Genomic DNA, 57,671 nt, shown 5'->3' with positions numbered 1-57,671 from the left:
GAGCGGCCATGAACTCGAACGTCGGGCGGAATCGAAGTAGCTATCGCCACAAAACTGCAGGAATCACAATCGAACGGTGCGCGCAACAGGGAAGGTGGAACATTTGAAAATCCAATAGAATAATTAAATACTTTCCTCCAGCTTTATTCCAGTTTCGCACGCTGTCGAAAATCAGGAAACTGGACACAGCCTGCAGTCGCATAGTAGCTACCGACGTACAATTAAAAAGCGCGATCCTCCGGGCTATCCCGATGCACACATCGCTATCTGCAGTGGTTTTTCGTTAGCCATCAGGAACACCGCAACGGGCAGCTGAACCAGAATCCGACTACGCGAAAAACCAGAACCATAAAACGACGTCCACCAACACGTTATAGGAAAAGTCGCCTTTCGGAACTATATCCACCCATTACCCGAGCGATAACTGCCCGTAAACTTGTATTGAAATATCATCGAAATCAAAAAGAAAAGCCCCGTAGTTAAACTACTAAAGAATAGGTCGATAAAAAGAAGAAAGATCCAGACTTCTACATATCGCCTTAATAAAGAGAAGCCTAGTTCCTGAACTCCATCTGGTGAGCGGCTATAAACCATGGATCGATTCCATCCGAGCCACCAGCAGTTTCCGAATTTGCCCATACGAGGAATACTAAAGAGACTACCTAATACACCGGTCCTACGGAAAGTGAATGAAACCCACCGATCGGCCGCGAATTTCGAGAGTAGCCGTCACGCAACGGCCAAAAGATACCACTTCGAACCACTCAGAAAACAGACCGAAAAACGATGGGAACGGAGACCAACCACAAAAAGGGGATACTGTGCGCTATAATTCGCAAGACGCAGGGAGAACCACGCGGGCGGGAAGGAGGATTCTGCCGTGATACCTGAGGCCTATCCCGACAACCTCAAAATCGCCGATATGCTCAGATCGTCCTACGACTTCGTGAGCCAGAGGATCAAACTCCTCAGATCCATCGATAACTGAGTAACCGCTCGCTTCTACGACTTCTTTAAGCTCATCAACGACCGAAGCAGCGAACGGATCGTCCCCCTGCGTCAGACATCGATCAGCGATCAGACATATTTGCTTCATGATCGGAAGCATACGTTCGCCGAGAACCTCAGACTCCAACTCCTGAATCTTCCTTTGCTGGGCCTCGAAGGCAGCACGCAAATTACGGTCCTCGATTAACCTTCTCCGGAAGAGATCGGCAAGTTGATCGAGCTTCAGATTGAGTTCTTCGTGATAGTCACCGAAACCGCGACCGGGCCCATCCATCAGAACACCGTAGTCTTTGTCACGGAACTGCGCATGAGTTTAACATCCGATACGTTCATGACTCCCTGACGATCAATCTCAAACTCCCCGAGACTCTTGTCATCGACCAGATCAATGACCTCGATATGCAGGATTCCGTCAATATCGCACGAGAAAATGACCTTAACCGGGGAGCTTCTGGGATGAGGAGGAATCTTCAGAGTACTATCACCGATAACCTTGACGTACCGCAGGTCAGCCTCATCACCCTCGGTGACACTAACCTCGATAGATGTCTGGTTATCGACTGAGGTATAGTATTCTCTACCTACTTGACTCGGTATCGTCGTATTGGCCGGTATTATGACGGAATTCTCCTGAATACCCCTGGAGTTCACAACGACAACACCGAGACCGTGCGACACGACGTCATTGATAACGATTTCGTTCGAGGTTTTCAGGGGGACCAGTTCCGTCGAAGACGACGAACGAACATTAGCAACGATAGCCGCACCGCGCGCGACGGCTTCATCCGGATGAACTGTACTGTCAGCGACCTGGCCGGTTAGACGCTCCATCATCTTGGCTACCATGGGCATCCGCGTCGAGCCACCTACCAACAGGACTCTATCAATTCCCGACAACGAGACGCCGGCTTCATCAATAACTTCTTCAACGAGCATCTCCGTTCGTGACAAGAGTCCGGCGGTTAGGCTCTCAAACTTCTCTCTCGTTAGGAGGAACTTCTCGTTGTGTCCACCCGCACTGATAAAAATGGGCGCCGACTCCGATGAGCTGAGCCTGTGCTTTGCCTGTTCGGCCCTCTCACGGAGCATCGCCTCATCCTGGTCGCTATCGAGACTAACCCCAGTCCATTCAGCGAAACTCTCCCGAATCCAGTTGATTATTGCATTGTCAAAATCAAATCCCCCCAGATTTCTATCGCCGGCCGTGTGAACGATATTAAAGTCACCGGATTTAGATTCAAGTAACGTTACATCAAACGTTCCTCCGCCAAGATCGTAGACCAGAAGAGTTCCGTTAAAGTTGCGTTCGACAGCGTAACTTATGGCAGCGGCGGTAGGTTCGTTTATAATTGAATCAACTTGAAGGCCAGCAATTTCACCTGCTTGCCGCGTAGCCATTCTCTGCGCGTCGTTGAAGTAAGCTGGGACCGTGATAACGACATTTGAAATCGGTTCCCCCAGCGCCAACTGCGCATCTTCAACAAGTTTCTTGAGGATCAGTGCGGATATGCTCTCGGGCGTGTACCGTTCACCACTTGGAGCATAGTAGGCCCAAGAAGGGTCACCAATATACCGTTTGACAAACTCTACCACGTCTTCGGGATTGATTATCCGCTGGCTTTTCGCCTGTTGACCTACCAACACACCATCACTGTCGAAGAAGACAGCAGACGGCGTAATAGCCTGCCCCTCAGCATTTCGTAGAACTTCCGGCAGTCCGGTTTCTCCAATTACTGAAACAGCACTATATGTTGTACCGAGATCTATACCTACAGTTCGACCCATTTGCCGATCCTATCTTTTAGCTACGTTGCGATTGATCTTCCACCCGGGCTTGAAGAATACGTAGAACTCTATAACGAGCAATGCGATTGCAATAAGAATGAAAAGTGGATCGCCGGCACCGAACGCCCCAATTAGAAGAGCCGGCGGAATAGCGGGTATGAAGCATACTGCGATCAATCCCAGGCAACCCATATCTGCCCCAAGGTCTCCAAGTGCGAACACCGCATTCTTGTCGAACCGGCGCTTCAGAAGTGTATCCAGGTGCGCTTCCATCCTCTCGGTAGACTTCAAGAGGTCAGGGTCGAGATTTGGAAGTGCCTTGATTCGGTCAACATACCCACGCATTGCCTCGATTTCTTCTTTCGAGGTGATCAAGTAGGATTCCCCATCCTGCACCTCGGGAATAGCCTCTGCGGCGGTATGCATTGCCACTGCGTAGTAGAACGTCGCCATCTCGTCGCCGGGGTTGTTCTCATAGGTCCTCTTCAGAAGATCGACCGCCCGCTCCATCTCCCCTAGCTCAAGGTAGACATTTCCGATCGCCACCTCGTACATAACCGAGGAGTCAATCGTCGACGCAGCTTGATACGCTTTAATTGCCCGTCCGTATTGGCCCATCTCCTCCGCAATCATACCGGAGTTAAAATGGTATTCAGCATTGTTGGGCTCAATATCAATTGCCTGCTGCGATTCGTACCAGGCATCCTCGTACCTATCGATTCCGGCATTCGCGCGCGACCTCAGGTACCAGCTCTCAGCCGAGTTTCCGTACTGTTGAGTCGCCTCGCGGGCAGCATAAGAAGCAGAGTAGTAATCACCAATTGATAGATAGTGCCGCGCCTTCTCGAGTAAGTCTCCGGCACCGCTGTCTTGGCGCGTAGTTTCTTTCTCCACGCCTTCTTTCTTCAGTCTTGCGTCATAAGCGGTCCGTTGGTTCGAATCGGTCAGCGTAGCCCGCGCCTCCTCGATTCTCTTCACACGGAGTTCGGCCTCTTGACGCACTCCCAGATCCGGCGCCTCGGTACGCTTGCGCCATTGCCGCATCTGCTTTTTAACCGCTTCTAGGATTTCTTCTTCGGTCGCTGTCTGTGGAATGTTCAGAACATCATAGTAGTCGACTTTAACAGCCATGGTTTGCAGCTCCTGGTAAGGGTTTTGAAAGAATCTCTCAGATTTGGATTTCGTTTTCGATCAACGGCCGGACGTCTCATCACGCCCGGGCCATGCCTGCTAGCATTCGATGAAGATCCTCACAGAATTCCGAGCAATCGCTTTTGTTACGCTAGCGAATCCATCCACTCTAAAGCAAGAGCATCGACAAAGATCGCATGATTAAGTGAGCCGACGTAGTTTCAGATCGCTAATGGGTGGTTTCTTGTACATTATCGACTCCGCTTTGTAAACCATTTGTTTTGATGGTCATCCGGAGATCGGCTCGGTGATTCTTCTCACTTACGGCTTCATATCACCTCATCCGCTGCATGTTCATAGAGTGCTAGTTTTTCTGTAGCGACATTGCGGCCAGAAGCTTCTTTTTAGGTCGTCTTATAGGAGCTGCGCTGGCCGCCGCTGTCCCCGTTTTCCGACACCGGTTATGAGTGGCCGCACCGGTACTGCTCAAGCTGGAGATGCCACGCCACACAACTATCGGGCACCCCTGCGCAGCAGGCCAGTTAACTGACATCGGATCGCGTCTCGTCGGCATTGGCGTCATCCGCTGATCAGGTGAAGGATCGACGTACATCCACCGATTTATGCGTGGAATAACGGTCGGGGTCTGTTCTTGGTGTCGGGGTGTTCGGCCGCTATGGCTATTCGCCGTAAGTGTTACTTTCCCACTGCGTCGAGTATCCGGACGAAGACTCTCATCGTCCGGGTTTGAGGGTGTACGGCCACATTCGGTAACGGCGAAGCTGTTCGACCGACAGGTGCGGCGCCTCTGGTCCACCGATGTGCCAGATTTGAGTGGGCAGGAAGAAGTCGCCCAAGGATCGCGCTACCAGGTTCGCCCTACGCGGTGAAAACGGGTTGGCATGGAGGGTGCGGGACGCCGATGGAGGGGCCGGTGATTTCCCTATTCAAGTGCCGGAAACAGATTTCCCCCCCATCCCCGGTTTTACAAAGTTACGCCCATCCCTGCCTACCAAAGTTCAATTCTCTCGAGCGGAACTAATTCCTGATGTCCGCGCTCAAGTTCAGGGAACGTCCGACTGCAACGACGGGTGGTGCGTCGTTTCCTCGATAGCCGAAAATACAGGTCTCCTGGAAAGCTTACCTACCATATGTTAGCTGTCGATGTCGCTGCGTCTAGTTCGAGTGCCCTCAACTTGGATATCGTATTTCGAGGTGTCGGCTTGAAGACGCGATGAGTTCGACTGGCCCCCGTTTCTCCGTCGATCGAAATATTTCTCGCTGCGCAGAGAGATGTTACTGCTAGCCTCCTGGAGACCACCTAGCCATCGTTCCTCATCGTTTCATCATTCCCCTCGGTCGATCGGGTCGTCTCGCAAACCTGGCTGCAAGGCCCTCGAACAGGGCTTATTTCCGAAGTCACCCAATTGATCAAGTCCTTGTCACTGTAGGTACCGACGGTAGCTGCATTCGCTATAGTGATCGCGCGGCCGCGCCTGGTCGACGGCGCGTGTACCGCGGTGACACCCCAGTCGACGAGACTGAACGAGTACGGACGCTCCGGGCCGATCTTGGGTAGGTCCAGACATTCCTTGGCTCCGGTACCGGGGAAACAGATCCCCTGATGGGATTCGCCATCGGGTCGCCGGAATTCATCTCGGCGGACTTTAGCGTGCACGAATCGGAAGACCGAGGCGGTTTCATTCTTCCATGATCCTGTATATCCTGATGAGTCGTTCCCGGGCGTTGCCGGTAGTGTTACGGCCCGCGGCTCGAATGCGAGGGAGAATCGCACCGGCAAAAGTGGCAGTAGGGCTACTTCGTGTCCGCGCTCTACCGAACGTGAAAGGACAATTCCGATGACTGCGGTGGAGACGGCCTCGAGGACAACGCGGGGCAGCCCAAGTAGTGAACCGATTCTTCCCGGCTGAAGCCACCGAGTCCGGCACTAAGTGAATCTGGTAGCCCCCCGTCGGCGCTGTAGACCACACCGATACCGACGGCAAAAACTAGGGACGCAACAGCCCAGATATTCAGCATGGATCCCAAAACAGCAGATACCCTTTCCTCTAACACGGTGGTACCGATGATCAGGAGGAATCATCGAAAAGGCGGGCCAGTCACCGCCCCGACTGCTGCACCCTGGCTCTTCCCGGTGTCAACAGCCAGCCACCATCACTCCGAGTGCTATCGGGTTTTCCTTTTCAGGCCGGTACGGTTGGCCCAGCCGCGAATACCCCGGACTGGTTGCGGTTGGGGTGCGGACTATCACGACCACCACTCGCGCCTCGTCGGGCCACTTGGCATGGTCCAGACCCTCGATAGCTTCTCTTGAGACCTGAACCGGAGTGAGAGCTTCGCTCGTCTCACGCCTCGTGCGCGGTGCTGCCAGGAGCGTGAACAATGCAAGAGTGTAACTCATGCCATTCAGCAGGAACACCGATCGGCTCCCATGGAGAAATCCCGGTAGCGCCGCGAATCGGGCCGACGCGAAATGACTTCTACTCGAAGAACCCCGGACTGCATTTTGCTCGCCCCGGTTCAGTATCCGGCACCCGCGTCGGAAGAACTGCTTGGCCCGCCGCGTGAAAAGCGCGGCAACAATTCCCATCACCAGCGCGAGAGCACACAGCTGCGACACTGAGGTGGAGCCCGCCAGCGAAGCAGAGTCAACAACGAACAGAGACGTGACCCGCACGAGGTGTGCGACGGTCACCACGTCTCGAAACGAGAAACGATCGATGACCGCTGAAGAAGCAGGAGAACGTGCGGATCCCTTGGAGCACAAGGGCCGTCGCCAATGCGACGATAGAACCGATGCTCTCAGTGACGAGCCAAGACAGAACAGTCCCCAAAAAAGCAATGTGCCCGATCATCGACAGTCCATCACCTGTGACGACAATCGCGGGACACGGATACTAGCTGAGCGCGCTGATTTCCCCGAGCACAAAACTGGAAATCGGTACCGGCCACTTCGTCACATTCGGTTCTACACAGTGCGGGGTTCAGACCCGCTCTGTGTCCGTTTACTTCGAGGTCACCGCAACTCTCGTCGTTGAGATCGGGGCTAACGAAGTCAACCAGGTTCTTCCCGGAAGCAGTACGGGGCCGAGCAACGCCATAGCTTCATACAACTCGAGGCCCGCCTTGACCGAAGTATTCCTCAATGAGATTGGGGGAACATACCCGATCTTCCCGCTGAGCCGGCGGGTCGAAGGTCCCTCCCCGATCACGAACGTCTACATCGTGCTCCCACACGCGAACACACTGTATGAAGCAGTATCATCACACACGACATGCGCCCCCACTCACGGGATCCCGACCGGGATGGCCGTCAGAGGAGGAAAGCCCTGCCCACGGTGTCGGGCAGGGCTTCGTTGCGGGCGCAGGGTGCCGGGTGATCCACCGGTCCCGGATCAGCTCCGGAGCGACATGGTGCGCAGCCGGCTCCGAGCAGCAACCTGACCGTTGTTCTTCATCGTGATGTCAATCAGCTGCGTCGTACCACCGACGTGGACGGGAACGGCTTCCACCTCGATCACACCCGAGGTCACGGATCTGATGAAGTCGGTGTTGTTGTTGACACCGACCGCCACTGCCTTCGCGGCGATGATCGCCATGATCGAGCCCGATGATTCGGCGAGAAGCGCGAGTACACCGCCGTTGACGAGCCCGAACGGCTGGAGATGCTCGGGACCGACCTTGAGCCGGGCCCGGACGCCCTTCGGGCCGATCCGTGTGTAGCGGATCCCCATGTGTGGATCGACCCCGGGATTGCAACGGTTGACCTCGGCGATCTCCTCGGTGGTGAGATCACGTTCGGTGGCGTGCATGAGCAGTTCGGTCAATGTCGGGTCTGCTTGATTCATGCCGCCCAGCATAGTTCCCGGCAGGTTCCGGGGGATCAGTGGGCGGTCGGGGTCGCGCGCACGGAGCGCTGCGTGCTCCGGAGAATGAGTTCCCCGCGGTTGGTCACGCAGACGTCGACGAGAGCCACCGAATCTCCGTCATTGACGAAGGTTCCGGTCACCTCGATCACCCCGGCCGCGATATTCCGGCAGAACTCGCCCGTAACGTGTGCCACGTTGATCGGCTTGCCGCGTGATGCGACGGTCGCCGTGACACTTCCGACGGATTCTGCGACGGCGAGGCAGACGGCGCGCGAGACGTTGCTACCTCCGCAGTCCAGGTGATCCGAGGTGATGTGCATTTCCGCACGGACACCATCGGGCGTGATCTCCAGGTAGCGGAGGCCGAGCAGACGGTCAATACCGTCGTTCAGGTCACCGAAGCGGGCGAGCTCCCGCATGTGCAGCGGTCGGTCGGCGGCGAGCTCGAGCAGTTGGTTCAGGGTGAGGTTACTGGCATCCATAGCCACCAACCATAAACCCGCACGGGCCATCCCCGTGAACCGAGGCGGACGACGTGGAGCGTGAGATGCCGCAATTCGCGATCAACCCCGGGTAATCGGCCTCGGGTGTCCGGTCGGACACGGTGAGCGGGTACGATGTGGAGACATGACTGACCAGAAGCACCTCGCCCAGATCGGCGTTGTCGGACTCGCTGTGATGGGATCGAACATCGCCCGGAACTTCGCCCGCCACGGACACACGGTCGCGGTGTACAACCGCAGCCCCGAACGCACCGATGCCCTGATCGCCGATCACGGTGATGAGGGCACGTTCCTCCCTGCCAAAACCATCGAGGAGTTCGTCTCCTCGCTTCAGCGTCCCCGCCGCGCCCTCATCATGGTCCAGGCCGGAAAAGCCACCGATGCGGTCATCGGCCAGCTCGCCGACGCCATGAAGGAAGGCGACATCATCATCGACGGCGGCAACAGCCTGTACACCGACACGATCCGCCGCGAAGCCGAGATGCGCGCCCGCGGCCTGCACTTCGTCGGCGCAGGCATCTCCGGCGGCGAGGAAGGCGCCCTGAACGGTCCCGCGATCATGCCGGGCGGGCCCGCGGAATCCTACGAATCCCTCGGGCCGCTGCTCGAGTCCATCGCCGCCGAGGTCGACGGCGTCCCCTGCTGCACCCACATCGGCCCCGACGGCGCCGGCCACTTCGTCAAGATGGTGCACAACGGCATCGAGTACGCCGACATGCAGGTCATCGGCGAGGCCTACCATCTGCTCCGCTACGCGGCGGGCATGGAGCCGAAGGAGATCGCCGGGGTGTTCCGCGAATGGAACACCGGTGACCTCAACTCGTACCTGGTGGAGATCACCGCCGAGGTCCTCGACCAGGTCGACGCCGAGACCGGCCGACCGCTCATCGATGTCATCGTCGACGCCGCGGGCCAGAAGGGCACCGGCCGGTGGACGGTGAAGGCCGCACTCGATCTCGGGATCCCCGTCACCGCGATCGGCGAGGCCGTCTTCGCCCGCGCCCTGTCGGGCGCCCGCGCGCAGCGCTCCGCGACGACCGGTGTGCTGCCGTCCGGCACGATCGCCGGCCCGGTCTCCGCCGACGAACGCGAGCGCTTCGTCGAAGACGTCCGTCGCGCGCTCTACGCCTCGAAACTCGTGGCCTACGCGCAGGGGTTCGACGAGATCCGGGCAGGTTCGGAGGAACACGGCTGGAACGTCGATCCCCGGGATCTCGCGACGATCTGGCGTGGGGGCTGCATCATCCGCGCCACCTTCCTCAACCGCATCCGGGACGCGTACGACGCGGACCCGGATATCCAGTCCCTGCTCCTCGATTCCTACTTCACCGGCGAAATGGTCGACCTCGTCGATTCCTGGCGCCGGGTCGTCATCAACGCAACGCGCCAGGGCCTGCCGGTCCCGGTGTTCGCGTCATCACTGTCCTACTATGACAGTCTCCGTGCAGAGCGGCTTCCCGCCGCTCTCATTCAGGGGCAACGAGACTACTTCGGTGCCCACACCTATGAAAGAACTGACCGTCCCGGCCACTTCCACACGGAATGGTCCGGCGACAGGTCTGAGGTCCAAGCCTAAATGACATCCTTCTCCGATCTCGGTCTGCCCACTCCCGTCGTTCACGAACTGAAGCGACAGGGCATCACCGAACCCTTCCCCATCCAGGCCGAAGCTATCCCGGACGCTCTCCGCGGCCGCGACGTACTCGGCCGCGGGCCGACCGGCTCCGGAAAGACCTTCACCTTCGGTCTGCCGATGCTGACCAGGCTCGCCAACTCCGGCGCCTCCAAGCCCGGACGCCCCCGTGGCCTGGTCCTGGTTCCCACCCGGGAACTCGCGGCCCAGGTCAAGGAGCGGCTCGACGCTCCCGCGCAGGCTCTCGGCCTCCGTGTGCTCGAGGTCGTCGGTGGCGTGAACATCAAGCGCAACATCAGCGCACTCGCCCGACCCGTCGATCTCCTGGTCGCGACCCCGGGTCGCGCCCAGGATTTGATCAACCAGAAGATCCTGTCTTTCGACGACGTCGAGATCACCGCCCTCGACGAGGCCGACCAGATGGCCGACATGGGTTTCCTCCCGCAGGTCCGCAAACTGATGGATCTCACCCCCACGAATGGCCAGAGACTACTCTTCTCCGCGACCTTGGACGGTGACGTGACCAGACTGGTCAACCGTTACCTCCACGACGCGGTGACCCACTCCACCGCCCCCGTCGGCGCCTCCGTGGACACAATGTCCCATCACCGTCTCCTCGTCGGCGACCGGGACAACCGCAGCGAGGTCGCCGCGGAGATCGCCGCACGCGCCGGTCGCACGATCATGTTCATGCGGACCAAGCACGGCGTGGACCGGCAGGTGAAGAAGTTCCGTCGGGTCGGGATCAACGCCGTGGGTCTCCACGGCGACAAGGGGCAGAACACCCGCGCCAACGCTCTCGCCGGTTTCTCCGACGGTTCGATCCCGGTTCTCGTGGCCACGGACATCGCCGCCCGCGGCATCGACATCAACGATGTCTCGCTCGTCGTCCACATCGATCCTCCGGCCGAGCACAAGGCGTACCTCCACCGTGCCGGGCGTACCGCGCGCGCGGGTGAGAAGGGTACCGTGGTCACCCTCGTCACCGATGAGCAGGTCGCCGAGGTCCGTACCCTGTTCAAGAAGGCGGGCGTCACCGCCGATGAGATCAGGGTGACACCCACCTCACCGGAGCTTGCGACGATCACCGGGGCCCGACCCCCGTCGGGACAGCCACTGACCAATCCCGGGGCGAAGCAGCAGCAGTCCGGTGGCGGGAACCGCGGCGGCGCCCGGGGAGTCCCCCCGAAGCGTCGTCGTTCCGCCAGACCCTCCGGAGACCCCGCGGCTAGAGGAAACGGCCAGGGGCGCGGTAAGGTCTCCCCCAGCGCTGAACGCTCCGCGCCCCGGAAACCCCGGCCGGAGTCCGGTTCAGACGGCACCCCGCGTCGCCGCCGACGCCGCTGACCGCGACGTCCCTCCACTCCCACGATTGGTCCATGGACATTCTCCTAAGCATCCTCGCCCTGGTCGGGTTCATAGCCCTGACCGTCGGGACCGGTTTCTTCGTCGCCATCGAATTCGCCCTCACCGGTCTGGAACGTTCCAGCATCGAGAACCATGTGGCGAACAAGGGCGACACCCGTGCCCGGAACATCCAGAAGGCGCACAACGACCTCTCCTTCGAGTTGTCGGGTGCGCAGCTCGGCATCACGATCACTACCCTCGCGACCGGCTACCTCGCAGAACCCGTCCTCGCGCAGTTCTTCGACCCGGTACTCGAGCTGTTCGGCCTGAGCGACGCGGCGGCGCGCCCCATCGCCCTGATTCTCGCGATGGTGGCCGCGACACTGCTCTCCATGGTCTACGGCGAGCTCGTGCCGAAGAACATGGCGATCACCGATCCCCTCACCGCCGCCCGGATCACCGTCGGCCCGGTCCGTATCTTCAACAAGATCTTCAAATGGTTCATCAACTCCCTGAACTCGACCGCGAACTGGCTGGTACGGAAGATGGGCATCGAGCCCGCGGACGAACTGGCCTCGGCACGCAGCGCCCAGGAACTCGGTGCACTGGTGCGCAACTCGGCGAAACACGGCGGACTGGACCAGTCGAAGGCCGTCATGCTCGACCGGAGTCTCAAGTTCGGTGAGGCCACAGCCGAGGAGTTCATGACACCGCGGTCCACCATCGAGGACCTCGACGTCGACGACACCGTCGAGGATCTGCTCAATCTCGCCCTGGCGACCGGCCACTCCCGGTTCCCGGTGACCGACGGTGACCTCGATGCGACAGTCGGGGTGGTCCACGTCAAGGAGGCGTTCGCCGTTCCCAGGGAGAATCGTGCGAAAACCAGCCTGCGGACACTCGCCCGGCCGATCCCGGTGGTTCCCGCCAGCCTCGACGGCGACGCGGTGCTCAACGCCGTGCGTTCCGCGGGGTCGCAGGTAGTACTCGTCGCCGACGAGTACGGTGGCACCGCGGGCATCGTCACGATCGAGGACGTCGTCGAGGAGATCCTCGGCGAGGTCTACGACGAGCACGACGATGCCGAGGCGGAGCGCGACTACGTGCAGAACGGCGCGAACTGGGACGTCTCCGGCCTCGTCCGCGTCGACGACCTCCCGGAGAAGACCGGATACTTCGCCCCGGACGGCCCCTACGAGACCCTCGGTGGCCTCATCATGGCCACCCTGGGCCGCATTCCCCGTGCAGGCGACATCGCTCTGCTCCCGCAGACCGAGCGCGATTCGATGGACGAGTTCGAGTCCGGTATCACCGGCCGTTGGCTGGCGCGGGTGACCGTCATGGATGAACGCCGCGTCGACCGCGTCTATCTCACCCCGATAACCAACGAGGAAGCGGGTCAGTACGCATGAGCGACTATTCAGCGGTCCTGTTCGCCGTACTCCTCCTGTTCATCAACGCCTTCTTCGTCGGTGCCGAGTTCTCCCTGATCTCGTCTCGCCGGGACCGGCTCGATTCCCTCATCGCGCAGGGTAAGACACGTGCCCGAAGCGTGCTCCGTGCCTCGGAGCATCTGTCGATGATGCTCGCCGGGGCACAGTTCGGCATCACGATCGCGTCTCTGCTCCTCGGCAAGGTCGCTGAACCCGCCATCGCCCACATCATCGAGGGCCCCGCCCACGCCCTCGGATTGCCGGACAATCTCCTCCATCCAGTCGCGTTCGCGGTCGCCCTGGGCATCGTCACCTACCTCCACATCGTGCTGGGTGAGATGGTGCCGAAGAACATCGCGCTGGCCGGACCGGAGACCGTGGCGATGATTCTCGTGCCCCCGCACATGCTCTTCGTCAAGCTCACCCGCCCCGTCATCGTCGCGATGAACTGGTTCGCCGGTGTCACCCTCCGGATGTTCGGTATCGAACAGCGGGAGGAGATGGACACCTCCGTCGGGCCGCAGCAGCTCGCGACGATGATCACGGAGTCCCGGTCCGAGGGCCTGCTCGACGCGGAGGAACACGCCCGTCTCAACAAGGCGCTCCGTTCCGACGACCGGACCATCAGGGAGGTCCTGATCGCCTGTCCGGACGTCCGGACACTCGACTTCAGTGCCAAGGGCCCGACGCTCGGTGCGGTGGAACATGCGGTGAGCGAGACCGGATACTCCCGTTTCCCGGTCACCGGCGTCGCCGGAAACTACGTCGGGTACATCCACGTCAAGGACATCCTGGACCGGATGGTCTCCCCGGACGCGACCCTCAACGACGTCGTCAAGCAGTCCGAACTCCGCCCCCTGATCACCGTGGAGGCCGCCGGGACACTCGACGACACGATGCGGTTGATGCGACGTCGCTCCGCGCACATGGCGCAGGTCCGCGACGAGCGCGGCGAACTCATCGGCATCGTCACTCTCGAGGACCTCATTGAGGAGTTCGTCGGTACGGTCCGGGACTGGACCCACGAGGAGGCCTGATTCCCAGTGCAGGTACTGTCTCCGGAACAGTGGGAGCCCAGCGCCGCCGCCCACGCGGAACGGGCACGCGGCTTCACGGCCGAACACCTCGAGCGGCGAAGCCGCGGGGAGAAACACCCCGTCTGGGACTTCCTCTTCGACTACTACCCCGTGACGCCCGCGCAGCTCGCGCGGTGGCACCCGGGCCCGGACGTCAGACTCCGCGGGGAGTGCCCGCACATCGGGTGGCGGTACTATGACACCGACCCGGAAGGCACGACCGGAGTCGATCTCGGGTCACTGTGGGACCAACGGGGCAGCTCTCTGCGCTACATCAGGGATCTCCTCGCTGCGACGGAGGAGAACACCGCCCACTTCGACTGCCTCGGACTCCACGAATGGGCGATGGTGTACCGCACCGACAACCCCCGCCACGATCTGCCGCTCCGGCTGGGGCGCAGCGGCACCGACGCCGTGGTGGAGAAACACCAGATCCGGTGTACCCACTACGACGCCTTCCGGTTTTTCACCAGGCCCGCCCGGCCACTGAATATCACGCCTCTGACCAGAGATGACCAACCGTCGAGAGAGCAGCGCGGCTGCGTGCACGCAACCATGGATCTGTACAAGTGGGCACACAAGTTGGGTCCTCTGGTCCCCGGTGACCTGTTCCTGGACTGTTTCGAGCTCGCCCGTGCCGCACGCGTGCTCGATATGGAGGCGTCCCCTTACGACGTCCGGCCGCTGGGGTTCGGCGTCGTGCCCATCGAGACCACCGAAGGCAAGCGGATGTACGTCGAGCGGCAGCGCGAGCTGGCCCGACGTGCGACACCGCTGCGCCGCAGGTTGATCACATTGATCGGTGAAACAAGTAGAGTTGCACTGTAGGTATTCCGGTCGACGTGCTCTCCGCGTCATCCGGTGAGACAACCGGGTGCACGGGCACGAGGAGGCAAGGGCAGGTGAATGACGTGGGACGACACGCAGACGGGCGCAGCAACTGGAGGTTGTCCAGGGAACTGACCATCGGGCTGATCGTCGTCCTCGCGGTCGTCGGAATCATCGCTTGGTGGATGACGGTCCGGGATGAGACGAACCGCACCCACGCCACGGCCTCACCGTGCATCAACGGCACCCTGTCGCTTCCCATCCAGGCGGCTGACTCACCGCAGCTCGACGAACTACTCGCGGGCTACCGCGATTCAGACCCGGTGGTCAGGGATTACTGCGTCGTACCGCAGCTCGTCTCCTCGGGGGCCGATGCGGCGTTGATGCTGGCTTCCGGCCCCAGGAAGGTCACCCGGGCCGCTCTCGAAGCCCTGGACAGAACGCCCGCCTCGGACACCTGGCCCGTCATCTTCAACTCCCCCGTCGGGATCGCGCACACCGCCGACGCCGAGGTCTCGGGGGTGGACTGGCCGGACCTCGCCGACCGCGGTGTGGTGATCCCCGCGGGGAAGAGTGTCTACGCCAGAGCGGTCGCCGCCTCCGCACTGACTTCCGCGGACGCGGACCGGGGCGTGGAGCTCCTCCGCGCCGACAGGACCGTCACCGTCGAGGATGCCGTCGCCAAGGGGTCGCCGCTCCTTGCCGTGACGGAGGACTCCACACCGGAGGGATACACGTTCTACGCCCCCGATGACCTCGCCGTGGCGACGGTCGCGATTCCTCTGGCGGCGACGGACCGCGTCAACGAGGAACAGACACGGGCAGCGGCGGATTTCGCCCGCTACGTCTCCGACCACGTCGAGCAGGCGGAACCGGACGAGGCCCGCCGGCAGGTCCTCAGCACCGCCGACATCATCAGCGAACGTTTTGCCGCCGTCCCTGAGGAGTCCAGGGGCTCGGTGGACGATGGAACCGACACTCTCGTTCTGCTCGACACCTCGACGAACATGGACGCCCTCATCGACGGTCACCGGGTGGGTGCCGAGATCTCACGGTTGCTGGATCCGCTGATGCTGTCGGTCGGCCGTGCCGGAGGCCGGGTCGCGCTCTGGAACTACTCCTCCCCCCTGTCTCCCGGAGTGACCAGGCCCTGGCGTGACAACGTCACTTTCCTCGATGACTCCGCCGGCTCAACCGCGGTCCGGGCGGTGAAGGGGCTCGGGACCGGCGGCGAACCTCTGACGCGCTCCGCGGTCCCTGCGGCGCTGGGTTCCGCGGTGGAACGCTCCACGGAAACCGGAGAGCCGGTACGGCTCGTCATCATCACCTCGGGCACCGCCGATGCCACCGATGACGCCGCGTTCAGGACTCAACTTGCCGGCCGCGATTCGGGGCAGGTCATTCCGCAGATCGTGCACGTTGGAACCGCGCCAATCGACCCGGTTCTCGCCGAATGGGCGACGAGCAGGGGTGGTACCGCTCTCACCCCTGACATGACCGTACCCTCGATCGCCGACGCTTTGCAGAGGGCGTTCGGGGTGACACGCCCCTAGGACCTCCACCGCCGCCGCGGCAGGGTGCGCGGGTCCTTTGTTGGCGTGCCGCACGCACCGGAGGGCGCGGTGGATCTTCCGGGGTCCACAGGTGCCGACGGGACCGGAACGCCCCACCTCCCGCGGACCATCGGTGCCGTTGTTCCGGGCACGGCCCGCACTCCCACCACACTCGGCCGGGTCGCATCCTCCTGCGCCTGCACGGTCGCGGGTGCCCTCGGACGGACCGTGTTTCTCCTGCTGCGTGGAGTCTGCCACTCGGGACACAACCGCCCGCCGCTGAACCACCCCCAGCGAAATAGGGGCCGGCCACTACGCACGCTGAGATCTGATGAACCGGCTTCCCCTACCGCAGCTGTGGTGGCTACCGACGGCACGGAGTGGAACCACGCATCGGTACGATTTTCCCGTCGGGACTGCGGCAACTGGCGCGGGCCGCGCGACAGGGCGGGCGTGCGGCGACGTATGGCTCCCCACCCGATCAGATGCGGGTTCTGATCTGCGGCGCACGCGCCCCGGGCACCGGGCCCGGATACGACGGAACCCGCACGGTCAGGAGAGCGTACCGTGCGGGTTCCGTCGTATTCTCGGTGGACGGTCGATCAGGAGATGTTGCGTCGGCGACGGCGGGCCGCGAGTTCGTCCGCGCCGACGATCGTCGCGCTGTCCTCCTCGATCCGCTCGTGCGGGAAAGCGGAGATGGTCCCGGTGAGTTCCTTCATGATGCCGGGAACGGCGATGCCGAACACACCCTGGCCCCCGCCGAGAAGATCGATGACCTCCTCGCTGGAGCGGCACTCGTAGACTGTCGTGCCATCGGAGACGAGCGTGATCGTCGCCAGATCGTCGACGCCGAGATCACGGAGTTTCTCCACCGCCTGACGGATGTTCTGGAGGGAGATACCGGTGTCGAGGAGTCCCTTGACGATCTTCAGGACGAGAATGTCCTTGAAGGAGTAGAGGCGCTGGGAACCGGATCCGCGCGCGGAGCGGATCGAGGGCACGACGAGTTTCGTTCTCGCCCAGTAATCGAGCTGACGGTAGGTGATGTTGGCGACCTGGCAGGCGGTGGGCACCCGGTACCCGACTTCCTCATCGGGCCCCAGGTCGAACAGTGCCTCCTGGACGGGGCGGGTTGCGTCGCTCATAAATCTCTCCTGTGTGATCTAGCTTCCTGCAGCTCATTCTTCGGTAAGACTAGTTCAACGTCAAGGACTCGACGGGCGACACGCCCAAAACCTAAACCTCAACTTGAGATAAAGGTTGCTCAATCATCATCGTTCCCATCATTAACATCGCCACCACCAGTCACATCGTTGTCATTCTCCATGGATAGTTCGTCGTTCCCCTTCGATCGGCCCGAATCCTCCCGAATGCGAGAATCACCCCCAGTCTCACCCCCGTCGGGGGTGCCGATCGCGGTATCGGCGGCCTCCGTGGACCCGAGCAGATCCGCCTCCGAGACTCCGAGTGACTGCATCAACTGCTCGAAATCCGCATCGGCCTCCGCATCGCCCGACGCCGAGACAACCTCACGGTCGGGGAACCGCTCCGGGGTGGACGTGGTATCGAGAGACCCGTCGAACAGCGACTCGACCGGCGCCTCCCCGAGGTACACAGACTGGGTCACCAGCACGGAACGGTTGACGTAGATCGGATACCTGGCGGTGAGGGCGAGGAGAACCCCGTCCGAGGCACGCGCGTCGATCATCGCGTACTCCGCGTCGGGATCGGCCAACCCGGTGTGAATCTCGGCGTTGAACACCCCCTGCCAGCAGCTGCTGATGTGAATCGACGGGTCACTCCCGCCGAAACCGGCCAGCAGCGACTCGATGATCTCGTGACTGCCCGGGCGTCGCGGCCCGGTCCCTTCCGTGAGCGAACTGAGAGCCACAGCCTGCGCGGTATCTATCCAGACAGGTAGGACGCGGCCGGTCCCCGGCCAGTCCAGAACCATGCAGGTGAAGCCCTCTGGGCCGGCGACGTAGACACCGCGGTACGTGACCTCGACCGGTTCATCCTCGTGCATCGGTCTACCCGTTATCCCTTCCTGCGATGTGCGACGGTGTCGCGGACCCCGAAAGTCCCGGCCGACACCGTCTCCACCGCGACATCAGCCGAGTTCGTCGCGCAGCGCGTTCTTGACGAGTGAGGCGTGGAGCGAAACAACGAGCGCCGTCATCTGCTGGGAGAGTTCCTCGGCCCGCTGACGCGCCCCGTCCCCCTTCGACTTGGCGACGGGTGCCGCGACCTGGCCGATCAGACCGGCCTGCCGGTTCGCGGTGGTGCGGAGACTCTTCAGGTGCCGGATGTCGAAACCGAACTCGCCGAGCGCACTCGCCGTGTGCACGATCCGCACGTCATCCGCGGTGAAGAAACCCGATTCGTCCGTCCGGATGAGGCCGGCGTCGGTGAGCTCTCCGACGAACGTCTCCTCGACACCGGCCTGGGATGCGACATCTGCGGCGGTCAGTCGGGTGAGCACCGGGGCCCGGAAGTTTTCCGGGCTGATCAGGGGGGCGGCCTCCGCCGTGGTCAGAATCGCCGTGACCGCACCGGAGTCCATCGCCTCCAGCTGCTCGCGGATGACCTTGAGCGGGAGATAGTTGTCGCGCTGGGTCACCAGAATGTAGCGGAGCCGCTCCACGTCACTCTCGGTGAAGCGCCGGTATCCGGAGGCTGTGCGCTGCGGGGTGATCAGCCCCTCCGACTCGAGGAACCGGATCTTGGAGACGGTCACATCGGGAAACTCGGAGCGAAGGCGGTCCAGGACGACCCCGATGGACATGGTTTTTGCGGGCTTCGCGGCCCGGGTCCCCGAGGCCGGGGCGTTGTCGCCTGCGGGCTTTCTTAGCGCTGTCACGTGCGTGTCTACTCGGATTCGTCGGATCGGCTTATGAGGGGTTCTTTTCTGGCTCACACACGGTACCGACGGGGACGGAACCCCCGCCGGACCTCGGAGCTACTTCGTGGGGCCAGCGAGGAACACGAGGCGGAACTTTCCGATCTGGACCTCGTCGCCGCTCGAAAGAACCTCGGAGTTCTTCGGCTCACGGTTGACGTACGTTCCGTTCAGGCTGCCGACGTCGACAACCTCGAACTGTCCGTCGGACAGCCGGAATTCCGCGTGCCGCCGGGACACGGTGACGTCATCGAGGAAGATGTCGCTCTCCGGGTGCCGCCCCACGGTCGTCGTGGGCTGATCGAGCAGAAACCGGGACCCGGCGTTGGGGCCCCGCTTGACCACGAGCAGAGCCGCGCCCGCGGGCAGGTTCTCGGTGCCGGTCGTCCCGGTGGTGTTCGCGGGAGTACCGGCTGAAGCGCCCGACTCCATCTCTTTGAGCAGGTCAGCGCGGAATACCGAGGTGGTTTCGGCCTGTGCCTCGGAAAAGCCGGTGTTGTCGCTCATGTTAAACCTCCGGATCGACGATAAACCACAAAAATCTGGTGTTCCCTCACATCATAGCGGGTCACCGTGGGCTGCCGTGGCCCCGGTCGCGCACATCGACCCGCAAACCCCCTCTGGGGTGGGATAATCCGGCGGGCTGCGGCACGGGGGTGGAAGCCGCCGACCGGTGTCATGCACCAGGCGACGTCAGAATCCCCGGTCGATATCCCGGCTCAGCCCGGGCGCGGGACCTCTCCGGGCGCCACTGGGGGATCTCAGCGGAACATCGAGGTGATCGAGCCGATGACCGAGTTGCCCGAGCCCGACAGCGGATTGTCGTTGACCATGTAGGTCCACGTCGCCGACGGACGCGCGAGCCCGTGATCCTCCAGGTGTGCCCCGTCCTCGTCGATCCGTACCGTGCGGAAGGTGTCAACGGACTCCGCCATCGCCGTCTGCGCGAGCTCCTTGAACTCCGCGACCGCGATGCGGTGGAACTCGTCGATCGGTGTCTCCCTCGCGATGGCGCGGAGATGGATCGACTCGCGGACGTCATCGAGCAACGCCAGATGATCCGACCAGGCGTTGTCCAGGTGGTAGAGCATAATCTCCCGGGCGGCCTTGTCCAGCACCTCCCGCGACAGTTTTCCGGACAGTTCGGCTGCCCGGTCGGGCGCGCGCTGCGCGAGAGACTCCCACGCGGCAGACGTGTCCAGGATCTCGGCCCGACGCCCATCGATGATCTCCCGCTGATCGGCGATCAGCTTGTTGTACTTCCACGTCTGGGAGTGGATTTCCAGCAACTGCCCTTCGGTGACACGCTGACAGTGCTCGATGAAGTCCCGGACCCGCTTCGAATCGATCTCCCCGCCCGAGCCAGGTGTCACGGTGATCTCCTCCCCCGCGCCACCCGCGGTGACGACATCGTCCTCCAGGGACACGAAGAAGAGACTGAAACCGGGATCGCCCTGCCTGCCGCCGCGGCCACGTAACTGGTTGTCCAGGCGCGCCGTTCGATGTCTCGAGGTGCCGATCACGGCGAGCCCCCCGAGTTCCACGACACGGTCCCGGTCCGCCTCATCGGCACCACCGAGGCGGATGTCGGTGCCCCGGCCCGCCATCTGGGTCGACACCGTCACGCGCCCGAGGTCACCCGCCTCGGCGATGATCCGGGCCTCCTCCGCGTCGTTCTTCGCGTTCAGGACCGACACCTCGATGTCGTACTCCCGCAGCCGTTCGGCCAGTTCCTCCGACTCCGCCACGTCCTGGGTACCGACGAGCACCGGTTGACCGGTCGCGTGGATTGTCCTGATCTCGTCGACGATGGCGGCGTTCTTCTCCTCGAGCGTGGCGAACACGCGGTCGGCCTGATCGAAGCGCTTCAGCTCGCGGTTCCGGTCGATGACGGAAACCCGGAGGTCGTAGAACTGCCGGAGCTGGTCTGTCGCCTCGACCGCCGTTCCGGTCATGCCGCAGACCGTCGGATAGCGGACCATGAGCGCCTGGAGGGTGATCGTGTCGAGGATGCGGCCCCCCTCGGTGACGACGAGCCCTTCCTTCGCTTCCACGGCGGCTTGGATTCCGTCGGGCCACCGCTGCAGGTCGGCGACCCGCCCCCGGGAGGCGTCGATCAGCGCCACCTTCCCGTCCCGGACGATGTAGTGCACGTCGCGGATGAGAAGCTCACGCGCGTGCAACGCGAGGTTTACCTGAACGAGTGTGGTTCCCACATGGTCGTCGTCGTAGAGCGAGCCGATCCCAAGCGCGTGCTCGACCTTGGCTGCACCTTCGTCGGTGAGGAAGACGTTGCGGCGCTCGTCATCGGGGCGGTAGTCGGTGCCCGGCTCCAGGGTCCGGACGACCTCCGTGATCCGGCCCCGGGGTGCGCGACCCGGCTCATTGCCCGCCAGAACGAGCGGGACGAGGGCCTCGTCGACGAGAACTGAGTCGGCCTCATCCACGATGGCCACATCGGCGCCCTTTTGGACGGCCTGCGACCGGTCCGTGATGAGCTGGTCACGTAGGACATCGAACCCGATCTCGTTGACCGGCCCGTAGACGATGTCGCACGCGTAGACCCCGCGCCGTTCCTCCGGGGTCAGTTTCTCCGTGATCGCGCCGACGGTCAGCCCGAAGAACTCGACCAGGGGCGTCATCCAGTCGGCGTCCCGTCTGGCCAGGTAATCGTTGACGGTTATGCAGTGGACACGCTTTCCCGTCAACGCGAATCCGGTGGCCGCCATCGCCCCCACGAGCGTCTTGCCCTCACCCGTCGCCATGTGGACGACATCGCCCTCGAGGAGACGCAGCGTGGCCTGCGACTGCACGTCGAAAGGCGTCATGCACAGGGTTCTGCCCGCCGCCACGCCGAGAACGGCGAGCAGTTCCGCCGGGTCACTCACAGATCCCCCGGAGGCCAGATCCCGGGCGCGGGCCACCAGCTGTGCGTCGTCGAGCGCATCAAGCTCGCGGTTGATCGTCCTCGCTTTGTCGACGATCGCGCGGCTGCGCTTCTGATTGCGGCTCTGCTGACCGCCCATCGCCTTCCAGAACCAGTTGAATCCGGCCACGTGGGACTTCCTTTTGTTCGTCTGTGGGTGCAGCACCCCGAATTAGCGGGGTCAAGCTCTGACTGATCTGACATGTCTGTCGCTACAACGACCTTAACCAACGTTCCGTGGTGCCCGGCACCGCGCACCTCTTAGCGGCCGTCCGGTCGCTGGCATAGAGTGGCCGTGATGGCGGCCGAGGTCGACACCGACCACGCCCGTTCCCACGGACCAAGAAGCGAAAGCGAGTGAGTATCCCGTGCACTCCGTCAGTGTGAAGCTCCCCGGCAGTTCCGGACAGATGATGGCCGGAACCCTGGACATCCCAGATTCCCCACCGGTCGCGTGGGCGATGTTCTCCCACTGCTTCACCGGATCCCGGTTCACTCCGGCTGCTGCCAGGGTGTGCAAGACACTGGCGGAACAGGGCATCGCCTGCCTGCGCTTCGACTTTCCCGGACTCGGGCAGTCGGAGGGCAATTTCGCGGAGACGTCGTTCTCCTCGAACGTGGCGGACCTGGTCGCGGCCTACCGGTGGCTCGAGCAGAATCACTCCGCGCCGCAGCTCCTCATCGGACATTCCCTCGGGGGGGCCGCCGCGCTGAAGGCCGGAGCACAGATGCCGAAGCTCCGCGCCGTCGCCACGATCGGCGCGCCCTTCGATCCGGCGCACTCGGTCCTCCACTTCGCGGACCGGATCAGCGAGGTCGACGCCAACGGTGCGGTCACTCTCACGCTGGGCGGACGGGAGCTGACGATCTCCCGCGAGTACCTGGAGGACCTCGCCGAGATCAACCCCGAGGCCTACCTCGGCAGGCTGCGACGGCCGCTACTCCTGCTGCACGCCCCGACGGATCAGACCGTCGGCATCGACAACGCCCAGAAAATCTTCCAGCTCTCCCGCTACCCCAAATCACTCATCGCGCTCGACAAGGCCGATCATCTCTGCACCCGCCCGGGAGTCGCACAGCGGGCGGCGAACCTCATCCGGACCTGGGTCGAGCCGTACCTGGCCGATGAATCCGGCGACGGGGACACCGACGTCATGCCGGAGGGCGTGGCCGAGGCGCGGTCGATCCCGGCGGGAAAGTTCACCGACCTGGTACGCATAGAGAGGGAGACGATCACGACCGACCGGGAGCGCTCCCTGGGCGGCCGGAATCTCGGACTCTCCCCCACCTCGCTGCTCATCGCGGCTCTCGCCTCCGCCACCTCGCAGAGCATCAGGATCGCGGCGAAGGAAGCCCGCATACGTGGGCTCGACGACGTGAAGGTGACGGTGTCCCGGGTCGTAGGCTCCGACGACGAAGCGACCGTGCTCCGGCGTCGGATAGAGCTGATCGGCGACCTCGAGGAGAGCGAGCGCTCGGAGCTACTCGCCGCCGCCGGTACGAGTGTGATCGAGAGGATCATCACCACGTCCTCGACACTCATCGACGGGGACAACTGACGTGGCCGACACCATCAGCGACGCGGACAGATGCCCCTGCGGCAGCGGTGACGGCTACGGGTCATGCTGCGGGCCAATCCTGGCCGGCACCAGGAGGGCCCCGACCGCGGAAGCTCTCATGCGTTCGCGTTACACGGCATTCTGTGTCGGCGACGTGGATCATCTGCGGGCGTCCTGGCACCCGGACACGAGACCGGACGAACTCACCGTCGATCCCGACATCAGGTTCCTCCGCCTGGTCGTGCACGATACTTCGGGAGGCGGGCCGTTCGAGACCTCCGGACGGGTCGACTTCAGCGCCTTCTACCGGACGGGATCGGGACAGCGCGGCGAGCAACGGGAGAATTCCTCCTTCACGCGCCTCGACGGACGCTGGGTGTACGTCGCCGCACTGTGACCCGGCCTGCCACTTTTCGCACGGTGGCCTGCGGATTGGCGCAATCACCCGACACTGTTGTAATCTGTGGCAGTTGCTCCGGTAGAACGGGGCCGACGGCGGACTGTGGCGCAGCTTGGTAGCGCACTTGACTGGGGGTCAAGGGGTCGCAGGTTCAAATCCTGTCAGTCCGACAATTAACCCCGTCAACCCTCTAGGTTGACGGGGTTTTTGCATGTCAAATAGGGTTTTTGTCCGCAAGGTCAGTTGGACACCATAGGACACAAAGAGACAGTTTTTGACCCCCGTGACCCCTGACTCTGAGCCTTAGGGCGAAAAGAGGGTTTGAACCTGTATGGCACATCTAGAGAACGTCCCCTTCGGGAGCATTGAAGTTCGGTCCGGATATAAGGCTGTTTACCGTGCCCCGGTGACCGGTAGACGGATCTCTAGGACCTTCACCGGTTCCACGGAGGCCCGTGAGTAGCCCAAAGCCATAGCCCGCGAATTCCCGACATGTGGATTGACCCGTCGCTGGGGAAAGCCGAACAAGAAGCCGAGAACACGATGACGACTGAGGCGTGACTGCCCCAGTTCCATGACGAAATCCTTCCCCGCCGTCGCAGCCGTAAGACCGGAGAGCTTGCCCGCGTGACGACATTGCAGGCTTACCGGCGGATCACCCGAACGCGGGATCACTGAGGTCGAAGGTGAGGCCGGGCCGTTGAAAGACATCCCGATAGCCAAGATCACTAGGGCGGATGTGGTGGTCTGGCATACCGCTATCGAGTCACAGTTCCCCGACACCCGACGACTAACGCCAACGGCTACAACCGACTCAGAGCGGCGTTCAGTGAGGCCCTGGAGCGTGACCTGATCGAGGCTAATCCCGTTCTCACTCGAGAAGCTGGGACAGCGGTAGCGAAGGAGAAGGAGCTCCCCACTGATGAAGAGATCGCCACCATTGTCGAGCAGTTCCCAGCGCAGTTGAAATTGGAAGCCGTGCTCTGTCTGCACCACGGGCTGAGAATTGGCGAGATGCCGGCACTGAGGCGTGAGGGCGTGACGATCATCCGCGAGAACGGCACGGCTGAGGTCCACGTCAATGCTACGCTCCAGCGGGTGGTCAACTCGGAGACCAGGAAGACGGAAATGCTACGGGCCGAGGGGCCGAAGACCGTGGCAGGACGGCGGACGGTGCCGATTTTTCTCCATGCGGGTAGACGAGTTCATCGAGCACATGGACACCCGTGTTGAGAACTCCCCCACCGCCCCAGTCATGGCGACCAAGAGGGGACTGACGATGTTCGACACCAGTTTTCGTTCCACGTTCGACACCGCGCGTAAGAAGGCGGGGGTGACGCGGGAGTTCACCCCTCACAGCGGTCGTAGCTGGTCGACCATGAAGTTGGCCGAGGCGGGAGCCACCCCGGCTGAGATAGGCAGGCTGCTAGGGCAAAGTGACGTGAAGACGATTCCAGATGTCTACCTCAAGGTGAACGCAGACCGGCCGAATTAAATGATCGGCTTGGTCAACGATTCCGTCGTGCCAAAAGGGTAAGAAATGATCAATGAGTTCATTAAACTCGATCTAATCAAGTCAAATGACTTGACTACGTACAGTTTTCCACGCGGTTACCTTCTAGGCTACGTCTACACATGGCGGGAGAAACTGTCTGGTCGACCCCCTGTAGGGCGGGTGACAGGCCACCACAGATCCTTACGCAGAACCTCCCAACTGTGGTTGCCACACCCGCCGGTCTATCTATCTGTTGCGACTTAGGAGTCGTAGGCGAGCATTACCCCTACCATCTATGTGACAGGGGCCACCTCATGCCAACCTTTTGGAAAATATCACATTAAATAGAAAAACTAAGACACCATATATGTAGAGCGCATATTTGTGCTGAGGTTGGCAGGTTGGCGAGGTCTCCCCCTTTACCCCTTTTGAACTGAGCAAATGCTTGTGCCAACCTACTCTGAGGGTTGGCACAAGGTTGGCACCCGGCGGACCACTCCCCCCTCCACTCCGGCCGTGACGCTGGAGCGATAGCCGTGTTGTCGTGCTGTGTGAAGCCTGGAGGTCGTACTTGTGGTGCGCGTCGAGAGAGAGCGTGTAGCCGCATTGAGCGTCGAGGGGGTCGAACTGACACACATCGAGAAAGTGGTGCAAGTTCTGGCGGGAGACGGGAAAGCTAGAGGATGCAAGCCACTTACATGCCAGCGGCGGGTGGGTGCGAAAACAGCGGTAGACCTCTCGAATTTCGTCATTTCCACGACGCTCTGATCTGTGGTTATGTAAACGACTTCATGCGAGAGTTGATCTAGAACGGCCTAGAACTCTTCAGGCAGGCCTGTGGTCGTCTGAGGTGGTTCAACGCGAGAATAAACCACGATATGCGTTTTAGGGTTCAGGTCGAACTTCGGGGAGTAGTCGAGCAAGGCCGGTGGATGTTCCGCTCCCCAAAAGGACATCCCGCCCTCTCCCCTACGAGCCCCTCCGGTGTTGGACTTTTCTACGCGCGAGGGTTGAGGGAATTACCCCTATATATCCCACATTTCCCGCACTAAATGTCTATATGTAGTGCGCGGGTGTCTCGGCTGCGGTACTACCACCTGACCTTCCAGTGCTTGCCGCAGTCCTGGCAGAGGGCGACCTTCTGGCTTTTGAACTTCGCCTTCTCCGTGCCCTCCGACTTTTTCCAGACTAGGTTGGATATTCCGACAGTGCACACAGCCATTGTTCCGCGTGCCATGTTGTTTATGTGGCCCCCAAGCCCGGTTCCATGCTTGGCTGTCCGGCCTCCCACCTGGGTCAGTTCGATGGAAATATTATCGCCGGAGCACTTGGGGCAGATCATGATTGTTCGCATCCTAGGGTTGAGGGACTGAAATCAGGCAGGGGTGACTCTAATCTTCCTTTACTTGCCATGTCCATCTTTGGATGTAGGGGGGTGCTGTCGCCGTGCCTCGCGGACGGGTTGCTGTCACATGTAGGAGAATCACCAGTAGGTGGCAGAGACAGAGGCCTTCACAGGGGGCTCCCCCTTCGCGTCGGGAACCTAGAGTGAGGACAGGTAAGGCAGGAAAACGAATATGCGGCATAACTTATTTCGCCCAGTCCCGCCCCCCGCTAGAGCCCTATAAGCAACCCCCTGAACTGCGGAGACTCTGAAATGGGTGAGGTCCTGTCAGTCCGACCAGAAGAACCCCGGTGGAGATGATCTCCACCGGGGTTTTCGCCGTGCCACTACAGGGACACCGGCCCCGGAACACCCCGGCAACAACGTCCCCCCCCCGGTGGAACAGGGGGGCGCGCCGGGCACGATGACGGTCCACTCCCCGGAGCGGGAGCCGCTAAACCTGGGGCAATGATGAGTCCGACCGATACGTGACCTTAGTATTGTCCACATGAACTCTGTGCTGATAGCGGTCATGCTGGTGCTCCTGCTGGCGGTACTCCGCGTACACGTCGTCCTCGCTCTCCTGATCGGCGCCGTCGTCGGCGGCGTGATCAGCGGGTTGGGCTTCACCGACACCATGGTCACGTTCCAGGAGGGACTGGGTGGCGGCGCCACGATCGCGTTGTCGTACGCGCTCCTCGGCGCCTTCGCGATGGCGGTCGCCAGCGCCGGACTCCCGAAGCTGCTGGCGGACTGGATGGTCAGGCGAATCGCGGGCGGCAGTACCGCGGCCGGTCTGGACGGCGAGTTGACCCGGGCCCAGAAGCGGGCGGCGACGGTCACCGAGTACGGGCTGATCGCCGGAATCCTGGCCATGGCGGTGATGAGCCAGAACCTCATCCCGGTCCACATCGCCTTCATCCCGCTGCTCATCCCCCCGCTGCTCCGCGTCATGAATACCCTCCGGATGGACCGCCGTCTGGTCGCCTGTGTCCTGACCTTCGGTCTCGTCACGACCTACATGTTCCTTCCGATCGGGTTCGGCCGGATCTATCTCGAGTCGATCCTGATGGGGAACATCAACGCCGCCGGCCTCGACACCACGGGAATCAACGTCATGAGCGCCATGTGGATCCCCGCGCTCGGCATGGTCGCCGGCCTTCTCACCGCGGTCTTCGTCTCGTACCGCAGGCCGAGGATCTACGAGGACATCCCCATCGCCGACGAGGTCCGCGACTCGTCCTCCCGGAACTCCGCGGGCGGATCAGGTTCCGGCGAGATCTCCCGGTACAAGATCATCGTCTCGGTCATCGCGATCCTCGCCTGCTTCATCATCCAGCTGGTCATCAACGCCATGGAGGTCGACGCGGATTCCCTGCTGACCGGTGCGCTGGTGGGACTGGCCATCTTCATGGCGTCCGGCGCGGTCAAGTGGAATGAGGCTGACGACGTCTTCACCGCGGGCATGCGCATGATGGCACTGATCGGTTTCATCATGATCACCGCACAGGGTTTCGCCGCCGTCATGACCGAGACCGGCGACATTCCGGCACTGGTCGAGTCCGCCGCGAACCTCTTCGGCGGCAACCGGCCTGCGGCGGCCCTCGCGATCCTCGTCGTCGGGCTGGTGGTGACGATGGGCATCGGTTCGTCGTTCTCTACTCTGCCTATCATCACGGCGATCTATGTTCCGCTGTGCATGTCGATGGGTTTCTCGCCCTTGGCGACCATCTCGATCATCGGCACCGCCGGCGCCCTCGGTGACGCCGGTTCCCCCGCCTCGGACTCCACCCTCGGGCCGACCTCCGGACTGAACGCCGACGGCCAGCACGACCACATCCGGGACACCGTCATCCCGACATTCATCCACTACAACCTGCCGCTCCTCGCGGCCGGATGGATCGCCGCGATGGTCCTCTAGACGTCCCACACGGTCCGCGACCCCCTCCTCCCTTTCCGTCCGCGACAACACAAAGCCCCTCAGGCGATATCCGCCTGAGGGGCTTTACTGCAGGAAAGGGGCCTAGACCGCCACGCACTCGTCCCAGTGGTCCTCGTGGCGGTGGTGACGGTGCCCGTCGTGGATGTAGTCGACGTGGTCGTCATGCTTGACGGCCTCGTGTCCGCAGTTCTCGCCGTGCTCGTGCTCGTGGTTCTCGTGGATGGTGTGGCTCATGGTGACTCCCTGACGTCCGGTTGCAGCCCTATTGAAAATAGCGGGCCTGTTTGATTCTGTCATCATTAACCTTAGTTGAAAACGGGTCGAAGTTTCAAGCCCTCAGCCTCGAATTACGCTGAGAGTTATTGAAAACCCACGTTTCTTCCCCTCCGCGAAGGTGAGACGTTACTGAAAATTTGAGCCGCAGAACCGGAAGAGGACCCGCCCGAACGGGCAGGTCCTCTCACACGTCGGCGGCGCCTACTTGCGCTTGCGCTTCTCCCGGACGCGCACCGCGATACGGACCGGCGAGCCCTCGAACCCGCCGAACGCCTCCCGGAACTTGCGTTCCAGGTAGCGCCGGTATCCGGCCTCCAGGAACCCGGTGGTGAACAGCACGATCACCGGCGGGCGGGTCGACGCCTGGGTGGCGAACAGGACCCGCGGGAGACGGCCGCCGCGCATCGGCGGCGGGTTCTGGGCGATGACCGCACGCAGCCAGGTGTTGAGCTGACCCGTCGACACGCGGGTGTCCCAGGACTCGAGCGCCTCGAGCATCGCCGGCTCCAGGCGCTGGAGGGCACGGCCCGTCTTCGCGGAGATGTTCACGCGGCGCGCCCAGGGGATGTGGGCCAGCTGCAGGTCGATCTCGCGCTCGAGGAGGGGGCGCCGGTCCTCGTCCATCAGGTCCCACTTGTTGTAGGCGACGACGACCGCCTTGCCCGCGTCCATGATCATCCCGAGGACGCGCTGGTCCTGCTCCGAGATGGGCTCGGAGGCGTCGATGAGGAAGATGCAGACCTCGGCGGCCTCGATAGCACTCTTCGTGCGCAGCGAGGCGTAGAATTCGTGCCCCTGGGCGTTCTTCACCTTGCGGCGCAGGCCGGCCGTGTCGACGAATTTCCACAGCTTCTGGTCCAGCTGCACCAGGGAGTCGACGGGATCGACGGTGGTGCCGGCGACGTTGTCGACGACACTCCGCTCCTCACCGGTGATCTTGTTGAGCAGCGAGGACTTGCCGACGTTGGGCCGTCCGACGAGTGCGACCCGACGCGGGCCCTCGACGATGGACTTCTGCCGGGGCTCATCGGGGAAGGAGGCGACGACCTTGTCGAGGACGTCGGCGCCGCCGCGGCCGTGCTGGGCGGATACGGGGTACGGATCGCCCAGGCCGAGGGACCAGAACTCGGCCACGTCCCCGTACTGGGAGTCCGAGTCGAACTTGTTGGCCACGAGAATGACCGGGACCTCGGCGCGCTGGAGTTTGCGGGCCATGACCTCGTCGGTCTCGGTGACACCGACCTTGGTGTCTACGACGAGGACGATGACGTCGGCGGTGGCCATGGCTACATCGGCCTGTCGGGCGATCGCACCGTGGATGCCCTTGGCGTCCGGGTCCCAGCCCCCGGTGTCCTGGACCCAGAAACGGCGCCCGTTCCAGTCCCCCATGTAGCTGATGCGGTCACGCGTGACGCCGGGGAAGTCCTCGACGACCGCTTCACGGCGACCGATGAACCGGTTCACCAGTGTCGACTTACCGACGTTCGGACGACCGACGATGGCCACCGTGCACAGTGACTCCTCGACGTGCTCGGGACGCTCGACGCCGAAGGCCTCCTCCATGCGTTCCCAGTCCTCGTCACCGAAGTCCTCGCCGAAGTCGGCGTCGGCGAACTCCGAGTCGTCGAACTCGGGATCGAGGATGTCTCCGTCCTCGTCGATGTTGCGTTCCCCGAACTCGGCGGGATCGAAGTCCTTGGCGGCGTGTCCACCGTGCGGTGCGGCGACGTCCTCGTCGGCGAATACGCCGACGGCGTCCATCTCACCACCCTGCGTGTGGTAGACGAACATCGTCTCCGGTTCGTCATCGGGGGAGGAATGCTGTCTGTCGCTCATGAGCGCGTCCTTTCTGCGCTGTCCGCGGTGAGCCGGATGAGACGGTCGATGACCTGCTCCAGCGTCATGTCGGAGGTGTCTACGACCACGGAGTCCGCGGCCGGGGTGAGCGGCGATGCCGCCCTGGTGGAGTCGAGTTCGTCCCGGCGGATCACGTCCGCGAGGACGGTGCCGTAGTCGGTGTCGCGTCCAGCTGCGGTGTCCTGGTCGAAGCGTCGCTGCGCCCGCACCTCCGGGGAGGCCGTGAGGAACGCCTTCACGGGTGCGTCGACGAGCACCGCGGTACCGATGTCACGGCCCTCCACGACGCACCGGTGTGCCCGACGTGCGAGGCTGCGCTGCAGTTCGACGAGGTTGACGCGGACCTCGGGGATGGCGGAGACGGCGGAGACGTTTCGGGTGACCTCCGCCCCGCGGATGATCCCGGACACGTCCTCCCCGGCGAGGAGTACCGCGTTCGACGTCGGATCGTCACTGACCTCGAGCGGGAGATCGGCGGTGGCCCGGATGACCGCGTCCGTGTCGGTGGGGTCGATCCCCTGCCGCAGTACGTGCAGTGTGGCGACCCGGTACATGGCACCGGTGTCGAGGTAGCGGGCCCCCAGGCGGGTGGCCAGTGCCCGGCAGACCGTGGATTTACCGGTTCCGCTCGGACCGTCGACGGCGACGATCAGGCCACCGTCGGGCATGTTCGACAGATCGGCCGTCACATTCCCACCGCCTTGTACAGGCTGCCGAGCTCCGCGCTGTTGAGGGCACGGATCGCACCCGGGGTCTGCTCGCCGAGGGACACGGTGTGGATCTTGGTGCGCACCAGCCGTTCCACCGGGTAACCGGCGGTCTTGAACATACGGCGGACGATGTGCTTGCGTCCCTCGTGTATGTCGATGCGGACGATGGACTTGCCCTGGTGGACGTCGACGATCTGGACGTAGTCGGCGCGTGCGACGCCGTCGTCCAGCTCGATCCCCTCCTTGAGCTCCTTGATCAGTTTACGGTCGGCTTCGCCGACGAGCGTGGCCATGTAGGTCTTGGACACCTCGTATTTGGGGTGCATGAGGCGGTTCGCCAGCTCGCCGTCGTTGGTGAGCAGCAGCAGCCCCTCGGTGGCGGCGTCGAGACGCCCGACGTGGAACAGGCGTTGGCCGGCGTCGAGCTTCTCGCCGACGATGTCCCCGACGCACGGCCGACCCATGTCGTCGCTCATGGTGGACTGGACTCCGCGTGGCTTGTTCAACACGAAGTAGACCATGTCCTCGTTGACGCGGATCCTCGCGCCGTCGACGCGGACGATGGCGGTGTTGGGATTGATGCGCATGCCCTGGGTTGTGACGATGCGGCCGTCAACCTCGACGCGACCTGCGTCGATGAGTTTCTCGGCCATCCGCCGTGAGGCCACACCCGCCTGGGCGAGGACCTTCTGGAGTCGGACGCCTTCTCCGGCGGCGTCGCCGACGGTGGCTGCGCGGTGGTCGTGATCGGATCGGACATGCTGGTGGCGGGCCGGCTTGGCTTTGGAGACGTAGATGTCAGCGGCGCGCTTCTTCTTCTCCGGTGTGCCGTCTCGGCGAGCGGGTTGGTTCACGGTGATCGTGTCCTTTTCTATGTGGTTGTACAACGGGCCAACTCTAGCCCGGTAGACGCCCCGACGCCATTTTCACCTCGAGAAAGGTCCCGCGTCGAGGTTCTCCGCGACGCGGACGAACTCCTCCGGGGCGAGGTTTCCGGAGCCCTGGGGAATGCACCCGAGCAGCGGGACACCGGTGACCTCGGGCAGTTCACGGAGGTTCAGCCGGGTCGCGAGGTCCGGGTCACGGGGCAGGCACCCGCCGATGAGGCCGGTGACCCAGATGCCTCGGCGCCGCGCGGCCTCGACCGTGAGCTCAGCGGAGTTCAGTGAGCCCAGGCCGAGGGAGGTGACCACGGTGACGGGTGCGGCGAGCTCCACGGCGAGATCCGCGATGGTCCAGTCGTCGGCGATCCGGACGAGAAGCCCTCCGGCCCCCTCCACGAGCACGGTGCGGTCCGCGGAGTCGAGTTCCCGGATCTTCGCGGCTGTGTCCGCGAGATCGAGCTGGCGGAGACCGGCGCGCCGGGCGGAGAGATTCGGTGCGAGTGGTTCGGGGTAGCGGGCGAATCCGACGGTCGTCACGGTGTCACCGACCAGACGGCGGACCGTGGTCAGGTCGCCCTGCCCCTCGGGCTCGCCGGTCTGCGCGGGCTTGACCACGGTGACGGCGCGGCCGGTGGTGTGCAGTCGTGCGGCGAGTGCGGCCGTGACGATGGTTTTTCCGACGTCAGTGTTGGTCCCGGTGATGATGTGCACGGTCATTCGGTCTCTCCCGCCTCCGCGGCGGCGGCCATCGCGGTGCAGATCGCCGCGACGTCCTGTGTCGTGGCGGTGAACGGGGGCATCGTGTAGATCAGCCGTCCGAACGGTCTGAGCCAGACGCCCGCGGCCACGGCGGCGTCCGTCGCGGCGTGCATGTCCACCGGGCGTTTCATCTCCACGACTCCGATCGCACCGAGGACCCGGACATCGGCGACGCCCGGCAGATTCCGGAGCGGTTCAAGCCCGCGGGTCAGTTCCCGGTCGATGCGGGGTACGGTCTCCCGCCAGTATCCGCCCTCCACCAGGTCGAGGGCCGCGGAGCCCACCGCGCAGGCCAGCGGGTTGGCCATGAATGTCGGTCCGTGCATGAGGGCCCCTCCCCCCTCCGGTTTCTGGATCACGGCGGCGACCTCATCCGTCGCGAGCACCGCGGCTAGCGACATGAATCCACCGGTCAGTGCCTTCCCGAGACAGAGAATGTCGGCATGTACCCCGGCCGCCCGGGTGGTGAGCAGGTCACCGGTGCGGCCGAATCCGGTGGCTATCTCGTCGGCGATGAACAGAATCCCGTGCCGGTCGCACAGCTCCCGGACACCCGCCACGAGTTCGTGGTCGTGGAACCGCATCCCCCCGGCGCCCTGCACGACGGGCTCGATGATCATGGCGGCGACGGAGCCGTCGATCAGCTCATCGATCTGCCGGAGGTAGTCGGCGCGCTGTGCCTGCGATGAGCCCCGGACGGGTGGAGCCGGGGCGAAGATCTGCTCGGTCAGTGTCCCGGCCCACAGGGAGTGCATCCCGCCGTCCGGGTCGCACACGCTCATCGGGCCGAGGGTGTCGCCGTGGTAGCCGGATCGCCAGGTGATCAGCCGGTTTCTCTCCGGGTGTCCGTTCCCCCGCTGGTACTGCAGCGCCATCTTGATCGCCACCTCGACGGAAACCGAACCCGAGTCGCAGAAGAACACCCTGTTCAACGGCTCACCCGCGATCCGGAGCAGGCGTTCAGCGAGGTCGACCGCGGGGCGGTGGGTCAACCCGCCGAACATGACGTGGCTCATCGTGTCGATCTGCCGGTGAGCGGCGGCCACCAGTGCCGGGTGGCCGTGTCCGTGGCACGCGGCCCACCAGGAGCTCATCCCGTCGATCAGTGTCCGTCCGTCCTCGAGGGTGAGGTTGACGCCCGAGGTCGACGCCACCGGCAGCGGATCCATCGCCGCCGGGGTGGGACTGTACGGGTGCCAGATGTGCTGCTGGTCGAAGGTGACTGTGTCTGTCATCGCGTCCTCGCGTCAGGGTTGAACGTTGTTCACTGGACACCTGAAACTCTATCTCGCCGCACCGGTCATGCCGACGGCAGGGCGTGACCCCGCAGTTCGGTGGGCCACGGGCGTCGCTCCGGAGGAATCGCTCCCCGTGTCACGGCCACACCACCCGGCCCCGATCTGGAACGCGGCACCCCGCATCGCAGGTGGTCCGGAGGTGGGTACCTCCCGCGCCGGTCCAGCCGGATCACCTACGCCGACCACCCGCGGCGGAGGTGATCCGTTCACCGGTGGCGGACGAAAGCTCCGTCACCGTCCCAGAGACCATGCGGCCCAGAGGTCCGCGTAAGCTCCGCCCTGTTCCACGAGTTCCCGGTGGGAGCCCCGCTCCACTATCCGCCCGGATTCCATGAGCCAGACCTCATCGGCGCGTGCCGCCTGATCGAGTCTGTGTGCGATGACCACCGCGGTCCGTCCACGGACCACGTTCCATGCCGCCTCCTCCAGGGCGGCACCTCCCCCGGCCCCGGCCTCCGCGGTCGCTTCGTCGAGGATCACCACCGGAGGGTCGATGAGGAGCACCCGGGCGAGCGCCACCTGCTGGGCCTCGACCGGACCGAGAACCTGCCCCCGCTCCCCGACGACGGTGTCCAATCCTTCGGGTAGGGCGTCCACCCAGTCACCGGCGCCGACCCGTCGCAGGGCGTCTACGAGCGCCGGGTCATCCGCGCCCGGGCGGGCCAGCAGGAGATCCTCCCTCAGGGTGCCGGCGAAGACGTGCGCTCCCTGGGTCACCAGACACACCGCCCGTGCCCGCTGGCCCGCCGTCAGGGTCGACGCATCCGTCGTACCGATCACCACCCGCCCCGATTCCACCGGCCGACAGCCCGCGATGAGCGCCCCGAGTGTCGACTTCCCCGCACCGGAGGCTCCGACCAGTGCGGTCACCGTTCCAGGTGCCACCTCGGAGGTGATGTCGTCGAGTACCGTCCGACCACCCGGATAGCCGAACGTGAGGTGTTCGATCCGTAACCTCGGTGCGGTGCCGGCAGGAATCCCGGAGACCACCCCCGCAGGCTCCGCGGGGCGACTGTCCGGTTCGACGATGACACCGACGACCCTGCGAAGTGACGCGGCGGCGGAGGCGAGGGGGTCGATGAGGACGACGAGCATCCCGATCGGTTGGAACAGCCTGAGGAAGTAGAGGGCCGCGGTGGTCACCACTCCGACGGTGACCTCGCCGTGATCGACCAGGAACCAGCCGATCACCAGGACGCCGGACATACCGAGGTATTCGGCCAGATTGACCCCGCCGAACAACCGGTTGATCAGGATCCGTATCCAGACCCCCAGTTCCACCGCACGCCAGGAATGATCACCGATCCCGGACCGGCGGGAGGCCTGGAGATTGAATGCGCGCACGGTTCGCAGGCCACGGAGGCTCGCGAGGATTCCGGACGCCCGTTGCGCCATCTCCATGCGCTGACACAGGTACGCGTCCGGGGCGTGCCTCCGGTACCTGTGGACGAACAGGGCGTAGACCGGGAGAAGCAGTACCGCGACACCGAGGAAACGCCAGTCCAGGAGCGCCATTCCGACGATGGTGACGACAACGGCGAAGCCCCCGATCGCGAGTGACGCCAGCGATTGGTTGACCGCCCGGGTCATCTCCGCGACATCGTCGGTCGTCCGGGAGACGAGATCCCCGACCCCGACCTCCTCGATGCGTTCAGCGGTCATCCCGATACCACCGGCGATGACACGTTCCCGCAGGGAGGCGATGACACGTTCCACGGTTCCCGCCATGAGCACGTAGCCGAATCCCGTCAGCACCGCCATCGCGACCACCGCCGCAGCCATGGCACCCGCCGCGAACCAGACGGCTGTCGTACCCGTGTGTCCCAGCAGCGGATGTCCGTCACGCACGAGATCGACCAACCCGCCCATGAGCCGGGGTGTCACGAGTCCCAGTGCGGATCCGGCGATGAGCAGTACCAGCGATGCGCAGAACCGGACGAGGTGCGGTTTGAGTTCCGCGGCCAGGATGCGGCGGACCTGGGCTCCGGTGGCGACGTGCAGTGCACCGGCGGCACCGGAGACGTCCGGCTCGGGACACCGGGTACGCGGGGTCGCACCGGCCCCGGTCACGACGCCACCCCGTTCCCGACGATCGCCGGTCCGACGACATGATCGGCCGCGGCGCGCCACGCGGGGGAACCCGTGAACACCACCGTCGTCCGCCCGGACCGAAGGGCGCGGATGCGCTCGACGATCCTGGCTTCGGTGACCGAGTCGACCGCCGAGGTCGGATTATCGAGAACGAGGATGTCCGCGTCGGCTGCCAGTGCCCGGGCGAGGGCCACGCGCTGGCACTGTCCCCCGGAAAGCCGGTCGCCGCAGTCGCCGGTCACTGTGTCGAGTCCCTCCGGGGAGTCGATGATGTCGTCCAGCCCCGCGGCCAACGCGGCCGAATCGACACCCACCACCGGGGTCGATCCGACATGGTCGGTGGCTGAAGCCGCCCCCTCCGCGATGTTGCGTCCGACGGTACCGTCGAAGACCTGCGCCCGGTGTGGGGCGACGAGGATCCGGGAGCGCACGATGCCGACATCGATTTTCGCGAGGTCATCTCCGCCGACCCTGATGATTCCAGGCTCCGCGGGCACCGTCATCGCGAGCAGGTCGGTGATCCGGGAGACCTCGGAGGCGGACAGGTCGAGGACGGTCAACGCACCGGGGGCGACCGTCAGAGCGTCCCCGTGGACGGTGAGCTGGAGGGTCGTTACCTCCTCCCCGTGCGGCCGCGGGTCGGTGCCGGTGTCGGCGAACACCCTCGGCGCTTGGAGTATCCCGAGAACGCGGTCGGCACTGCCTTTTCCGGTCGCCCAGAGAACCGCACCGAAGTCCCCCACGAAATTCAGCGGTTCGGTGACCAGTTGGGCGAGCCCGATGACGGTGATCATCTGGCCGAGGGTGATCCGCCCGGTGACCGCGAGCAGTGCACCGGCCACCGCTATCGTCGCGATGAGCAGTCCCCCGGTGACCCTCATCGATCCGGTGAGGATCGCGTTCGAGTTGACGGAGCGCAGTGTCGCGGACAAAGCGCGCCGCGACAGTCCACGGTAGCGGGCGTTGGCGGCGCTGTCCGCACCGAGTCCCTTGATCACCCGGACCCCCTGCATCATGTCCGCCGCGGTACCGGCAGCCTCCGCGGCGGCCTGTTGCTGTGCCCGGAACCGGCTCGCCAGGGGACCACCGACCTTCTCGGCGACGAACAAGACGATCAACGCCCCGAGAATCGTCGCCACACCGAGCGGCCAGTGGATCCGGAGGAGGATCGCCGCGCCGAAGATGAGTCCGACCATCTGGCCCACCGGATAGAGCAGTGCCTGCGTGCTCATGGCGACCTGGCGCACATCTGTCGCGGCGATCGCGAGCAGCTCTCCGGGGAGCCGGCGCGGACCACCGAGACCTCGGGGGTCGAGCATCCGGTCGGTGAGGCGCATGCGGAGCCCGTGTTCGACGTAGTTCATGGAGATCCAACCGAGCCTGGATGCGTATCTGTAGGCGGTGGACAGCACGAGAAAATCAACGGCCAGGAGCGTCAGCAGAAGCACGAAGGTACGCGCGTCACCGGCGGCGATGCCGTGATCGATGGCCAGGCCGACAATGACCGGCACACCCATCTCGCCGATCTGGTGTATCGCGGACAGGATCAGGGCGGGCACCATGAGACGCGGATGCGCTGTCATCGACCGCCACAACAACTGCCGGGGAGTCGTGTCCGCGTCGACGCGGGGGGCATCCGATGCCTCCGCGCGGGTCCGGTCGTTGATTCCGTCCGAAATGCCGACTGTTGACGTCATGAACCCTCCTCCGCGGAAATCCGGTCTGAGCTTTCCCAGGTTAAGGCGCGGCTCACCTTCCCGTCACATCAGCTATACCGACCAACCCCCGCACAGGGACCTCACACGGGACTTTCAGAGTCGGGTTCCGCCAATTCATCCGCTATCGACGGGGGTACCCGTTCACTGCGGACACGTTTGTCCGCAGCCACCTGATCCACCGATAATCCTTTTCATGACAACTTTTGAACAGTGTTCAACGGCACCCTCGGCGCCCACCCCGTACCCTCGGCGGGGACGGGTCCTGGTCTCCGTGGCCGGGGTGGAGATGTGGGAACGATTCTCCTTCTACGGCATGCAGGCGATCATGCTGTACTACCTATACCACTCCGCCACCGAGGAGGGCCTCGGCATCGACCGGACCGACGCCACCGCACTGATGGGTGCGTACGGTGCCCTGGTCTATCTCTGCACCCTGGGTGGCGGCTGGGTCGCGGACCGGCTGACCGGGGCGGAGAAGACACTTCTCGGCGGCGCCATCATCCTCGTGGTGGGCCATCTCGTTCTCGCCCTGGTTCCCGGAATACCGGGCGTCACCGCAGGTCTCCTCGCTGTCGCGGTCGGCTCCGGTGCACTGAAGGCCTCCGCGATCACGGTCCTCGGTGTCGCGTTCTCCGACGACGAGGGCAAGCGCGATGCGGGATTCCAGATCTTCTACCTCGGAATCAACATAGGTGCGCTCCTCGGACCACTGCTCACCGGCTGGCTGCAGACCTCACGCGGCTTCCACTACGGATTCGGCGCAGCCGCCGTACTGATGCTCGTGGGACTCGCGAACTACCTCGTCACCCGTTCCCGACACATCGCGGACGTGCCCACCGATCCCCTGCCCCCGTCCTCCCGTCCGCGACTCATCGCCGTCGCAGTGGGCGCCGCCGCCATTGTCTCCGTCGCGGTCGCTACCGGCTGGCTGAATGCCGGATCCGCCGCCAACGTGCTTCTCGCGCTCACGCTCGGCGCCGCGGCCGTATTGTTCGCTCAGATGCTCCGCGACGGTTCGCTCGATGCGGTGGAACGACGCAAGGTCACGGCATTCATCCCGGTGTTCCTCGCCTCCACCGCCTTCTGGGCCGTCCTGAACCAGACCTACGGTGTGTTCGCCGTGTACTCGGACATCCGCCTCGACCGCACGGTGGAGATCTTCGGCACCGTGCACGAGGTCCCGGCTTCCTGGACGCAGTCGCTCAACCCGGCGTACATCCTCATCCTGTCCGGCCCTGCGGCACTGCTCTGGGCCGCACTCGGGAACCGGGTCGGCTCCGCGACGAAGATGGCCGTGGGAGTCGTCATCTCCGGATGCGGGCTGCTCGTGCTCCTGCCCTTCGTGGGCGGTGGACCGGGCAGCACACCGTTCCTCGCGCTGGCTGCAGCGGTACTCGTGATCACCTGTGGGGAGCTGCTCGTCGGACCGGTGGGGATGTCCACGACGACCGCACTGGCACCCGCGAGTTACGGGACGCGGTTCTCGGCCCTCTACTTCCTGACCATGGCTGCCGGGACCGCGGCGGCGGGCGTGATCTCGAGGCTCTACAACCCGGATGATGCGGCGGCCGAGCGGATCTACTTCACCGCCTGCGGAGTCACCGTCATCGTGATCGGCGCGACGGTGCTCGCCCTCGGACGCCGGATCAACCGGCTGACCCACACGGGCGACTGACACCGACCGCCGGAGAACCGGCGATCCTCCCGAAAGCGACCGCGAAGGGGGATAATGGACCGGACAGCCGTCCATCCGGAAAAAACGGGCGGCATCCCCACAAAGGAGGGCCCGTGTCACGTCGTCCGCTCTGCCGACCCACCTCGGCGTTCCTGACGATCATCCTCGCCGCCGTCGGTCTCGGTGCCGGCGCGTGCGACTTCGGTCGCGATCCCCTGTTGAAGGCCCTGGAGATGAACCCCGATTCGGTCGTGCCCGCGACGCTCTACGATTCCGGTGCCACGGGCATGACCGTCATCTGTCCCCACCAGCCACGGACGGCGGTGGACGGGACCCTCGGCGACGGCCCCCACAAGGACATCCCGGAGAGCGGTCTGCTCGAGGACTCCAACGCGCTTGGCATCGTGAAGCCGTCCGGGCGCACGATCATCAAGAAGTACGCCCGCTCAAAGGTCGATCTCTGCGCCCGCCCTGTCCAGTTGGGGCTCTACCCCGGGGACACCCGGGCCACGTTCGAGAACCACGACGGTACCTTCACCCTCGTCTCTCTCGACCCTGGCCAACCGGATGCCGGCGGTCAGTAGTCCTCGTCGATGGTGTCGACGTCGGGTAGCAACGGTGCCAGGTCCGGCAGTCGTTCGAGACTGTCGATGCCGAGCAGCTCAAGCAGGAGTTCCGTGGTGACGTAGCGGTGGGCTCCGGTCGTCTCGTCGCTGTCAACCTCACGGATGAGCCCACGGAGCTGCAGCGTCCGCATCACACCGTCGACGTTGACGCCACGGACGGCGGACACCTGCGCGCGGGTCACCGGCTGACGGTAGGCGACGACGGCGAGTGTCTCCAGGGCGGCGCGGCTCAGGCGCGACTGACTGCCGTCGAGGATCAGCTTCTCCACGACACCGGCGTTCGCGGGACGGGTGTAGAGACGCCAGCCCCCGGAGCTCGAGCGGAGATCGAATCCGCTGCCGCGCGCGTCAAATTCGGTGCGGATCTCCTCGAGGATCTCGGTTACGACGTCACTTTCAGCGCCGAGAACGCCTGCCAGGGTGTCGACTCCGACAGGGGAGTCGACGACGAGGAGGATGGACTCGATCTGGGACCGCAGCGCAGTCACCGGTGCCAGTGTCGGGGAACCTGTTTCACTCACCCGGGACACTCTACCGGTGCCGGGACGCCGGTCAGGGTCCCACCGGCTGGCAGGCCGCGGGACTCCCCCATTCGGACCAGGATCCGTCGTAGACGGTGAGGTCGCGGTAACCCGCGCACTCCGCGGCGAGTGCATCCACGCACGCCGTGACCCCGGAACCACAGCTGAAGGTGAGTCGGCGGGCGTCGCCCACCACACTGCGGAACAGGTCCACCAGTTCCTCCGGTGCGCGCATGCGACCGTCGGAGAGGACCCTGGTGAACGGAATATTCACGCTGCCCGGGATGTGCCCCGCCCGCAGTCCCGGACGCGGTTCGGGTTCGACGCCCGCGAAGCGGCCCGCACTCCGGGCGTCGACAACCTCCCAGGCGCTCCGTGCCAGGGCCCGGGACACCCCGGATACGCCGACCAGGAGTTCCGGGCGTCCGGTCGCGGTTATCGTTCCACGGAGCGTGGGTGAAGCGAGGGGTTCAACCCCGTACCCGGCACCGGTCCACGCCGGGAGACCACCGTCGAGGACGGCGACGTTGTCCAGGCCCGCGACCTTCGCGAGCCACCACACCCGGGGCGCGCACATGATGCCGAAACGGTCGTAGACCACGACCGCCGTACCGTCCGAGATACCCCGGGTCTCGAAAACGTCACGGACATCCGCCGGGACGGTGTGCGGCAGCGGTGAATCATGGTCCGAGAAATCGCCGTCCAGATCAGCGAGCAGGGCACCCGGCACACCCACCGAGCTCTTCGCCGGGTTCCCCATGGAGGCGCACAGGACTACGAGGTCCGAGTCCCGGTTGTGGATCTGGTCGGACAACCAATCGACGGTGACGACGGGGCCGGGAACTGTGACGGAGGACATGAAATGAGAATACGGGACCGCCGCACCCGTAAAAACACCCGAAAAGGGGTGCAGGAACAAGGCGGGGTCTGACACAGACGATGTTTCCGACCCCGGAGAACTGACCGGGCGGTGAGCACAACCACGCCACCGCCCCCACCGGCCCGGGTGGGGAACTGGCCTATGATCGGCGTGCAGGGAGTTGTTTTAACAGATTTAACAACAGTCCGTGGTGGCGGTGGCCACCGGTCCGAGGAGGACCGTGCCCGATCCAGCCGCGAGAAACCCCTTCACCCCTACCTTCGGCAGCTCCCCGGAACTCCTCGTGGGACGGGACGATATCCTCGAGGCCTTCACCCGCGGACTCGACGAGGGACCAGGATCACCGACACGCGCGCTGCTCCTGTCCGGACAGCGCGGCGTGGGCAAGACCGCCCTCCTCAACGCGATCGAGGACCGGGCGCAGACACTCGGCTGGCTGACCATCGCCGAGACCGCGCTGGAGGGCCTGATCGGCAGGCTGGTCACCGATCACCTGCCTGCACTTCTCCGGGCCCACGATCCCCGGTCGGTGACCAGGCTCCTCGACGGCGTGACCGCCCCGGGAGGGATCGGTGGGGCCAGCTTCACCGTCCGGGACCGGCACCCGCGCACCCCGTCACTCCGGTCGCAGCTGACGGACCTCACCGAGATCCTCGCACCCCATCGGACCGGTGTCCTGATAACGGTGGATGAGGTGTGGCCGGGATCCGCCGTGGAGCTCCGCGAGTTGGCCACCGTGGTCCAGCACCTGTTCCGGGAGGCACGTCCCGTCGCCGTCGTCATGGCGGGACTCCCGGAGAACGTCGACGCACTGTTGAACGCCGAGGCCATCACGTTCCTGCGGCGGGCACACCACGCGATCCTCGGTGCCGTCACCAGAACCGAGGCCCGCGCCGCCCTCGACGTACCCGTGACCGCGGCCGGACGGAGGTTCACCGCCGACGCGCTCGACGCCGCGGTCGACGCGACACGCGGATACCCCTACATGATCCAGCTGATCGGATACCACGCCTTCGCGGTGCACAGGGAAGGTGCCGTCACTCTCGATGCGGTGGAGAGAGCCCGGCACCGGGCACTCGGCGAGGTGGGACGCATGGTACACCGCCCCGCGCTGCGACTGTTGTCGGCGAAGGAGCTGGAATTCGTCCGCGCCATGGCCGTTGACGACGGACCGAGCCGGACCAGCGACATCGCCGCGCGGATGGACCGGTCCCCCGCCTACGTCGGTCAGTACCGGCGGAGACTACTGGCCAAACACATCATCTCCGCGCCCGCGCACGGGCTCGTCGATCTACCGATGCCCGGAATACGCGACTACCTGCGACTCGACCCGGAAGCCACCGAGGCCGGATACACCGGCTTCTGGTGAGCCACAGCATCCGCTCACTCCCAGTTGCCCGCGGCCACCACCCTGGGATCCACCTCGATACCGGTCCAGGCGATCCGCAGCTCGCCCAGCGCCTCCTCCTGCTCGACACCGATCGCCTGCGCCTTGTACAGCTCCAGAAGCGCAAGGAACCGGCCGACCACCTCCATCGACACGGAGCAGTCGTGGGTCAGTGTCGCGAAGGTGAGCCAGTGTTGCGCCCCGGCGAGCCGCAGGGTGTCGAGTATCCTTCCGGCCTGTTCCGGGACGGAGACGGCGACCTTGTGGATGTGGTCGGTACCGACGAGCTCCGGCGCCCTGGGGCGGAACACACCCGCCGCCAGCTCGGCGAAGCTCGCCGGGGTGTGACCGAGCGCCACCGGTGGGAGCAGCTCCGCGAAGCGCTCCTCCAGGCTGACCGCGCGGGGATAGCGTCTCGGTGCTCCCCGCTGCCAGGTGGAGAAGAGCTCGGCGACCTGCTTGTAGGCACGGTACTGCAGCAGTCGCGCGAAGAGGAGATCACGGGACTCGAGGAGGGCCAGATCCTCCTCGTTGTCCACCTCGCCCCGGGGCAGCAGCCGCGCGGTCTTCAGATCCAGGAGCGTCGCTGCGACGACGAGGAATTCGGTGATCTCGTCCAGCTCGGCGGTCTCCCCGAGTGCCCGCGTGTAGGCGATGAACTCGTCGGTGACCCGCGAGAGACTCACCTCCGTGACATCGAGCTTCTTCTGTCCGATGAGCTGCAGCAGCAGATCGAAGGGGCCGGTGAAGTTCGCCAGCGCGACCCGGAACCCCGTGATCTCGGGTTGTTCCCCCAGCGTCGCCGAGGTTGCGTGGATCCGTCGGCCCACGGTCAGTCGACGGTCCGCTCGATGACCTCGCGCGCCAGGTTCCGGTACTGGTCCGCGCCCTGGGAGTTCGGCGCCCAGGTGATGATGGGTTCTCCCGCAACCGAGGTCTCCGGGAAACGCACTGTCCGGGTGATCACCGTGTCGAACACCTGGTCGCCGAACACCTCGACCACCCGGGACATGACCTCGCGAGCGTGGCTCGTGCGTCGGTCGAACATCGTGACCAGGATCCCGACCACCTCTAGGTTGAAGTTGAGCCGGTCGCGGACCTTCTCCACGGTGTCCGTGAGCAGCGCCAGCCCCCTGAGAGAGAAGTAGGCGCACTCCATCGGGATGATCACTCCGTGGGAACAGGCCAGGGCGTTGACGGTCAAGAGACCGAGAGAGGGCTGGCAGTCGATGATGATGTAGTCGTAGTCCCGCATGACGGGCCGCAGCGCGCGGGCGAGGGTCTGTTCACGCCCGACCTCATTCACCAGTTGGATCTCGGCCGCGGAGAGATCGATGTTAGCGGGGACGAGGTCCAGTCCGGGAACATTGGTGCGGTGGATTGCGTTGAGCACCGAGGTCGAGCTGTCGACCATCAGGTTGTAGACGGTCAGATCGAGTTCGTCGTGGGGAATGCCGAGGCCCGCCGACAGGGCCCCCTGCGGGTCGAGATCGACCAACAGGACCTTCCGTCCCTCCGCAGCGAGGCAGGCACCGAGGTTGATGGTGGACGTGGTTTTACCCACGCCGCCCTTCTGGTTACACATCGAGAGGATCGTCGCGGGACCGTGCCTGTCCAACGGTGCAGGTACTGCGGGCTCGCGGAGGGGGCGCCCGGTCAGACCCACCTCGGGTCCCGGTGAATCGAACAACGCCGAATCACTCACAGTCAATCCCTCTTCCTTGTCATTCGCAGATACACACATCGGCCGACCTTCCAGCCGAGACTCCGGTGGGCGACCACTGGTGCACTTTTCTCTTACACCGGTGTGGTTCCAGATTACATGGTCGGCGGCTGACACCCCGACGACACCGTCGAACAGCGAATACCAATCAATGATCAACCTTGTGGACTTGACTCTGTTCTCATGTCCGTGGGTGGGCGCTGGCCCACACCTGACGGAGGTTCTCCGGTGTCACGTGGGTGTAGATCTGGGTGGTGGTCACTGAGGCGTGCCCCAGCAGCTCCTGGACGACACGGATGTTCGCGCCCCCCTGGAGCAGATGCGTGGCGTAGGAGTGCCGGAGTGTGTGCGGGGAGATTCCGGCCTCGATGCCGGCGCGCTCGGCGGTGTCCCGAATGATCCGCCAGGCACTCTGTCTGCTGAGCGGCCCGCCCCGGCGATTGAGCAGAAGCGCGTGGGTCTTCCCCCGGGACATCGCGGGCCTGCCGCGGACCAGCCAGTCCTCGACCGCCCGGATCGCCGGCGCACCCACCGGAACCATCCGCTGGATGTCACCTTTACCGGTGAGCACCAGCATCGTCACGGAGCCGTCCGTGGTCGAGCGCGGTGCATCATCGACCCGGAGTGCCGTGATCTCCGAGATGCGGGCCCCTGTACCGTAGAGCAGCTCCAGTAGCGCCCTGTCCCGGAGATCGGCGGCCGTCGCGTGTTCACCGGTGGGCACCGCGTTCAGCAGAGAGCTCACCTGGTCCACGGTCAACGCCTCGGGCAGCCGTTCGCCGACGGACGGAGGCTGCACCTGTCCGGATACGTCGAGCTCGAGTTTCCCCTCGGCCACGCCGAATCTGTGCAGGCCCCGCGCGACCACCAGAGCCCGTGCCGCGGAAGATGCGGCCAACGCCCTCCGGCCGGTGTCCGGGTCCCCGGTGCGCAGGTGGACGAGATAGCGCTCGATATCCGTTTCGCGGACCTCTCTCAGATCCTCCAGCCCAGCCTCATCGAGCCAATCGAGATAGCGCAGCAGATCGCGGCGGTAGTTCGATTCGGTGTTGGACGACACGCCCCGCTCGACCACGAGGTGGTCGAGCCAGTCACGTGCCAGATCCCGGGGATCCGTCACAGCCGCTTGAGATCCGTACCCGGTGCGTGGCCTGCACCTCGACGTCGTGGCAGTGACGTCGGTCGGAGCCGGAACGGCTCGTCGATGCTCCTGGGCGTGCTACGCCCCGCGAGGACGTCGAGTCCCACCATGATGCCGGCGACGGCGATCGAGTTGACGATCTCCCCCGACACCACCATTCGGTGGACCGCCTCGGGATCGAACCAGGCGAGGACCATGTCCGATTCCTCATCGTCGGCGAGCTCCGGGCGCTCGACCGCGGAGAGGTCTCGGGCGAGGTACACCCGCACGGCCTCCTCACAGAACCCCGGGGAGCTCACCACATCGATCAGGAGATCCCATCGTCCGGCCCTTAGACCGGCCTCCTCGGCCAGCTCACGCGCGGCACACTCCAGCGGATCCTCGTCGGCAAGGTCGAGAAGTCCCGCCGGTAGTTCCCAGAGCCGGTCCCGGACACAGTGCCGGTACTGGTGCACCAGCGCGATCCGCTCCCCGTCGAAGGCGAGTACGGCGACCGCGCCGAAGTGCTCGACGATCTCCCGGGCGGAGACGCTTCCACCCGGCATGGTCACCCGATCACGGCGGACCGCGATGATCGGGGCGTCGAGGAGCAGCTCCGACTCGGTGACGGTGAACTCGTGCGAACCGGGTGCGGTCACGGGAGCGCTCTCCTATCGACTGGTACGGCGTTCGACCGCTGCGGCGACGAGCGCGGCGAACAGCGGGTGCGGGCGGGTCGGGCGGGACTTGTACTCCGGGTGCGCCTGCGTCGCCACGAGGAAGGGGTGCACGTCCCGCGGGTACTCTACGAACTCGACCAACTTGCCGTCGGGGGAAGTTCCGGAGAACACGAGTCCCGAGCCCTCGGCGATCCGGTCCCGGTAGGCGTTGTTCACCTCGTAGCGGTGCCGGTGGCGTTCGGAGACCTCGGTCGTGCCGTAGGTCTCCGCGACGACCGAACCCTCCTCGAGAATCGCCGGGTAGGCCCCGAGACGCATGGTCCCGCCCAGATCGGCCTTGCCCGAGACGGCGTCATGCTGATCCGCCATGGTCGCGATCACGGGGGCGGGGGTCTCCGGATCGAACTCCGCGGAGGACGCGTCCTCGATTCCGGCGGCCCGGGCCGCCTCGATGACGGTGCACTGCAGGCCGAGGCACAGCCCGAGGAGCGGGATACCGTTCTCGCGGCAGTAACGCACCGCACCGATCTTCCCCTCGATGCCGCGGATTCCGAAACCACCGGGCACCACGACGCCGTCGGCACCGTCGAGCGCCTTCGCGGCACCCTCGGTCGTCGCACAGTCGTCGCTGGGGACCCAACGGATCACGGTCCGGACGTTGTTCCCGAATCCACCGGCCCGGATCGCCTCGGTGACGGAAAGGTAGGCGTCGGGCAGATCGATGTACTTGCCGACCAGGGCGATGGTGACCTCGCCGGCGGGGTTGTGGACCCGCTCCAGCAGGCCACCCCACACCGTCCAGTCAACGTCGCGGAAGGGAAGACCGAGGCGACGGATCAGGAAGGAATCGAGGTGCTCGCGGTGCAGTACCTTCGGGATGTTGTAGATGGAGGGTGCGTCGGCACAGGAGATGACACCCTCCTCGTCCACGTCGCACATCAGCGCGATCTTGGATTTCAGTGCGTCGGGGACCTCACGGTCGCAGCGGAGCACCAGCGCGTCGGGGACGATACCGATGGAGCGGAGCGCGGCGACCGAGTGCTGGGTCGGTTTGGTCTTCAGCTCACCGGACGGTGCGAGGTAGGGGACGAGGGAGACGTGGATGAAGAAGATGTTCTCCCGTCCGACGTCGTGACGGGCCTGTCGGGCGGCCTCGAGGAACGGCTGCGACTCGATGTCTCCCACGGTCCCGCCGATCTCGGTGATGACGATGTCGGGGCGGACGCCGTCCGCGTCGGGCTCCCCCATTTCGAGGACGCGACGCTTGATCTCATCGGTGATGTGGGGGATGACCTGGACCGTGTGGCCGAGGAACTCTCCGCGCCGCTCGCGGGCGATGACCGTGGAGTACACCTGTCCGGTGGTGACGTTCGCGTTCGAACTGAGGTTCCGGTCGAGGAAACGTTCGTAGTGACCGAGATCGAGGTCGGTCTCGGCGCCGTCATCGGTGACGAAGACCTCGCCGTGCTCGAAGGGATTCATGGTGCCCGGATCGACGTTGAGGTACGGATCCAGCTTCTGCATGGTCACCTTCAGACCCCGCGCGGTGAGCAGCTGCCCGAGGCTGGAGGCCGTGAGGCCCTTACCCAGCGAAGACGCGACACCGCCGGTGACGAAGATGTACTTGGTATCAATGCCACGCGTATGCGACAAAAGGGGACTCCCGGGGTTCTAGGTCGATCCCGGGCTCACTGCCGGTCGGGATCGAAGTGTGCGGACTGCCCCACCCGAAGCATCGACGTCAACCGGTCGATCCGCCTGCCCCACGGACGTGGAGCGGGCCCGGAAAACGAGGAAACCGCAGGTGGTGCTGAAGGTTAACGGCAACGTTACCCACGGGTCTTCAGTCTAACACAGCCCCGGTGGGCGCCCGGGGAGGAACTACTCGGTGGCGGGAGCCGGAGCGGGTTGCTCAGCGGCGGGTTGTTCCTCGGCCGGGGCCTCCGGTTCCGTGTCACCGACTGCCGGGGCCTCCGGTTCCCGGATCGGACCGGTACGTCTGGCGGGTGCGGCGGCTTCCACGGAGGCTGCCGAACCGTAGGACCCCGAATCGCCCTCGCGTTCGTAGCGTGCCGCGAGGACGGTTGCCATACGTCCGTAGGCCCGGTCGATGGAATCCACGGTGGAGACGTGCGAGTTTGCGTCCGGATCGGCCCGCAGCACACCGATGGCGCCTGTGTCCGCGGCGGTGTGTACGCGGCCCGCGAGAACGACTCCCCGGCCCCGTGTGTCCAGCGCCGTCGCGAAGGTGGCGAGGTTCTTGGCCGCGAACCGGTCACCGGAGCCGTCGTCGTCACCGGTGATGATCACGATGATGTCCGCAGGCTGAAGGGTGCCCTGTTCGAAGGTGATGAAGCCGGCCTCGGAGAGTGCATTGAGCAGGAGATCCCGTTCCCCCACTTCCGCCTGTGGTTCTCCGGTCGCGACATCCTTGAATAGTGCGGCGCCGAGGGCTTCACCGGAGTGGGTGCCGGGATCGAGCCGGTCGAGGGAGAGCTGCGCACCGGCCGGAAGGGTCGAGGTGACGATCGTCTTCAGCCCGTCGGCGCCCTCCTGATTCAGGAACTTGTCGGTCAACGTGACGGTACCGGCGTCGACCGCCCCCGCTTTCCCGAGGAGCCAGGCGATGTTGTCGACGTCCTCCTGATCCGCGCCGGGGGTTGTCACGAGCAGAACGGACTGGTCGATGAGGGTACCGGACACGGTCTCCTCCGCGACGCTCGCGACGACGGCATCCGCGGTATCCGCCTGTGCGGCTCCGATCTCCGCGTCGAGGCGGGCCTCCTTGAGTTGTGCGGGCGTGATCGTCTCCGTTCCCGAATCCCCCTCAGGAAGGATGGGGGCCAGCACACAGGCACCCAGGGCGACGCCGCCCGCGATACCGAAGAAGATGCCCGCCAGCGGTCCGAATCGACGCTGCGAAGTATGGGCCATGGGTAAGACTCCTGATCAGGTGTGGTGAGGGGTTGGCTGCGGAGAAGCGGTCAGCGGAACCAACCCTGAGCGGTGAGCGCGAGGTTGTTCCAGGTGTCGATGAGGTTCTCGGCGAAGCCGCCGTCCCCGGATGTGCCGGCGATGACGAGAATCACGGCGACGGCGACGAGGAAGCCGAGGAGGGTCCACAGCCACGCGAGGTTGACCGGCCCGCCGACGTTGTAGAGCTCCGCCACCGTTTCACCGTCAATCAACCGGGCGCCGAGCTTGGACCTCGTGAGCAACGCAGAGGGGGTGGCCTCGGGACCGCCGACGAAGATCGTGTGGAGATCCAGGGGTGCACCGGCGTTCACGATGAGGGAGGCACCGTGGTAGTCGGCCAGGAGCAGCGCGAGATCCGTGGCGGACTTGCTCGCCGCGGGGAACGTCATGGCGCCGATACCGAGGTCCTGGATCCGTTCGAGTCCGACGGCGTGCCCGTCGGGGTCTGCGGGGAGCACGACCCGGGCACCGCTGCGCAACGCCTCCGAACCGATGCCGGACGGGTCACCGACGACCAGATCTGGCGTGTATTTGGCGTCCACGAGGGCATCCGCGGCGGAATCGACGCCGATGAGAACCGGGTCGTACTCACGGATGAAGTTGTGCAGACGCTTCAGCTGTTCCCGGTGATCGGGACCGGGCGAGAGGACCAGAACTTTCCGGTTCGCGATCTCGACACCCGTCTCCGGGACCCCCAACCCGTCGATGAGCAACGGTGCCTCCGAGTGGATGAACTGGATCGTGTTCCCGAAGAACGCCTCCATGTGGTCAACGAGTGACCCCTGCGCCTCGGTGAATGCGATCTCCGCGGCCCCGGGATCGAGTACCCGTCCCGCACAGATCAGGGTCTCCCCCTGGTAGAGCTCGCCGTCCTCGGTGAGCACGCCCTTGCGACCGTCCTTGAGGTGCCGCCACACCTCCGCCCCCACACTGTCCACGAGGGTGATACCGGCGTCGAGCATCATCTGCGGACCGAAGTTCGGGACCGCACCGGTGGTGAACCCGGCGACGTTGACGACAGCGGCGGGGCGGGCGTCGATAAGTCGTTGAGCGAACGCCCGGTTGATGTCCGGCGCATCGATCACCGCGATGTCACCGGAGGAAAGACGTTTCAGACCTTTTCCTCGGCGGGTGCACTCGCGGAGAGTGCCGCGCAGGCCGGGGAGATCTACGGTGCGGGAGAACAGACTCATGCCGCTATTGTGCAACCGGGCGGGCCCCGCGTGGTGGAGACTCGCGGAACAAAGGTGCAGGATGTCCGTCCGGTTCATCTCTCCGTCAGCGGAATCCGGCGCGGACCTTCGCGGCGGTGTCGAGTAGTTCCCTGGCGTGCGCCCGTCCGGTCGCGGTGTCGTCGAGCCCGGCGAGCATCCGGGAGATCTCCTCGACCCGGCGGTCGTCGTCCAGTACCACCACCCCCGAGGTCACCGAGGAATCACCGACCTGCTTGGCGACGTGGAGGTGGGTGTCCGCGAAAGCGGCGACCTGCGGAAGGTGGGTGACCACGATGACCTGGTTGTCCACGGCCAATCGTGCGAGCCGACGTCCGATCTCGACCGCGGCCCGCCCCCCGACCCCGGCGTCGACCTCGTCGAACACGAGGGTCGCCCCACTCGTTCCAGCGGCGAGGATGACCTCGAGCGCGAGCATGACGCGGGACAGCTCGCCGCCGGAGGCCGTGGTCGCCAGGGCCCGTGCGTCCGCATCGGGGGTGGCCGCGAGGAGGAACTCGACGTCGTCCGCGCCATCAGCTCCCGGGGCCACCTGCCGGAGAGCGACCTCGAACCGAGACTTCGCCATCGCGAGTCCGTGGAGCTCCGCGGTCACCTCACGACCGAGACGGTCAGCGGCGGCGGTTCGGGCCTCCGTGAGCTTGTCCGCGGCTCCGCGCATCGCACGCTCCGCCGCCGCGGTTTCGGCCTGGAGCTTCTCCACCGCTTCACCGGAGACGTCGATGGCGGCGAGCTTACGTCGGGCCTTGTCCCGCCACGCGAGAACCCCGTCGATGTCCGCGGCGTATTTCCTGGTCAGCTGCTTGAGCTGCTGTTGGCGCTGAAGCATCTGCTCGAGGGCGTCGGGGTCGGCGGGGAGACCTGAGAGGAACCCGCCGAGTTCCGCGGAGATCTCCCCCAGCTTCGATGTCATCTCCCCCAGTCGCGCTGAGACCGCGGCGAGAACGGGATCATCCGACCCCGCCAACGCCGACTGGGCCGCACCGAGGAGATCAGAGGCACCCGAGGTGTCGGCTGCACCATCGAAACCACCGAGCGCCTCGGGCCCGTCGACGGCGACGACGGCCGCGGTCGCCTGTTCCCGCAGTCCATCGACGTCCTGGAGCCGGCGGATCTGCTCCTTGAGGTCGGTGTCCTCCCCGGGCACGGGATCCACATCGTCGATCTCGCCGATCGCGAACTGCAGGCGATCCACCTCCTGGGCGAGCTCGCGGCGTCGGGTCGTTCGCTCCCTGAGATCTCTGGCCTTGTCGCGCCAGGAACGCCACGCCCCCCGGTAGGCCACGAGCAGCGGCGCGATATCCGGATCGAAGCGGTCGAGTGCGGCCAGCTGGCGTTCCGGGGACAGCAACCGCAGCTGGTCATTCTGACCGTGGATCGTGAGCAGGTCCGCGGTGAAGTCCGCGAGAGTAGCGGCGGGGACCGAACGGCCACCGAGATGTGCGCGACTGCGTCCCGTCGCGTTGACCGTGCGCGACGCTATGAATTCTCCGTTCTCGTCGGCTGTTCCGCCAGCCGCGTCAACGAGGTCGGTCACCGCGGCGGCGGTCTCCGCGGGCAGCCGGTCCACGAGAAACCTGCCCTCGACCACGGCCTGGGTGGCACCCGTGCGGACCCGTGAGGCATCGGCCCGCCCCCCGCACAGCAACCGGAGGCCGGAGACCACCATGGTCTTTCCGGCACCGGTTTCACCGGTGAGCACGGTGAGCCCGGCCTCGAGTTCGGTGGTGGCGACGGGGATGACACCGAGATTCTCGATCGTGATCTCTGCAAGCATGCCACCACGATACAGCAACCGTTAGAACAGGCGTGCTAGAACCGTGGGCCACTGTGGACGCGTCAGGTTCCGGCGGCGCCGTGTCGCTTCGCGGGGTCGGGGCCCCGCCATCCCTCCACCGGGAGACGGAACTTGGTGACGAGGCGATCGGTGAATGTCGACTCGTCCAGGCGGACCCAGCGCACCGGCCGGCGACCTCGCTCCACCTCTATCCGGGACCCGGGCGGCATGGGGAGTTCACGGAAGCCGTCCATGATCGCGACCGCTGCGGAGGTGTCGGAGTTCGACTCGACCGCGACGATTGATGAGGGGCTGACGACAAGGGGTTTCGCGAACAGCGCATGGGCGTTGTTGGGGACGACCAGAATGGCGTCGAGCTCGGGCCAGAGCACGGGTCCTCCGGCGGAGAACGCGTACGCGGTTGATCCGGTGGGAGTTGAGATGAGCATGCCGTCGCACCCGAAGGTGGATACCGGGCGGCCATCCACCTCCAGCGTCGCGTCCAGGACCCCGGAGCGGTTGAGATTCTCCACGCTGACCTCATTCAACGCCCAGGCCGTGCCCACACTCTCCTGATCGGGCCCCAGCACCGTGACGTCGAGGGTCATCCGGTCCTCGATCCGGTAGTCCTGCTCGATGACGCGGGCGATCGCCAGTTCAAGGGAGTCCGACTCCCATTCGGCGAGGAAACCGACGTGTCCGAGGTTGATGCCCAACACCGGCAGATCGTTCATGTGCGCGATGTCGGCGGCACGCAGGAACGTACCGTCTCCGCCCAGCACGAGGACGAGCTCAACCCCGTCCGCGGCCTCCGCGCAGTGGGCGAAGCGCGGGAAACGCCCGAGTACAGGGTGCTCGACCAGGACGGTGGGGTCACTGGGGGTGAGAACCCGCACCCGGATCCCGGCGGCATCGAGCAGCTCGGCGGCGTCGGCGGTGGCCTCCAGGTTGGCTCTGCGTCCCACGTGCGGGACAAGTAGTACCTCGCGGTCGGTCATTTCGGCCCTTCCTCCACTGCTCGTTCGACCATCTTCCGGATGTCGTCGTCCCGGTGCTCCGCATGTCCGGCTCCGTCATCCGCCGGCCCGTTGACTAGCCACAGGAAGTACTCTACGTTGCCGGACGGCCCGGGAAGTGGGGATGCGACCACTCCCCGCACGGTCATCCCGAGCTCCCTGGCGAAGAACGCGATGTCGCAGGTGACTTCTGCCCTGAGTTCCGCGCTGCGGACCACCCCACCTGAGCCGAGCCGTTCCTTTCCCACCTCGAACTGCGGTTTCACCATGGGGAGGAGATCCGCACCGGGGACCATGCAGTCACGGATCGCCGGAAGGACGAGCCGGAGGGAGATGAACGACAGATCCCCGACCATGGCGTCGCAACGCCCGCCGAGCATCTCTGGCGTGATCCCACGGATGTTGGTCCTGTCGAGGACCCGCACCCTGGGATCATTCTGAAGCCGCCAGATCAGTTGCCCGTAACCCACATCGACGGCGACCACCTCCGAGGCACCGCGCCGCAGACAGACATCCGTGAAGCCCCCGGTCGACGCGCCCGCGTCGAGGACTCGCCGCCCGAACAGGGAGAGCCCATCCCCGGCGAACGCATCGAGTACCCCGAGCAACTTGTGCGCTCCCCGTGAAGCGTAGGTGTCCTCCTCGGCTTCGGAGACGCGGATGGAGACATCCGGGTTCACCACGGTGGCCGGCTTGACCGCGAGTATTCCCCCCACCTCCACCCTCTTGCCGCGGATCATCTCCACCGCGTGCTCGCGGGACCGTGCGATCTTGCGGCGGACGAGTTCGGCGTCGAGACGCCGGCGGGCGACCATCAGGGGGCTCCTCGGTATTCGGTGACGTACATGGCGGGTGGTGATCCGAACGCGACCGGGCGGCGGGTACCGCAGCGGTCACTGCAGCGCATCGTGCAGAATCTGGTGGGCCCGGGCGAGCTGATCGGCTTCCTCAGTCAGCGTGGCGGTTTCCTCCCCCAGAACGCCGCGAAGACTCGTCTCGAGTTGCTCCGGGGTGGTTCGCGGATCCGCGGGATCGCCGGGGGTCGGACGACCGGGTCGCGGTCCGGGTTTCGGTTGTCCGGGCACGCTCACCACCACTCCTCCAGTACACGGCGGGCATCGGCGCTGTCGCCGGTGACCTCGCTGACCGTGGCTTCCGTGGACCACACAACGGCGGCGGCTGTGCGGAGCGCCTGTATCGCGGTGGAATCGGGGGTTCCGCCGCTGATTCGGAGAACGTCACCGTCGATCGTCGCCGTGAAGTCCCCCTGGGCCCCGGGACGAAGCGACTCGGTGGATTCGGCGAAGATGTCGAGGGTGTCGGAAATCAGTGTCGGGCGGTGCGACTCGGGGGCCCGCAGGACATCGTGGTGTCCACTGACACCGGTGAGGACGCAGAGGGTGTCCATTCCGGCGGCCACCCCACCGGCGATGTCGGTGTCCAGTCGGTCGCCGACCGCGAGCGGGGATTCGCAGCCGAGCGCCTGGGCGGCGGAATGGAACATCGCCGGTTCCGGCTTTCCCGCTGAGATCGGGGAGACACCGGTCGCGGAGACCACCGCAGCGACCATCGATCCGTTGCCGACGTGCATACCGCGCTCTTTGGGCAACGTGGTGTCCAGGTTGCTCGCGAGGTAGAGAGCACCCTTCCGGATGGCGAGCGCCGCCTCGGAAAGCTGCCGCCAACCGGTATCCGGATTGTGCCCGTGGAGGACGGCGGCCGGGTCGTCGTCGGCGGTGTCCGTGATGGTGAACCCTGCGTCGGCGGCGAGCGACCGGAACGAGTCGGTGCCGAGGACGAGGACGGTCGATCCGGCCGGGATCCGGTCAACGGCGAGCTCGACCGCGGCGAGCGCGGAGGTCATGATGCCCTCGGGGCGGGTCTCCAGTCCGAGCCCGGTGAGCTGTTCCGCGACCTCAAGGGGGGCACGGGATGCGTTGTTGGTGACGTACATGGCGGGAAGACCCGAACCGCAGACAGCGGGAACAGCGCCCGGTATCGCGGCCCCACCCTGGTAGATCGTGCCGTCGAGGTCGAGGAGCAGTGCATCGTAATCTGAGGCCACAGTCATGGTGCATCAGTCTACCGAGTCCCCCGGCCCCGGTATCGTGTGCCCCACCAAACGGCGGGACACGTCACGTGCAACGGCGCAGCGCCGCGGTCAGCCGAGTTCAGCGAGCCGTTCGTCGGTATCGAGCATCTCGTCGGTGTCGGCTTTTTTGGCGTTCGCGAACCACTCCCGGGCCTCTTCGGTGCGTCCGGCGGCCGCGAGCGCATCGGCATAGGCATAGAACAACCGGGCCGCCGCAGCACCGGTACGGCCGGGGTTCAGGTCCTCACGCTGGAGTTCGATCACGGCGGCATCGACGTCGCCCATGTCCTTCCGGGCACCGGCGAGGACGATGGCGAACTCGGTCCTCGAGTCCGGGTCGAGAGCGTCGATGTCTTCATTCCGGGACATCTCGATGGCGCGTTCCGGTCTGCCGAGGCCCCGCTCGCAGTCGGCCATCACCGCGAGCAGTCCCGGGCCTCCGCTCATCCGTCGGGCGGCGCGCAGCTCCGACAGGGCTTCCTTCCACTGGCCCGCGTGGTACGCCGCGATTCCACAGGTCTCGCGGACCACGGCCACGCGGCCCGCACGATCCTTCGCGGCCCGAGCATGGCGCAGGGCGAGGTCAGGGTCATCAGCCATCAGCATCGCCGACATGACCATGTGCCTGCCGACAGCCTCGGCGTTGTCCTTGGAAAGCGAACGGAGGTCCTGCCGGACGGACGGATCCAGCTCCTGTGCGGTGACGTCGTCCGGCAGCTCTGGCTCCGACATGCGTGCCTTGATGCGTTCCTCGCGGAAACCCGAGCGCTGCGGGCCAGCCCGGAAACCGTCGTCGCGACGTCCGGCCCCGGCCCGCTGTGCGTGGCCACGCCCACCGTTGTTGTTCCGTCCACCGTTGCGGTGATCATCGTCGCGTTGACCACTCCCGGGACGACGGTCGCCGCCCCGAATCGGGCGACGGGCTTCACCCTCGCCGGGGCGTCCCCCACGGCGCTCCCCGGAGTCCCGTTCGCCGTAACCCCGGCTGCCGGTGCCCCCGGTGCGGCGTCGATCGCCCTGTCTGCGATCGTCGTCGTTAGACCGGCCTCCACGGTAACCGTCACGCTTCGGCCGATCGTCGTCGGTACTGAAGCCACCGGTCCTGGGATCGTAGCTGGCTTTCGGGCGGTCACCTGAATCGGAGCGCGCCCCGCGGGATCCACGGGAATTCTGCGGGCGGCCGGAGGACGGGCGGTTGTCGCCCCGACCCCGGCCAGAGTGACGGTTGTCGTTGGAATTGTGTTCAGCCATGACACATGCCCTTCCGGGATCATCGGATTTGAAACGGTGTACGGACAGCGCGCGCCCGGGGATACGGACGGCAACTGGATCAATCCATGCTACCGCGCCCCTTTTTCATGGGTGGTAAACGCACGAAAAGCGTGGACCATGACGGTGACCGTGACCCCCTGGGGGCATCATGGTCGGATCATGGTCCACGCTTCGTATTTTGTGAAGTTGTAGTGTCGGCGGTGTCCTACTCTCCCACACGCTCCCGCATGCAGTACCATCGGCGCTGGTGGGCTTAGCTTCCGGGTTCGGAATGGGACCGGGCGTTTCCCCAACCGCTAAAACCAC

General features: G+C 64.7%; 47 protein-coding genes, 1 tRNA gene and 1 rRNA gene. 14 read left to right on the top strand and 35 right to left on the bottom strand.

Features of this window, described 5'->3' with window-relative positions:
* Positions 1-826 precede the first annotated feature (826 nt).
* The 5 genes from JDV75_RS03520 to JDV75_RS03500 all read right to left on the bottom strand — a co-directional run bounded on the left by JDV75_RS03520 (position 827) and on the right by JDV75_RS03500 (position 8,296).
* A complete protein-coding gene (locus JDV75_RS03520) occupies positions 827-1,282 on the bottom strand; it encodes a hypothetical protein (protein WP_198737878.1) in 456 nt (151 codons plus the stop codon).
* Entirely contained in the window at positions 1,282-2,793 is a 1,512-nt protein-coding gene (locus JDV75_RS03515) for an Hsp70 family protein (protein ID WP_198737877.1), read from the bottom strand. Before JDV75_RS03515 ends, JDV75_RS03520 begins: the two co-directional genes overlap by 1 nt.
* A gap of 9 nt (positions 2,794-2,802) precedes the next feature.
* Positions 2,803-3,924 (bottom strand): J domain-containing protein, encoded by a 1,122-nt coding sequence (locus JDV75_RS03510; RefSeq protein ID WP_198737876.1) that lies wholly within the window; start codon positions 3,922-3,924, stop codon positions 2,803-2,805.
* A 3,416-nt stretch (positions 3,925-7,340) separates the two neighbouring features.
* The gene (locus JDV75_RS03505; RefSeq protein WP_198737875.1) at positions 7,341-7,793 is read right to left on the bottom strand and encodes a PaaI family thioesterase; all 453 of its coding nucleotides are present in this window, start codon (positions 7,791-7,793) and stop codon (positions 7,341-7,343) included.
* A gap of 35 nt (positions 7,794-7,828) precedes the next feature.
* Positions 7,829-8,296: a hotdog family protein gene (locus tag JDV75_RS03500; RefSeq protein WP_198737874.1), complete on the bottom strand. Its 468-nt coding sequence runs from the start codon at positions 8,294-8,296 to the stop codon at positions 7,829-7,831.
* 145 nt (positions 8,297-8,441) lie between these two features.
* On the opposite strand from JDV75_RS03500, the gene gndA reads away from it, so the two are divergent.
* From gndA to JDV75_RS03470, 6 genes are all read left to right on the top strand, one after another.
* Positions 8,442-9,893: an NADP-dependent phosphogluconate dehydrogenase gene (gene gndA, locus JDV75_RS03495; RefSeq protein WP_198737873.1), complete on the top strand. Its 1,452-nt coding sequence runs from the start codon at positions 8,442-8,444 to the stop codon at positions 9,891-9,893.
* On the top strand, positions 9,894-11,297 hold the full coding sequence (locus JDV75_RS03490) for a DEAD/DEAH box helicase (RefSeq protein WP_198737872.1): 1,404 nt from the start codon (positions 9,894-9,896) through the stop codon (positions 11,295-11,297).
* A 32-nt stretch (positions 11,298-11,329) separates the two neighbouring features.
* Positions 11,330-12,709 carry a hemolysin family protein gene (locus JDV75_RS03485; protein WP_198737871.1) on the top strand — a complete coding sequence of 460 codons (1,380 nt, stop codon included), beginning with the start codon at positions 11,330-11,332 and terminating at the stop codon, positions 12,707-12,709.
* Complete coding sequence (locus JDV75_RS03480) at positions 12,706-13,767, top strand: hemolysin family protein (protein WP_198737870.1); 1,062 nt, start codon at positions 12,706-12,708, stop codon at positions 13,765-13,767. Before JDV75_RS03485 ends, JDV75_RS03480 begins: the two co-directional genes overlap by 4 nt.
* Before the next feature lie 6 nt (positions 13,768-13,773).
* Entirely contained in the window at positions 13,774-14,634 is an 861-nt protein-coding gene (locus tag JDV75_RS03475) for a 3-methyladenine DNA glycosylase (protein ID WP_198737869.1), read from the top strand.
* An 83-nt stretch (positions 14,635-14,717) separates the two neighbouring features.
* Positions 14,718-16,187, top strand: coding sequence for a hypothetical protein (locus JDV75_RS03470; protein ID WP_198737868.1), 1,470 nt, complete (start codon positions 14,718-14,720; stop codon positions 16,185-16,187).
* A 602-nt stretch (positions 16,188-16,789) separates the two neighbouring features.
* Here the strand turns inward: JDV75_RS03470 and JDV75_RS03465 are convergent.
* From JDV75_RS03465 to secA2, 5 genes are all read right to left on the bottom strand, one after another.
* On the bottom strand, positions 16,790-17,335 hold the full coding sequence (locus JDV75_RS03465; RefSeq protein WP_198737867.1) for a MerR family transcriptional regulator: 546 nt from the start codon (positions 17,333-17,335) through the stop codon (positions 16,790-16,792).
* Between the two features lie 119 nt (positions 17,336-17,454).
* Positions 17,455-18,216, bottom strand: a complete 762-nt coding sequence (locus JDV75_RS03460; protein WP_198737866.1) for a bifunctional nuclease family protein — start codon at positions 18,214-18,216, stop codon at positions 17,455-17,457.
* A gap of 84 nt (positions 18,217-18,300) precedes the next feature.
* Complete coding sequence (gene ftsR, locus JDV75_RS03455; protein ID WP_336244285.1) at positions 18,301-19,050, bottom strand: transcriptional regulator FtsR; 750 nt, start codon at positions 19,048-19,050, stop codon at positions 18,301-18,303.
* A 99-nt stretch (positions 19,051-19,149) separates the two neighbouring features.
* A complete protein-coding gene (gene odhI, locus JDV75_RS03450; RefSeq protein ID WP_198737865.1) occupies positions 19,150-19,596 on the bottom strand; it encodes an oxoglutarate dehydrogenase inhibitor Odhl in 447 nt (148 codons plus the stop codon).
* Between the two features lie 254 nt (positions 19,597-19,850).
* Positions 19,851-22,145 (bottom strand): accessory Sec system translocase SecA2, encoded by a 2,295-nt coding sequence (gene secA2 / locus JDV75_RS03445; protein ID WP_198737864.1) that lies wholly within the window; start codon positions 22,143-22,145, stop codon positions 19,851-19,853.
* A gap of 238 nt (positions 22,146-22,383) precedes the next feature.
* Here secA2 and JDV75_RS03440 point away from each other — a divergent pair, with 238 nt between their 5' ends.
* The 4 genes from JDV75_RS03440 (at position 22,384) to JDV75_RS03425 (ending at position 25,469) form a co-directional block, all read left to right on the top strand.
* Entirely contained in the window at positions 22,384-23,574 is a 1,191-nt protein-coding gene (locus JDV75_RS03440; protein WP_198737863.1) for an alpha/beta fold hydrolase, read from the top strand.
* Between the two features lies 1 nt (position 23,575).
* Complete coding sequence (locus tag JDV75_RS03435) at positions 23,576-23,971, top strand: YchJ family metal-binding protein (RefSeq protein ID WP_198737862.1); 396 nt, start codon at positions 23,576-23,578, stop codon at positions 23,969-23,971.
* 99 nt (positions 23,972-24,070) lie between these two features.
* A tRNA-Pro gene (locus tag JDV75_RS03430) sits at positions 24,071-24,144 on the top strand.
* Between the two features lie 1,019 nt (positions 24,145-25,163).
* Positions 25,164-25,469 (top strand): tyrosine-type recombinase/integrase, encoded by a 306-nt coding sequence (locus tag JDV75_RS03425; RefSeq protein WP_198737861.1) that lies wholly within the window; start codon positions 25,164-25,166, stop codon positions 25,467-25,469.
* 1,090 nt (positions 25,470-26,559) lie between these two features.
* Here the strand turns inward: JDV75_RS03425 and JDV75_RS03420 are convergent.
* The gene (locus tag JDV75_RS03420; RefSeq protein ID WP_198737860.1) at positions 26,560-26,811 is read right to left on the bottom strand and encodes a hypothetical protein; all 252 of its coding nucleotides are present in this window, start codon (positions 26,809-26,811) and stop codon (positions 26,560-26,562) included.
* 550 nt (positions 26,812-27,361) lie between these two features.
* Here JDV75_RS03420 and JDV75_RS03415 point away from each other — a divergent pair.
* The gene (locus tag JDV75_RS03415) at positions 27,362-28,774 is read left to right on the top strand and encodes a Na+/H+ antiporter family protein (protein WP_198737859.1); all 1,413 of its coding nucleotides are present in this window, start codon (positions 27,362-27,364) and stop codon (positions 28,772-28,774) included.
* Positions 28,775-28,876: 102 nt separating this feature from the next.
* On the opposite strand, the gene JDV75_RS03410 is transcribed toward JDV75_RS03415, so the two are convergent.
* From JDV75_RS03410 to JDV75_RS03375, 8 genes are all read right to left on the bottom strand, one after another.
* Complete coding sequence (locus JDV75_RS03410) at positions 28,877-29,029, bottom strand: zinc transporter permease (RefSeq protein WP_198737858.1); 153 nt, start codon at positions 29,027-29,029, stop codon at positions 28,877-28,879.
* Positions 29,030-29,272: 243 nt separating this feature from the next.
* Positions 29,273-30,907 carry a ribosome biogenesis GTPase Der gene (gene der / locus JDV75_RS03405; protein ID WP_198737857.1) on the bottom strand — a complete coding sequence of 545 codons (1,635 nt, stop codon included), beginning with the start codon at positions 30,905-30,907 and terminating at the stop codon, positions 29,273-29,275.
* Positions 30,904-31,596, bottom strand: a complete 693-nt coding sequence (gene cmk, locus JDV75_RS03400; protein WP_198738427.1) for a (d)CMP kinase — start codon at positions 31,594-31,596, stop codon at positions 30,904-30,906. The genes der and cmk overlap by 4 nt, the downstream gene beginning before the upstream one ends.
* A gap of 17 nt (positions 31,597-31,613) precedes the next feature.
* Complete coding sequence (locus tag JDV75_RS03395; RefSeq protein WP_198737856.1) at positions 31,614-32,492, bottom strand: pseudouridine synthase; 879 nt, start codon at positions 32,490-32,492, stop codon at positions 31,614-31,616.
* Between the two features lie 72 nt (positions 32,493-32,564).
* The gene (bioD, locus tag JDV75_RS03390; protein WP_198737855.1) at positions 32,565-33,239 is read right to left on the bottom strand and encodes a dethiobiotin synthase; all 675 of its coding nucleotides are present in this window, start codon (positions 33,237-33,239) and stop codon (positions 32,565-32,567) included.
* Positions 33,236-34,516, bottom strand: a complete 1,281-nt coding sequence (locus tag JDV75_RS03385) for an adenosylmethionine--8-amino-7-oxononanoate transaminase (protein ID WP_198737854.1) — start codon at positions 34,514-34,516, stop codon at positions 33,236-33,238. Before JDV75_RS03385 ends, bioD begins: the two co-directional genes overlap by 4 nt.
* Positions 34,517-34,810: 294 nt before the next feature.
* A complete protein-coding gene (locus JDV75_RS03380) occupies positions 34,811-36,649 on the bottom strand; it encodes an ABC transporter transmembrane domain-containing protein (protein WP_198737853.1) in 1,839 nt (612 codons plus the stop codon).
* Entirely contained in the window at positions 36,646-38,367 is a 1,722-nt protein-coding gene (locus JDV75_RS03375; RefSeq protein WP_198737852.1) for an ABC transporter transmembrane domain-containing protein, read from the bottom strand. The genes JDV75_RS03380 and JDV75_RS03375 overlap by 4 nt, the downstream gene beginning before the upstream one ends.
* A 214-nt stretch (positions 38,368-38,581) precedes the next feature.
* Here JDV75_RS03375 and JDV75_RS03370 point away from each other — a divergent pair, with 214 nt between their 5' ends.
* Positions 38,582-40,063: a peptide MFS transporter gene (locus JDV75_RS03370; protein WP_198737851.1), complete on the top strand. Its 1,482-nt coding sequence runs from the start codon at positions 38,582-38,584 to the stop codon at positions 40,061-40,063.
* 113 nt (positions 40,064-40,176) lie between these two features.
* Positions 40,177-40,647, top strand: a complete 471-nt coding sequence (locus JDV75_RS03365; RefSeq protein ID WP_198737850.1) for a hypothetical protein — start codon at positions 40,177-40,179, stop codon at positions 40,645-40,647.
* On the opposite strand, the gene scpB is transcribed toward JDV75_RS03365, so the two are convergent.
* Both scpB and JDV75_RS03355 read right to left on the bottom strand, forming a co-directional pair.
* Positions 40,641-41,210, bottom strand: a complete 570-nt coding sequence (gene scpB / locus JDV75_RS03360) for an SMC-Scp complex subunit ScpB (protein ID WP_336244284.1) — start codon at positions 41,208-41,210, stop codon at positions 40,641-40,643. The genes JDV75_RS03365 and scpB overlap by 7 nt on opposite strands.
* A gap of 31 nt (positions 41,211-41,241) precedes the next feature.
* Positions 41,242-42,069, bottom strand: a complete 828-nt coding sequence (locus JDV75_RS03355; RefSeq protein WP_198737848.1) for a sulfurtransferase — start codon at positions 42,067-42,069, stop codon at positions 41,242-41,244.
* A 241-nt stretch (positions 42,070-42,310) separates the two neighbouring features.
* On the opposite strand from JDV75_RS03355, the gene JDV75_RS03350 reads away from it, so the two are divergent.
* Positions 42,311-43,459 carry an AAA family ATPase gene (locus JDV75_RS03350; RefSeq protein ID WP_198737847.1) on the top strand — a complete coding sequence of 383 codons (1,149 nt, stop codon included), beginning with the start codon at positions 42,311-42,313 and terminating at the stop codon, positions 43,457-43,459.
* Positions 43,460-43,473: 14 nt separating this feature from the next.
* Here JDV75_RS03350 and JDV75_RS03345 read toward each other — a convergent pair whose 3' ends face one another.
* From JDV75_RS03345 to rrf, 14 genes are all read right to left on the bottom strand, one after another.
* A complete protein-coding gene (locus tag JDV75_RS03345) occupies positions 43,474-44,307 on the bottom strand; it encodes a segregation and condensation protein A (protein WP_248094785.1) in 834 nt (277 codons plus the stop codon).
* Between the two features lie 2 nt (positions 44,308-44,309).
* Entirely contained in the window at positions 44,310-45,182 is an 873-nt protein-coding gene (locus tag JDV75_RS03340; protein ID WP_198738425.1) for an AAA family ATPase, read from the bottom strand.
* A 199-nt stretch (positions 45,183-45,381) separates the two neighbouring features.
* Positions 45,382-46,320 carry a tyrosine recombinase gene (locus tag JDV75_RS03335; protein WP_198737846.1) on the bottom strand — a complete coding sequence of 313 codons (939 nt, stop codon included), beginning with the start codon at positions 46,318-46,320 and terminating at the stop codon, positions 45,382-45,384.
* Entirely contained in the window at positions 46,317-46,979 is a 663-nt protein-coding gene (locus tag JDV75_RS03330) for an NUDIX hydrolase (protein ID WP_336244283.1), read from the bottom strand. The genes JDV75_RS03335 and JDV75_RS03330 overlap by 4 nt, the downstream gene beginning before the upstream one ends.
* A gap of 12 nt (positions 46,980-46,991) precedes the next feature.
* Complete coding sequence (locus JDV75_RS03325; RefSeq protein ID WP_232958154.1) at positions 46,992-48,653, bottom strand: CTP synthase; 1,662 nt, start codon at positions 48,651-48,653, stop codon at positions 46,992-46,994.
* 228 nt (positions 48,654-48,881) lie between these two features.
* Positions 48,882-49,934, bottom strand: a complete 1,053-nt coding sequence (locus JDV75_RS03320) for a copper transporter (RefSeq protein WP_198737845.1) — start codon at positions 49,932-49,934, stop codon at positions 48,882-48,884.
* Positions 49,935-49,984: 50 nt separating this feature from the next.
* A complete protein-coding gene (gene steA, locus JDV75_RS03315; RefSeq protein WP_198737844.1) occupies positions 49,985-51,169 on the bottom strand; it encodes a putative cytokinetic ring protein SteA in 1,185 nt (394 codons plus the stop codon).
* An 85-nt stretch (positions 51,170-51,254) separates the two neighbouring features.
* Positions 51,255-52,985, bottom strand: a complete 1,731-nt coding sequence (gene recN / locus JDV75_RS03310) for a DNA repair protein RecN (protein ID WP_198737843.1) — start codon at positions 52,983-52,985, stop codon at positions 51,255-51,257.
* Positions 52,986-53,047: 62 nt separating this feature from the next.
* Positions 53,048-53,983, bottom strand: a complete 936-nt coding sequence (locus JDV75_RS03305; RefSeq protein ID WP_198737842.1) for an NAD kinase — start codon at positions 53,981-53,983, stop codon at positions 53,048-53,050.
* Positions 53,980-54,816, bottom strand: coding sequence for a TlyA family RNA methyltransferase (locus tag JDV75_RS03300; RefSeq protein ID WP_198737841.1), 837 nt, complete (start codon positions 54,814-54,816; stop codon positions 53,980-53,982). Before JDV75_RS03300 ends, JDV75_RS03305 begins: the two co-directional genes overlap by 4 nt.
* Positions 54,817-54,894: 78 nt before the next feature.
* A complete protein-coding gene (locus JDV75_RS03295; RefSeq protein ID WP_198737840.1) occupies positions 54,895-55,086 on the bottom strand; it encodes a hypothetical protein in 192 nt (63 codons plus the stop codon).
* Between the two features lie 2 nt (positions 55,087-55,088).
* Positions 55,089-56,072 carry an HAD-IIA family hydrolase gene (locus tag JDV75_RS03290; RefSeq protein WP_198737839.1) on the bottom strand — a complete coding sequence of 328 codons (984 nt, stop codon included), beginning with the start codon at positions 56,070-56,072 and terminating at the stop codon, positions 55,089-55,091.
* Between the two features lie 90 nt (positions 56,073-56,162).
* A complete protein-coding gene (locus JDV75_RS03285) occupies positions 56,163-57,344 on the bottom strand; it encodes a hypothetical protein (RefSeq protein WP_198737838.1) in 1,182 nt (393 codons plus the stop codon).
* 213 nt (positions 57,345-57,557) lie between these two features.
* Positions 57,558-57,671, bottom strand: a 5S ribosomal RNA gene (rrf, locus tag JDV75_RS03280); the annotation flags it as partial.

It is taken from the genome of Corynebacterium meridianum, assembly GCF_016342265.1.
Taxonomy (GTDB): Bacteria; Actinomycetota; Actinomycetes; order Mycobacteriales; family Mycobacteriaceae; genus Corynebacterium; species Corynebacterium meridianum.
This window is presented reverse-complemented; position numbering and strand designations above follow the sequence as displayed.

Excerpts from the sequence above, each read along its gene's own strand:
- JDV75_RS03520 (WP_198737878.1), bottom strand. The coding sequence starts at position 1,282 with ATGGATGGGCCCGGTCGCGGTTTCGGTGACTATCACGAAGAACTCAAT.
- JDV75_RS03515 (WP_198737877.1), bottom strand. The coding sequence starts at position 2,793 with ATGGGTCGAACTGTAGGTATAGATCTCGGTACAACATATAGTGCTGTT.
- JDV75_RS03510 (WP_198737876.1), bottom strand. The coding sequence starts at position 3,924 with ATGGCTGTTAAAGTCGACTACTATGATGTTCTGAACATTCCACAGACA.
- JDV75_RS03505 (WP_198737875.1), bottom strand. The coding sequence starts at position 7,793 with ATGAATCAAGCAGACCCGACATTGACCGAACTGCTCATGCACGCCACC.
- JDV75_RS03500 (WP_198737874.1), bottom strand. The coding sequence starts at position 8,296 with ATGGATGCCAGTAACCTCACCCTGAACCAACTGCTCGAGCTCGCCGCC.
- gndA (WP_198737873.1), top strand. The coding sequence starts at position 8,442 with ATGACTGACCAGAAGCACCTCGCCCAGATCGGCGTTGTCGGACTCGCT.
- JDV75_RS03490 (WP_198737872.1), top strand. The coding sequence starts at position 9,894 with ATGACATCCTTCTCCGATCTCGGTCTGCCCACTCCCGTCGTTCACGAA.
- JDV75_RS03485 (WP_198737871.1), top strand. The coding sequence starts at position 11,330 with ATGGACATTCTCCTAAGCATCCTCGCCCTGGTCGGGTTCATAGCCCTG.
- JDV75_RS03480 (WP_198737870.1), top strand. The coding sequence starts at position 12,706 with ATGAGCGACTATTCAGCGGTCCTGTTCGCCGTACTCCTCCTGTTCATC.
- JDV75_RS03465 (WP_198737867.1), bottom strand. The coding sequence starts at position 17,335 with ATGAGCGACGCAACCCGCCCCGTCCAGGAGGCACTGTTCGACCTGGGG.
- JDV75_RS03460 (WP_198737866.1), bottom strand. The coding sequence starts at position 18,216 with ATGCACGAGGATGAACCGGTCGAGGTCACGTACCGCGGTGTCTACGTC.
- odhI (WP_198737865.1), bottom strand. The coding sequence starts at position 19,596 with ATGAGCGACAACACCGGCTTTTCCGAGGCACAGGCCGAAACCACCTCG.
- JDV75_RS03425 (WP_198737861.1), top strand. The coding sequence starts at position 25,164 with ATGCGGGTAGACGAGTTCATCGAGCACATGGACACCCGTGTTGAGAAC.
- JDV75_RS03420 (WP_198737860.1), bottom strand. The coding sequence starts at position 26,811 with ATGATCTGCCCCAAGTGCTCCGGCGATAATATTTCCATCGAACTGACC.
- JDV75_RS03415 (WP_198737859.1), top strand. The coding sequence starts at position 27,362 with ATGAACTCTGTGCTGATAGCGGTCATGCTGGTGCTCCTGCTGGCGGTA.
- JDV75_RS03410 (WP_198737858.1), bottom strand. The coding sequence starts at position 29,029 with ATGAGCCACACCATCCACGAGAACCACGAGCACGAGCACGGCGAGAAC.
- der (WP_198737857.1), bottom strand. The coding sequence starts at position 30,907 with ATGAGCGACAGACAGCATTCCTCCCCCGATGACGAACCGGAGACGATG.
- cmk (WP_198738427.1), bottom strand. The coding sequence starts at position 31,596 with ATGCCCGACGGTGGCCTGATCGTCGCCGTCGACGGTCCGAGCGGAACC.
- bioD (WP_198737855.1), bottom strand. The coding sequence starts at position 33,239 with ATGACCGTGCACATCATCACCGGGACCAACACTGACGTCGGAAAAACC.
- JDV75_RS03385 (WP_198737854.1), bottom strand. The coding sequence starts at position 34,516 with ATGACAGACACAGTCACCTTCGACCAGCAGCACATCTGGCACCCGTAC.
- JDV75_RS03375 (WP_198737852.1), bottom strand. The coding sequence starts at position 38,367 with ATGACGTCAACAGTCGGCATTTCGGACGGAATCAACGACCGGACCCGC.
- JDV75_RS03370 (WP_198737851.1), top strand. The coding sequence starts at position 38,582 with ATGACAACTTTTGAACAGTGTTCAACGGCACCCTCGGCGCCCACCCCG.
- JDV75_RS03355 (WP_198737848.1), bottom strand. The coding sequence starts at position 42,069 with ATGTCCTCCGTCACAGTTCCCGGCCCCGTCGTCACCGTCGATTGGTTG.
- JDV75_RS03320 (WP_198737845.1), bottom strand. The coding sequence starts at position 49,934 with ATGGCCCATACTTCGCAGCGTCGATTCGGACCGCTGGCGGGCATCTTC.
- steA (WP_198737844.1), bottom strand. The coding sequence starts at position 51,169 with ATGAGTCTGTTCTCCCGCACCGTAGATCTCCCCGGCCTGCGCGGCACT.
- recN (WP_198737843.1), bottom strand. The coding sequence starts at position 52,985 with ATGCTTGCAGAGATCACGATCGAGAATCTCGGTGTCATCCCCGTCGCC.
- JDV75_RS03305 (WP_198737842.1), bottom strand. The coding sequence starts at position 53,983 with ATGACCGACCGCGAGGTACTACTTGTCCCGCACGTGGGACGCAGAGCC.
- JDV75_RS03300 (WP_198737841.1), bottom strand. The coding sequence starts at position 54,816 with ATGGTCGCCCGCCGGCGTCTCGACGCCGAACTCGTCCGCCGCAAGATC.
- JDV75_RS03290 (WP_198737839.1), bottom strand. The coding sequence starts at position 56,072 with ATGACTGTGGCCTCAGATTACGATGCACTGCTCCTCGACCTCGACGGC.
- JDV75_RS03285 (WP_198737838.1), bottom strand. The coding sequence starts at position 57,344 with ATGGCTGAACACAATTCCAACGACAACCGTCACTCTGGCCGGGGTCGG.